The 56,673-nt window shown below is 70.8% G+C and carries 49 protein-coding genes and 1 tRNA gene (2 of these 50 running past the window's edge); 21 read left to right on the top strand and 29 right to left on the bottom strand.

Features of this window, described 5'->3' with window-relative positions:
- The 3 genes in view from IE278_RS07600 to IE278_RS07590 are tightly spaced (at most 5 nt apart) and all read left to right on the top strand, a layout consistent with a single transcriptional unit that may run on beyond the window.
- Positions 1 to 1,127: the 3' portion of a branched-chain amino acid ABC transporter permease gene (locus tag IE278_RS07600; protein WP_189770079.1), read on the top strand. 703 nt of this gene lie to the left of the window's left edge; the window shows 1,127 of its 1,830 coding nt (coding positions 704-1,830); its start codon lies off the left edge, out of view; it ends in the stop codon at positions 1,125 to 1,127.
- 5 nt (positions 1,128 to 1,132) lie between these two features.
- On the top strand, positions 1,133 to 2,032 hold the full coding sequence (locus tag IE278_RS07595) for an ABC transporter ATP-binding protein (RefSeq protein ID WP_189770077.1): 900 nt from the start codon (positions 1,133 to 1,135) through the stop codon (positions 2,030 to 2,032).
- Positions 2,029 to 2,745, top strand: a complete 717-nt coding sequence (locus IE278_RS07590; protein WP_189770076.1) for an ABC transporter ATP-binding protein — start codon at positions 2,029 to 2,031, stop codon at positions 2,743 to 2,745. Before IE278_RS07595 ends, IE278_RS07590 begins: the two co-directional genes overlap by 4 nt.
- Positions 2,746 to 2,830: 85 nt before the next feature.
- Here IE278_RS07590 and IE278_RS07585 read toward each other — a convergent pair whose 3' ends face one another.
- Complete coding sequence (locus IE278_RS07585) at positions 2,831 to 3,499, bottom strand: ANTAR domain-containing response regulator (RefSeq protein ID WP_107017560.1); 669 nt, start codon at positions 3,497 to 3,499, stop codon at positions 2,831 to 2,833.
- 104 nt (positions 3,500 to 3,603) lie between these two features.
- Between IE278_RS07585 and IE278_RS07580 the strand changes: the two genes are divergently transcribed.
- Positions 3,604 to 3,676, top strand: a tRNA-Leu gene (locus IE278_RS07580).
- 106 nt (positions 3,677 to 3,782) lie between these two features.
- Positions 3,783 to 4,439: a hypothetical protein gene (locus IE278_RS07575; RefSeq protein ID WP_189770075.1), complete on the top strand. Its 657-nt coding sequence runs from the start codon at positions 3,783 to 3,785 to the stop codon at positions 4,437 to 4,439.
- Between the two features lie 10 nt (positions 4,440 to 4,449).
- On the opposite strand, the gene pyk is transcribed toward IE278_RS07575, so the two are convergent.
- Together pyk and IE278_RS07565 are read right to left on the bottom strand one after the other, a co-directional pair.
- Positions 4,450 to 5,886 (bottom strand): pyruvate kinase, encoded by a 1,437-nt coding sequence (gene pyk, locus IE278_RS07570; RefSeq protein ID WP_189770074.1) that lies wholly within the window; start codon positions 5,884 to 5,886, stop codon positions 4,450 to 4,452.
- 143 nt (positions 5,887 to 6,029) lie between these two features.
- The gene (locus IE278_RS07565) at positions 6,030 to 6,746 is read right to left on the bottom strand and encodes an SIMPL domain-containing protein (RefSeq protein ID WP_189770073.1); all 717 of its coding nucleotides are present in this window, start codon (positions 6,744 to 6,746) and stop codon (positions 6,030 to 6,032) included.
- A gap of 183 nt (positions 6,747 to 6,929) precedes the next feature.
- Here IE278_RS07565 and IE278_RS07560 point away from each other — a divergent pair, with 183 nt between their 5' ends.
- Positions 6,930 to 8,738 carry a bifunctional metallophosphatase/5'-nucleotidase gene (locus tag IE278_RS07560; RefSeq protein WP_189770072.1) on the top strand — a complete coding sequence of 603 codons (1,809 nt, stop codon included), beginning with the start codon at positions 6,930 to 6,932 and terminating at the stop codon, positions 8,736 to 8,738.
- Positions 8,739 to 8,844: 106 nt separating this feature from the next.
- Here IE278_RS07560 and IE278_RS07555 read toward each other — a convergent pair whose 3' ends face one another.
- From IE278_RS07555 to IE278_RS07530, 6 genes are all read right to left on the bottom strand, one after another.
- Positions 8,845 to 10,269: a lysine N(6)-hydroxylase/L-ornithine N(5)-oxygenase family protein gene (locus tag IE278_RS07555; protein ID WP_189770070.1), complete on the bottom strand. Its 1,425-nt coding sequence runs from the start codon at positions 10,267 to 10,269 to the stop codon at positions 8,845 to 8,847.
- Positions 10,266 to 11,660, bottom strand: a complete 1,395-nt coding sequence (locus IE278_RS07550; RefSeq protein WP_189770068.1) for a pyridoxal phosphate-dependent decarboxylase family protein — start codon at positions 11,658 to 11,660, stop codon at positions 10,266 to 10,268. The genes IE278_RS07555 and IE278_RS07550 overlap by 4 nt, the downstream gene beginning before the upstream one ends.
- A gap of 478 nt (positions 11,661 to 12,138) precedes the next feature.
- A complete protein-coding gene (gene pepN / locus IE278_RS07545; protein WP_189770066.1) occupies positions 12,139 to 14,673 on the bottom strand; it encodes an aminopeptidase N in 2,535 nt (844 codons plus the stop codon).
- Positions 14,674 to 14,726: 53 nt separating this feature from the next.
- Positions 14,727 to 15,239, bottom strand: a complete 513-nt coding sequence (locus IE278_RS07540) for a response regulator (protein WP_189770064.1) — start codon at positions 15,237 to 15,239, stop codon at positions 14,727 to 14,729.
- A gap of 152 nt (positions 15,240 to 15,391) precedes the next feature.
- The gene (locus IE278_RS07535; RefSeq protein WP_246570126.1) at positions 15,392 to 15,772 is read right to left on the bottom strand and encodes a chorismate mutase; all 381 of its coding nucleotides are present in this window, start codon (positions 15,770 to 15,772) and stop codon (positions 15,392 to 15,394) included.
- A 25-nt stretch (positions 15,773 to 15,797) separates the two neighbouring features.
- Entirely contained in the window at positions 15,798 to 16,688 is an 891-nt protein-coding gene (locus IE278_RS07530; protein WP_189770063.1) for a helix-turn-helix domain-containing protein, read from the bottom strand.
- A 154-nt stretch (positions 16,689 to 16,842) separates the two neighbouring features.
- Here IE278_RS07530 and IE278_RS07525 point away from each other — a divergent pair, with 154 nt between their 5' ends.
- Positions 16,843 to 18,591, top strand: coding sequence for a glycoside hydrolase family 35 protein (locus IE278_RS07525; protein ID WP_189770062.1), 1,749 nt, complete (start codon positions 16,843 to 16,845; stop codon positions 18,589 to 18,591).
- 210 nt (positions 18,592 to 18,801) lie between these two features.
- Here the strand turns inward: IE278_RS07525 and IE278_RS07520 are convergent, their stop codons facing one another.
- Complete coding sequence (locus IE278_RS07520) at positions 18,802 to 19,584, bottom strand: S1 family serine peptidase (RefSeq protein WP_189770061.1); 783 nt, start codon at positions 19,582 to 19,584, stop codon at positions 18,802 to 18,804.
- 196 nt (positions 19,585 to 19,780) lie between these two features.
- On the opposite strand from IE278_RS07520, the gene IE278_RS07515 reads away from it, so the two are divergent.
- Positions 19,781 to 20,689, top strand: coding sequence for a hypothetical protein (locus IE278_RS07515; RefSeq protein ID WP_189770060.1), 909 nt, complete (start codon positions 19,781 to 19,783; stop codon positions 20,687 to 20,689).
- Between the two features lie 209 nt (positions 20,690 to 20,898).
- Here the strand turns inward: IE278_RS07515 and IE278_RS07510 are convergent, their stop codons facing one another.
- Entirely contained in the window at positions 20,899 to 21,906 is a 1,008-nt protein-coding gene (locus IE278_RS07510) for an SDR family oxidoreductase (RefSeq protein ID WP_189770059.1), read from the bottom strand.
- Positions 21,903 to 22,703, bottom strand: coding sequence for an SDR family oxidoreductase (locus IE278_RS07505; protein ID WP_189770058.1), 801 nt, complete (start codon positions 22,701 to 22,703; stop codon positions 21,903 to 21,905). The genes IE278_RS07510 and IE278_RS07505 overlap by 4 nt, the downstream gene beginning before the upstream one ends.
- 88 nt (positions 22,704 to 22,791) lie before the next feature.
- Between IE278_RS07505 and IE278_RS07500 the strand changes: the two genes are divergently transcribed.
- The 4 genes from IE278_RS07500 to IE278_RS07485 are packed head-to-tail and all read left to right on the top strand — an operon-like array spanning position 22,792 to position 26,326.
- Positions 22,792 to 23,571: an enoyl-CoA hydratase family protein gene (locus IE278_RS07500; protein ID WP_189770057.1), complete on the top strand. Its 780-nt coding sequence runs from the start codon at positions 22,792 to 22,794 to the stop codon at positions 23,569 to 23,571.
- Between the two features lie 2 nt (positions 23,572 to 23,573).
- A complete protein-coding gene (locus IE278_RS07495; RefSeq protein ID WP_189770054.1) occupies positions 23,574 to 24,437 on the top strand; it encodes a CoA transferase subunit A in 864 nt (287 codons plus the stop codon).
- A gap of 24 nt (positions 24,438 to 24,461) precedes the next feature.
- Entirely contained in the window at positions 24,462 to 25,259 is a 798-nt protein-coding gene (locus IE278_RS07490) for a CoA-transferase subunit beta (protein WP_189770052.1), read from the top strand.
- Positions 25,259 to 26,326: an NAD(P)H-dependent flavin oxidoreductase gene (locus tag IE278_RS07485; RefSeq protein WP_189770050.1), complete on the top strand. Its 1,068-nt coding sequence runs from the start codon at positions 25,259 to 25,261 to the stop codon at positions 26,324 to 26,326. The genes IE278_RS07490 and IE278_RS07485 overlap by 1 nt, the downstream gene beginning before the upstream one ends.
- 69 nt (positions 26,327 to 26,395) lie before the next feature.
- Here the strand turns inward: IE278_RS07485 and IE278_RS07480 are convergent, their stop codons facing one another.
- From IE278_RS07480 to IE278_RS07470, 3 genes are all read right to left on the bottom strand, one after another.
- Positions 26,396 to 27,553, bottom strand: coding sequence for an acetyl-CoA C-acetyltransferase (locus tag IE278_RS07480; protein ID WP_189770047.1), 1,158 nt, complete (start codon positions 27,551 to 27,553; stop codon positions 26,396 to 26,398).
- 34 nt (positions 27,554 to 27,587) lie between these two features.
- Positions 27,588 to 28,199 carry a TetR/AcrR family transcriptional regulator gene (locus IE278_RS07475; protein WP_189770046.1) on the bottom strand — a complete coding sequence of 204 codons (612 nt, stop codon included), beginning with the start codon at positions 28,197 to 28,199 and terminating at the stop codon, positions 27,588 to 27,590.
- 153 nt (positions 28,200 to 28,352) lie between these two features.
- Positions 28,353 to 29,138, bottom strand: coding sequence for an SDR family oxidoreductase (locus IE278_RS07470; protein ID WP_189770044.1), 786 nt, complete (start codon positions 29,136 to 29,138; stop codon positions 28,353 to 28,355).
- 84 nt (positions 29,139 to 29,222) lie between these two features.
- Between IE278_RS07470 and IE278_RS07465 the strand changes: the two genes are divergently transcribed.
- Both IE278_RS07465 and IE278_RS07460 read left to right on the top strand, forming a co-directional pair.
- Positions 29,223 to 30,374 carry an acyl-CoA dehydrogenase family protein gene (locus tag IE278_RS07465; RefSeq protein WP_189770042.1) on the top strand — a complete coding sequence of 384 codons (1,152 nt, stop codon included), beginning with the start codon at positions 29,223 to 29,225 and terminating at the stop codon, positions 30,372 to 30,374.
- Positions 30,374 to 31,417, top strand: a complete 1,044-nt coding sequence (locus IE278_RS07460) for an acyl-CoA dehydrogenase family protein (RefSeq protein ID WP_189770040.1) — start codon at positions 30,374 to 30,376, stop codon at positions 31,415 to 31,417. The genes IE278_RS07465 and IE278_RS07460 overlap by 1 nt, the downstream gene beginning before the upstream one ends.
- A gap of 14 nt (positions 31,418 to 31,431) precedes the next feature.
- Here the strand turns inward: IE278_RS07460 and qcrB are convergent, their stop codons facing one another.
- The 3 genes from qcrB to IE278_RS07445 all read right to left on the bottom strand — a co-directional run bounded on the left by qcrB (position 31,432) and on the right by IE278_RS07445 (position 34,804).
- Positions 31,432 to 33,060, bottom strand: a complete 1,629-nt coding sequence (gene qcrB / locus IE278_RS07455) for a cytochrome bc1 complex cytochrome b subunit (RefSeq protein ID WP_189770038.1) — start codon at positions 33,058 to 33,060, stop codon at positions 31,432 to 31,434.
- A 410-nt stretch (positions 33,061 to 33,470) separates the two neighbouring features.
- The gene (locus IE278_RS07450; protein ID WP_189770036.1) at positions 33,471 to 34,574 is read right to left on the bottom strand and encodes a hypothetical protein; all 1,104 of its coding nucleotides are present in this window, start codon (positions 34,572 to 34,574) and stop codon (positions 33,471 to 33,473) included.
- Positions 34,575 to 34,585: 11 nt separating this feature from the next.
- Positions 34,586 to 34,804 (bottom strand): hypothetical protein, encoded by a 219-nt coding sequence (locus IE278_RS07445; RefSeq protein ID WP_189770034.1) that lies wholly within the window; start codon positions 34,802 to 34,804, stop codon positions 34,586 to 34,588.
- A 74-nt stretch (positions 34,805 to 34,878) separates the two neighbouring features.
- Here IE278_RS07445 and IE278_RS07440 point away from each other — a divergent pair, with 74 nt between their 5' ends.
- Positions 34,879 to 35,715 (top strand): chitosanase, encoded by an 837-nt coding sequence (locus IE278_RS07440; RefSeq protein WP_189770032.1) that lies wholly within the window; start codon positions 34,879 to 34,881, stop codon positions 35,713 to 35,715.
- Positions 35,716 to 35,986: 271 nt separating this feature from the next.
- Here IE278_RS07440 and IE278_RS07435 read toward each other — a convergent pair whose 3' ends face one another.
- From IE278_RS07435 to IE278_RS07420, 4 genes are all read right to left on the bottom strand, one after another.
- Positions 35,987 to 37,447 carry a glutamate synthase subunit beta gene (locus IE278_RS07435; RefSeq protein ID WP_189770030.1) on the bottom strand — a complete coding sequence of 487 codons (1,461 nt, stop codon included), beginning with the start codon at positions 37,445 to 37,447 and terminating at the stop codon, positions 35,987 to 35,989.
- Positions 37,440 to 42,035 carry a glutamate synthase large subunit gene (gene gltB, locus IE278_RS07430; RefSeq protein WP_189770027.1) on the bottom strand — a complete coding sequence of 1,532 codons (4,596 nt, stop codon included), beginning with the start codon at positions 42,033 to 42,035 and terminating at the stop codon, positions 37,440 to 37,442. The genes IE278_RS07435 and gltB overlap by 8 nt, the downstream gene beginning before the upstream one ends.
- Before the next feature lie 85 nt (positions 42,036 to 42,120).
- Complete coding sequence (locus tag IE278_RS07425; protein WP_189770025.1) at positions 42,121 to 42,348, bottom strand: hypothetical protein; 228 nt, start codon at positions 42,346 to 42,348, stop codon at positions 42,121 to 42,123.
- A gap of 99 nt (positions 42,349 to 42,447) precedes the next feature.
- Positions 42,448 to 43,179 (bottom strand): VIT1/CCC1 transporter family protein, encoded by a 732-nt coding sequence (locus IE278_RS07420; RefSeq protein ID WP_189770489.1) that lies wholly within the window; start codon positions 43,177 to 43,179, stop codon positions 42,448 to 42,450.
- A gap of 294 nt (positions 43,180 to 43,473) precedes the next feature.
- Between IE278_RS07420 and IE278_RS07415 the strand changes: the two genes are divergently transcribed.
- The 6 genes from IE278_RS07415 to IE278_RS07390 all read left to right on the top strand — a co-directional run bounded on the left by IE278_RS07415 (position 43,474) and on the right by IE278_RS07390 (position 50,587).
- Entirely contained in the window at positions 43,474 to 44,481 is a 1,008-nt protein-coding gene (locus IE278_RS07415) for an ADP-ribosylglycohydrolase family protein (protein WP_189770023.1), read from the top strand.
- A complete protein-coding gene (locus IE278_RS07410) occupies positions 44,478 to 45,857 on the top strand; it encodes an ADP-ribosylglycohydrolase family protein (RefSeq protein ID WP_373311931.1) in 1,380 nt (459 codons plus the stop codon). Before IE278_RS07415 ends, IE278_RS07410 begins: the two co-directional genes overlap by 4 nt.
- An 8-nt stretch (positions 45,858 to 45,865) precedes the next feature.
- A complete protein-coding gene (locus IE278_RS07405) occupies positions 45,866 to 47,029 on the top strand; it encodes an ADP-ribosylglycohydrolase family protein (RefSeq protein WP_189770021.1) in 1,164 nt (387 codons plus the stop codon).
- Positions 47,026 to 48,453 (top strand): ADP-ribosylglycohydrolase family protein, encoded by a 1,428-nt coding sequence (locus IE278_RS07400; RefSeq protein WP_189770019.1) that lies wholly within the window; start codon positions 47,026 to 47,028, stop codon positions 48,451 to 48,453. The genes IE278_RS07405 and IE278_RS07400 overlap by 4 nt, the downstream gene beginning before the upstream one ends.
- Positions 48,450 to 49,670, top strand: coding sequence for a CaiB/BaiF CoA transferase family protein (locus tag IE278_RS07395; protein WP_189770017.1), 1,221 nt, complete (start codon positions 48,450 to 48,452; stop codon positions 49,668 to 49,670). Before IE278_RS07400 ends, IE278_RS07395 begins: the two co-directional genes overlap by 4 nt.
- Positions 49,671 to 49,762: 92 nt before the next feature.
- Entirely contained in the window at positions 49,763 to 50,587 is an 825-nt protein-coding gene (locus IE278_RS07390; RefSeq protein WP_189770015.1) for an HpcH/HpaI aldolase/citrate lyase family protein, read from the top strand.
- Between the two features lie 67 nt (positions 50,588 to 50,654).
- On the opposite strand, the gene lgt is transcribed toward IE278_RS07390, so the two are convergent.
- From lgt to IE278_RS07355, 7 genes are all read right to left on the bottom strand, one after another.
- Positions 50,655 to 51,665, bottom strand: a complete 1,011-nt coding sequence (lgt, locus tag IE278_RS07385; RefSeq protein WP_189770013.1) for a prolipoprotein diacylglyceryl transferase — start codon at positions 51,663 to 51,665, stop codon at positions 50,655 to 50,657.
- Between the two features lie 132 nt (positions 51,666 to 51,797).
- Positions 51,798 to 52,574, bottom strand: coding sequence for a DsbA family protein (locus IE278_RS07380; protein WP_189770011.1), 777 nt, complete (start codon positions 52,572 to 52,574; stop codon positions 51,798 to 51,800).
- Between the two features lie 96 nt (positions 52,575 to 52,670).
- Complete coding sequence (gene trpA, locus IE278_RS07375) at positions 52,671 to 53,486, bottom strand: tryptophan synthase subunit alpha (RefSeq protein WP_189770009.1); 816 nt, start codon at positions 53,484 to 53,486, stop codon at positions 52,671 to 52,673.
- On the bottom strand, positions 53,483 to 54,775 hold the full coding sequence (gene trpB, locus IE278_RS07370; protein WP_189770006.1) for a tryptophan synthase subunit beta: 1,293 nt from the start codon (positions 54,773 to 54,775) through the stop codon (positions 53,483 to 53,485). The genes trpA and trpB overlap by 4 nt, the downstream gene beginning before the upstream one ends.
- Positions 54,776 to 54,968: 193 nt before the next feature.
- The gene (gene trpM / locus IE278_RS07365) at positions 54,969 to 55,268 is read right to left on the bottom strand and encodes a tryptophan biosynthesis modulator TrpM (protein WP_246570121.1); all 300 of its coding nucleotides are present in this window, start codon (positions 55,266 to 55,268) and stop codon (positions 54,969 to 54,971) included.
- Positions 55,269 to 55,277: 9 nt separating this feature from the next.
- A complete protein-coding gene (gene trpC / locus IE278_RS07360; RefSeq protein WP_189770004.1) occupies positions 55,278 to 56,087 on the bottom strand; it encodes an indole-3-glycerol phosphate synthase TrpC in 810 nt (269 codons plus the stop codon).
- 184 nt (positions 56,088 to 56,271) lie between these two features.
- Positions 56,272 to 56,673 carry the 3' portion of a DUF2752 domain-containing protein gene (locus IE278_RS07355; protein WP_189770486.1) on the bottom strand. It continues 48 nt past the right edge of the window, so the window shows 402 of its 450 coding nt (coding positions 49-450); its start codon lies beyond the right edge, outside the window — the gene reads right to left on this strand; the stop codon is at positions 56,272 to 56,274.

Here is a 56,673-nt window from a genome sequence, read left to right as displayed (position 1 = left end):
TCCTCATCACCACCGGCTTCGGCTTCGCCGCCGCGGCCAAGGCCGGACTCGTCAACCGGGTCTCCGCCCTCACCGGCAAGCACCGCAACGTCACCATGCTCGGCGCGTTCGTCGCCGCGGCCGCGTTCCCCTTCACCCAGTCCAACGACCAGTACGCGACCATCGGCGTCTACATCCTCATCTTCGCCACCGTCGCCCTCGGCCTCAACATCGTCGTCGGACTCGCCGGCCTCCTCGACCTCGGATACGTCGCCTTCCTCGGCGTCGGCGCCTACACCGCGGCCATGGTCTCCGGCTCCCCCTCCTCACCCTTCGACATACACCTGCCGTTCTGGGCCGCCGCCCTCCTCGGCGCAGCCGTCGCCATGGTCTTCGGCGTCCTCATCGGCGCCCCCACCCTGCGACTGCGCGGCGACTACCTCGCCATCGTCACCCTCGGCTTCGGAGAGATCTTCCGGATCACCGTCCTCAACGCGGACGGCACCAGCGGACCCGACATCACCAACGGCTCCAACGGCATCTCCTCGATCCCGAACCTCAACATCCTCGGCTTCGACTTCGGCCAGGAACACACCATCGCCGGCTTCACCATCGCGCGATTCGCCAACTACTTCCTGCTGATGCTCCTCATCACGCTGGTCGTCGTGGTCGTCTTCCGCCGCAGCGGCGACTCCCGCATCGGCCGCGCCTGGGTCGCCATCCGCGAGGACGAGACAGCCGCACTCGCCATGGGCATCAACGGCTTCCGCGTCAAGCTCATCGCCTTCGCCCTCGGCGCCGCACTCGCCGGCCTCGCCGGATCCGTCCAGGCACACGTCACCTACACCGTGACACCCGAGCAGTACCAGTTCGCCCACGTCGTCCCGCCCAACTCGGCCTTCCTGCTCGCAGCGGTCGTCCTCGGCGGCATGGGCACCATCAGCGGCCCCCTCGTCGGCGCCGCACTGCTCTACCTCATCCCCGCCAAGCTCCAGTTCCTCGGCAACTACCAGCTCCTCGCCTTCGGCCTCGCGCTCGTCCTGCTGATGCGCTTCCGCCCGGAAGGCCTCATCCCCAACCGGCGGCGCCAGCTCGAATTCCACGAGGAAGCGGAAGCGCCCACAGTCCTCAGCAAGGCAGGGGCCTGACCACGATGACAACCGACACCACCACCAAGGACACCGCCCCGGGCGCCCACGCCCCCGGCGAAACCGTCCTCGACGCACGCGGCGTCACCATGCGCTTCGGCGGACTCACCGCCGTACGCAACGTCGACCTCACCGTCAACAGCGGAGAAATCGTCGGACTCATCGGCCCCAACGGCGCCGGTAAGACGACCTTCTTCAACTGCCTCACCGGCCTCTACATCCCCACCGAGGGCGAGGTCCGCTACAAAGGCAAAATCCTCCCCTCACAATCCTTCAAAGTCACCGCCGCCGGCGTCGCACGCACCTTCCAGAACATCCGGCTCTTCGCCAACATGACCGTCCTGGAAAACGTCCTCGTCGGCCGCCACACCCGCACCAAAGAAGGCCTCTGGTCCGCACTCCTGCGCGGCCCCGGCTTCAAGAAAGCCGAAAAAGCCTCCGAAGAACGCGCCATGGAACTCCTCGAGTTCATCGGCCTCGCCGCCAAGCGGGACCACCTCGCCAGGAACCTCCCCTACGGCGAACAGCGCAAGCTCGAAATCGCCCGCGCACTCGCCAGCGAACCCGGCCTCCTGCTCCTCGACGAGCCCACCGCCGGAATGAACCCGCAGGAAACCCGCGCCACCGAAGAACTCGTCTTCGCCATCCGCGACATGGGCATCGCCGTACTCGTCATCGAGCACGACATGCGCTTCATCTTCAACCTCTGCGACCGCGTCGCCGTCCTCGTCCAAGGCGAAAAACTCGTCGAAGGCGACAGCGCCACCGTCCAGGGAGACGACCGCGTCGTCGCCGCCTACCTCGGCGAACCCTACGAAGACGCACCCGGCCAAGCCGAAGTCGCGGAGGTCGAAGCGGCCGAAGCACAGGCCGACGCCGCGCCCCGCAAGGAGACCGACCGATGACCGCACTCCTCGAAGTCGAAGACCTCCGGGTCGCCTACGGCAAGATCGAAGCCGTCAAGGGCATCTCCTTCAAGGTCGACGCCGGCCAGGTCGTCACCCTCATCGGCACCAACGGCGCCGGCAAGACCACCACCCTGCGCACCCTCTCCGGCCTCCTCAAGCCCATCGGCGGCCAGATCAAGTTCCAGGGCAAGTCGCTCAAGAAGACCCCGGCCCACCAGATCGTCTCCCTCGGACTCGCGCACTCCCCCGAGGGGCGGCACATCTTCCCCCGCATGACGATCGAGGACAACCTCCGCCTCGGCGCCTTCCTGCGCAACGACAAGGCAGGCATCGAGAAGGACATCCAGCGCGCCTACGACCTCTTCGCCATCCTCGGAGAACGCCGCAAGCAGGCCGCGGGCACCCTCTCCGGCGGCGAGCAGCAGATGCTCGCCATGGGCCGCGCGCTGATGTCCCAGCCGAAGCTGCTCATGCTCGACGAACCCTCCATGGGCCTCTCGCCGATCATGATGCAGAAGATCATGGCGACCATCGCGGAGCTGAAGTCCCAGGGCACGACGATCCTCCTCGTCGAGCAGAACGCCCAGGCGGCGCTCTCCCTCGCCGACCAGGGACACGTCATGGAGGTCGGCTCCATCGTGCTCTCCGGCACGGGCCGCGACCTCCTCACCGACGAATCCGTCCGCAAGGCGTACCTCGGCGAGGACTGAGGTCCCTGCCTTCCTGTACGGCTGAGGCCCGCTCCCCGAAGTCAGGGATGCGGGCCTCAGCCGTACAACGAACAGGGTGGGCGGCTCAGCCCTTGGACGCCTTCTTGTCGGCCTTCTTCTCGTCGGCGTCGAGAATGACCGCCTCGGCGACCTGCTGCATCGACATACGACGGTCCATCGACGTCTTCTGGATCCACCGGAACGCCGCCGGCTCGGTCAGGCCGTACTCCGTCTGCAGCACCGACTTCGCACGGTCCACCAGCTTGCGCGTCTCCAGCCGCTGGGTGAGATCCTCGATCTCCTTCTCCAGCGCCTTCAGCTCCGTGAACCGCGAGACGGCCATCTCGATGGCCGGAACGACGTCACTCTTGCTGAACGGCTTCACGAGGTACGCCATCGCGCCGGCGTCCCTCGCCCGCTCGACGAGGTCGCGCTGCGAGAACGCGGTGAGCATCAGCACGGGGGCGATGGACTCCTCCGCGATCTTCTCCGCGGCGGAGATCCCATCGAGCTTGGGCATCTTCACATCGAGAATGACCAGGTCGGGGCGGTGCTCCCGGGCGAGCTCGACGGCTTCCTCGCCGTCACCTGCCTCGCCGACGACCGAGTACCCCTCTTCTTCGAGCATCTCCTTGAGGTCGAGACGGATCAGCGCCTCGTCCTCGGCGATGACGACACGGGTCGTCAGCGGAGGCACGTGCGACTTGTCGTCGTCGGGCGCGTCTACGGGCTGGGGCGACTCGGGGGCGGTCACGGTTGCTCCTTGTTCCAGGGCAGGCAAGTACTGCTCCCAAGAGCGTACCTAGCTGCGGTATGGTGGTGTCACGGCGGGAGACCGCCAACCTTCGTTTCAAAGGGGCCCCGGTAGCCCAGCGGTAGAGGCAATGGATTCAAAACCCATACAGCGTCGGTTCGAATCCGACTCGGGGTACTTTTCCTTGGTTCCCAAGGTCACCATAACAAAGCGGATGTTCACGTTCTCGTGAACATCCGCTTTTTGCCGCGTGCCGTTCAGACGCCACTCACAGGGTGGCCACATGTACGACATGGATACACGTTCGCGGCCGCTGCCACTGAAGCCGTGCCCCCGCTGTAACGGTGCGCCAGGCCCGCCGGAGAATCCGAGTGCGTACGCGTATCTCCTCGGTCTCTATCTCGGTGACGGCTGTATCAGCGCCCACCGCAGAGGCGTGTACTACCTCCGTATCGTGTGTGACAACGCCTGGCCGGGCCTCATCGACGCCTGCGAGGTCGCGGTGCGCTCCGCGCGCCCGGACAACAGCGTGTCCCGCGTGAAGAAAGATGGCTGCGTGGCGGTCACCGCCGCCAGCAAGCACTGGCCCTGCTTCTTCCCCCAACACGGCCCGGGCAAGAAGCATGAGCGCGCCATCGCGCTGGAAGCCTGGCAGCAGGAGATTGTCGATGCCCACCCGTGGGAGTTCGTACGGGGGCTCATCCACTCCGACGGGTGCCGCGTCACCAACTGGACCACCCGCCTCGTGAAGGGTGAGCCCAGGCGCTATGAATACCCCCGGTACTTCTTCACTAACCTGTCGAGCGACATCATGCGGCTCTTCACCGAAACCCTCGACAAAGTCGGCGTCGATTGGAAGCAGGCGAACTGGCGCAACATCTCCGTCGCCCGCCGTGCCTCCGTCGTTCTTATGGATGTGCACGTCGGGCCCAAGTACTGAGCCGGGCAACCTACTTAGGGGTGTCGTCCTCTCCGATGTGGTGGACTCGGACCAGGTTTGTCGAGCCGGAGACGCCCGGGGGCGAGCCGGCCGTGATGACGACGATGTCGCCCTTCTGGCAGCGGCCGTGCTTCAGGAGGAGTTCGTCGACCTGGTCGACCATCGCGTCCGTCGAGTCGACGTGCGGGCCGAGCAGCGTCTCCACACCCCACGTGAGGTTCAGCTGCGAGCGCGTCGCCTCGTCCGGGGTGAAGGCCAGGAGCGGGATCGGCGAGCGATAGCGGGACAGGCGGCGGACCGTGTCGCCGGACTGCGTGAAGGCGACCAGGAACTTCGCGCCCAGGAAGTCGCCCATCTCCGCGGCGGCCCGGGCGACCGCGCCGCCCTGGGTGCGGGGCTTGTTCCGGTCGGTGAGGGGCGGCAGGCCCTTCGTGAGGATGTCCTCCTCCGCCGCCTCCACGATCCGGGCCATCGTGGCGACCGTCTCGACGGGGTACTTGCCGACGCTGGTCTCGCCGGACAGCATCACCGCGTCCGTGCCGTCGATGACGGCGTTGGCGACGTCGGAGGCCTCGGCCCTGGTGGGGCGGGAGTTCTCGATCATCGAGTCGAGCATCTGCGTGGCCACGATGACCGGCTTGGCATTGCGCTTGGCCAGCTTGATCGCGCGCTTCTGGACGATCGGGACCTGTTCGAGGGGCATCTCGACGCCGAGGTCGCCGCGAGCGACCATGATGCCGTCGAACGCGGCGACGATGTCGTCGATGTTCTCGACGGCCTGGGGCTTCTCGACCTTGGCGATCACGGGAAGGCGGCGGCCCTCCTCGTCCATGATGCGGTGGACGTCCTCGATGTCGCGCCCGCTGCGGACGAAGGACAGGGCGATGACATCGCATCCGGTGCGCAGCGCCCAGCGGAGGTCGTTCTCGTCCTTCTCGGAGAGGGCGGGGACGGAGACGGCGACGCCGGGGAGGTTGAGGCCCTTGTTGTCGGAGACCATGCCGCCTTCGACGACGGTGGTGTGGACGCGGGGTCCGTCGACGGAGGTGACTTCGAGGCAGACCTTGCCGTCGTCGACGAGGATGCGTTCGCCGGCGGTGACGTCGGCGGCGAGTCCGGCGTACGTGGTCCCGCACGTCTGGCGGTCGCCCGTGGCGCCCTCCTCCACGGTGATGGTGAAGGAGTCGCCGCGTTCGAGGAGTACGGGGCCTTCGGTGAAGCGGCCGAGTCGGATCTTGGGGCCCTGGAGGTCGGCGAGGATCCCGACGCTGCGGCCGGTCTCGTCGGAGGCCTTGCGTACGCGCTGGTAGCGCTCCTCGTGGTCGGCGTGGCCGCCGTGGCTGAGGTTGAAGCGGGCTACGTCCATTCCGGCTTCGACCAGTGCCTTGATCTGGTCGTAGGAGTCGGTGGCGGGGCCCAATGTACAGACGATCTTTGCTCGGCGCATGGTGTGAGCCTAGGGCTTACCAGTGGGTAGGGAATTGGCGCTGCATGACTACTCAACAACCTTTGCGTGAAGGGATATTGACAAGGGTCGGATTGTGCGCGGGGGTGCTCCGATGAGCATTTCCGGAGGTTTCCGGAGGGCTTTCAGAGCACTGGCGGTGACATGGTGAAGCGGGCGTTGACCTGTGCGTACACGTGCTGCCTTTCGGGTTCGAGGTCGAGGGCGGGGGCCTGTTCGGGGGCGGCGGCGTCGAAGCCTTTGGAGCGCATGGCGAACTGGGGGGCCGCCATGGCGTAGGGCTGGGCGTTCTCGGCGTCGGTGTCTGCGAGTTCGACGAGGGCGGCGAGGGTGGTGCCGAGGGCTTCGGCGTATTCGCGGGCGCGTTGGACCGCTTCGCGTACCGCTTGTTGTCTGGCCCGGCGGTGGGCGGGTGAGTCGGGGCGCAGGGCCCACCAGGGGCCGTCGACGCGGGTGAGGTCGAGGTCCGCGAGGCGGGTGGTGAGTTCGCCGAGGGCGGTGAAGTCGGTGAGTTCGGCGGTGATGTGGACGCGGCCGTGGTAGGCGCGGACGCGTTCGCCGCGGCCGTGCTTGGTGAGTTCGGGGGTGATGGAGAAGGTGCCGGTCTCGAGTTTTTCGACGGAGTCGCCGTAGGTCTTGACGAGGTCGAGGGCGGTGGTGTTGCGGCGGGTGAGGTCGTTCAGGGCGTCTTTGCGGTCGGTGCCGCGGGCGCTGACGGTGATGCCGATGCGGGCTATCTCGGGGTCGACTTCGAGGTGGGCTTCGCCGCGGACGGCGATGCGGGGGGCTTCGGGGGTGCCGTAGGGGGTGGCGGGCCCGGTGGGTGCGGGGGCGGAAGTCATACGTCCCACTCTGTCACCGGCGGGTCGGCCGTGGTGCCTGCCGGTCATCGAATCGAAACCTGAGGGGGGTGTTGCCGTGTGGCGTGCTCGGGTCAGAATCTACGCGCGTTGTGGGGATGCGGCTCGACGTCCGCGTCGACATCTACGCGCGTCGTTGATCGTTCCTCCGAGGAGTAGCCCGTCATGCCGTTGAACCGTCGGAAGTTCCTGAAGAAGTCCGCTGTGACCGGCGCCGGGGTCGCGCTGGCCGGTGCGGCCGCGGCGCCGAGCGCGGAGGCGGCGGTGGTGGCGGGGCACGGGAAGCCGAAGCCGAAGCGGTACTCGCTGACGGTGATGGGCACGACGGATCTGCACGGTCATGTCTTCAACTGGGACTACTTCAAGGACGCGGAGTACAAGGACGCGGCGGGCAACGCGCAGGGTCTGGCTCGTATCTCGACGCTGGTGAACGCGGTGCGCAAGGAGAAGGGGCGCGCGAACACGCTGCTTCTGGACGCGGGTGACACGATTCAGGGCACGCCGCTGACGTACTACTACGCGAAGGTGGACCCGATCACCGCCAAGGGCGGTCCTGTGCACCCGATGGCGCAGGCGATGAACGCGATCGGTTATGACGCGGTGGCGCTCGGCAATCACGAGTTCAATTACGGTATCGAGACGCTGCGGAAGTTCGAGCAGCAGTGCCGTTTCCCGTTGTTGGGTGCGAACGCGCTGGACGCGAAGACGCTGAAGCCGGCTTTCCCTCCGTACTTCATGAAGAAGTTCCATGTGAAGGGTGCTCCGCCGGTCAAGGTCGCGGTGCTGGGTCTGACGAATCCCGGTATCGCGATCTGGGACAAGGCGTATGTGCAGGGCAAGCTGGTGTTCCCGGGTCTTGAGGAGCAGGCGGCGAAGTGGGTGCCGAAGCTGCGGTCGATGGGTGCGGACGTGGTCGTCGTGTCGGCGCACTCCGGTTCGTCGGGCACGTCGTCGTACGGTGACCAGCTGCCGTACGTGGAGAATTCGGCGGCTCTGGTGGCGCAGCAGGTGCCGGGGATCGACGCGATTCTGGTCGGGCACGCGCATGTGGAGATTCCCGAGCTGAAGGTGACGAACACGAAGTCCGGGAAGACGGTCGTGCTGTCGGAGCCGCTGGCGTACGCGGAGCGGCTGTCGCTGTTCGACTTCGAGCTGGTCTTCGGGAAGGGCCGCTGGTCGGTCGAGTCGGTGGCGGCGTCGGTCCGTAACTCGAACTCGGTGGCGGACGACCCGAGGATCACGAAGCTGCTGAAGGACGAGCACGACGTGGTCGTGGCGTACGTCAACCAGGTGGTGGGTACGGCGACGGAGACGTTGACGACGGTGGATGCGCGGTACAAGGACGCGCCGATCATCGACCTGATCAACAAGGTGCAGGAGGACGTCGTCAAGGCGGCGCTGGCGGGCACGGAGTACGCGTCGCTGCCGGTGCTGTCGCAGGCGTCGCCGTTCTCGCGGACGTCGGAGATCCCCGCGGGCGATGTGACGATCCGGGATCTGTCGAGTCTGTATGTGTACGACAACACGCTGGTCGCGAAGTTGCTGACGGGTGCGCAGGTGCGGGCGTACCTGGAGTACTCGGCGGAGTACTTCGTGCGGACGGCGGCCGGCGCGGCGGTCGACGTGGAGAAGCTGACGAACGCGGGCAACCGGCCGGACTACAACTACGACTACGTGTCGGGGCTGACGTACGACATCGACATCGCGCAGGCGGCGGGGTCGCGGATCAAGAACCTCTCCTTCGACGGTGCGGCGCTGGACGACGCGCGGCAGTTCGTGCTCGCGGTGAACAACTACCGGGCGAACGGTGGGGGCGCGTTCCCGCACGTCGCGTCGGCGAAGGAGCTGTGGGCGGAGTCGACGGAGATTCGTACGCGGATCGCGGAGTGGGTGACGGCGAAGGGTTCGCTGGACCCGAAGGAGTTCGCTTCGGTGGACTGGAGGCTGACGCGTGAGGGCACGCCGGTCTTCTAACGGCCGGTCTTCTGTCGGCCTGTCTCCTGGCGGCCGGTCCTCTGGCGGCGTGGCGGCCTGACGGCGTGCTGTGTGCGGGTGTTCTTACTGGTGGCCGGCTGATTTTTCAGTCGGCCACCAGTGGTGTGAGGGTCTTCGGCTGCCTGGCGGGCGGGATCTGGGGCTGTGGGGTGAGTCCGAAGCTGGTGAAGGCGGTTCGGCTCGGCAGGGGGTAGGAGTCCTTGCCGGTCAGGGAGTTGAGGATGCTCGCGCTGCGCCAGGCGGTGAGGCCGAGGTCGGGGGTGCCGACGCCGTGGGTATGTGTTTCGGCGTTCTGGACGTAGACGGAGCCGGTGACGGAGGGGTCGAGGACGAGGCGGTGCCGGTCGTCGATTCTGGGACGTTCGGAGGCGTCGCGGCGCATGTAGGGGTCGAGGCCGGCCAGGATGCGGTCGAGGGGGCGGTCGCGGTAGCCGGTGGCGAGGACGACGGCGTCGGTGGTGATACGGGACCTGCTGGCCTGCTGGACGTGTTCCAGGTGCAGCTCGATCTTGGTGCTGCCGATGCGTCCCGCGGTGCGGACGAGGACGCCGGGGGTGAGGACGGTCTCGGGCCAGCCGCCGTCGAGGGTGCGGCGGTAGAGCTCGTCGTGGATGGCGGCGATGGTGTCGGCGTCGATGCCTTTGTGCAGTTGCCATTGGGCGGGGACGAGGCGGTCGCGTACCGGTTCGGGCAGGGCGTGGAAGTAACGCGTGTAGTCGGGCGTGAAGTGTTCGAGCCCGAGCTTGGAGTACTCCATGGGTGCGAAGGCTTCGGTACGGGCGAGCCAGTGGATCTTTTCGTGGCCGACGGGGCGGTTCCTGAGGAGGTCGAGGAAGACTTCGGCGCCGGACTGTCCTGATCCGATGACGGTGATGTGGTCGGCGGTGAGGAAGCTCTCGCGGTGCCGGAGGTAGTCGGCGGCGTGGATGACGGGGACGCCGGGTGCTTCGGCGAGGGGGCGCATCGGTTCGGGGATGTGGGGGGCGGTGCCGATGCCGAGGGCGATGTTCTTGGTGTAGGTGCGTCCGAGGGCTTCGGCTTCGCCGTCGGTGTCGAGTTGGGTGTAGTCGACTTCGAAGACGTCGCGTTCGGGGTTCCAGCGGACGGCGTCGACCTGGTGGCCGAAGTGGAGGCCGGGGAGGCTGTCGCTGACCCAGCGGCAGTAGGCGGCGTATTCGGCGCGGTGGATGTGGAAGCGCTCGGCGAAGTAGAAGGGGAAGAGGCGTTCGCGGGTTTTGAGGTAGTTGAGGAAGGTCCAGGGGCTGGCGGGGTCGGCGAGGGTCACGAGGTCGGCGAGGAAGGGGACCTGGAGGGTGGCGCCGTCGAGGAGGAGACCGGGGTGCCAGTCGAAGGCGGGGTGCTGTTCGTAGAAGACGGTGTCGAGTTCGGCGAGGGGGTGGGCGAGGGCGGCGAGGGAGAGGTTGCTGGGGCCGATGCCGATGCCGACGAGGTCGCGCGGGGCTTCGGACTGGTGGTGCACGGGGTGCTTGGGGGGTGTGGGCGGCGTCATCGGGGGGTGTGTCCTTCCACCAGTTTCAGGAGCGCGGCGAGGTCGTCGGGTCCGGTGTGCGGGTTGAGCAGGGTGGCTTTGAGCCAGAGGCGGTTGTCGAGGCGGGCGCGGCCGAGGACGGCGCGGCCTTCGGTGAGGAGGGTGCGGCGTACGTCGGCGACGGTGGTGTCGGTGGCGTGGGCGGGGCGGAACAGGACGGTGCTGATGGTGGGCCGGTCGTAGAGCTCGAAGTGCGGGTGTACGTCGATGAGTTCGGCGAGTGCGGTGGCGTGGTCGCAGACCTGGTCGACGAGGGCGCCGAGTCCTGTGCGGCCGAGGGTTTTGAGGGTGACGGCGATCTTGAGGATGTCGGCGCGGCGGGTGGTGCGCAGGGAGCGTCCGAGGAGGTCGGGGAGGCCGGCTTCGGTGTCGTCGTCGGCGTTGAGGTAGTCGGCGTGGTGGCCGAGGGCGTGGAGATCCCGTGGGTCGCGGACGGCGAGGAGGCCTGCGGCGACGGGCTGCCAGCCGAGTTTGTGCAGGTCGAGGGTGACGGTGTGGGCGCGGGTGAGGCCGTCGAGTTGCGGGCGGTGGCGGTCGCTGAGGAGGAGGCCTCCGCCGTAGGCGGCGTCGATGTGGAGGCGGGCGCCGTGGGTTTCGCAGAGGGTGGCGATGTCGGGCAGCGGGTCGATGAGGCCGGCGTCGGTGGTGCCGGCGGTGGCCGCGACGAGGACGGTGCCGGGTGGGCCGCCGAGTGCGGTGAGGGCCTGGTCGAGGGCGGCGGGGTCCATGGTGCCGGCGGGGGCGGGCACGGTGGCCGGTTCGGGGAGGCCGAGGAGCCAGGTGGCGCGGTGGAGGGAGTGGTGGGCGTTCTCCGCCTGGACGAGTTGTACGTGGCCGTGCTTCTCGCGGGCGAGGAGGAGGGCGAGTTGGTTGGCTTCGGTGCCGCCGGTGGTGACGAGGGCGTCGGGGGTGGCGGTTCGGCCGACGGGTGGGTAGACCTCGTCGGCGAGGGCCCGGCCGACGAGGGATTCCAGTTCCGAGGCGGCGGGGGCCTGGTCCCAGGAGTCGAGGGACGGGTTGAGCGCGGAGGCGGCGAGGTCGGCGGCGGTGGCGACGGCGAGGGGCGGGCAGTGGAGGTGGGCCGCGCAGAGGGGGTGTGCGGGGTCGGCGGCGCCTGCGGCCAGGGCGTGGACGAGGGTGTGCAGGGCGTGCTCGTCGCCGTGGTGGGGGAAGGGCTCGCCGAGGGCTTCGCGGAGGCGGGCGGCCACTTCGGCGGGGCCGCCCGCGGGGAGGGGGCCGGGGCGGGTGGCGGCGCCCGTCTCCAGCGCGTCGAGCACTGTGTCGAGTAACGGCCGCAGATTCTTCGGGCCTTGGGGGCCTGAGGCTAGGCCGCCTGGGGTGAGGGGGCTCATGGTGTCCTCCGGGGCGCGCGACGGGGTTCCCAGCTTGGCGCGTCCGCGGGGGTGTGCCGGGTAGTTGGGTGATCGGTACCCGAAAGGGTGGTGGTTGGCCTTCGGCCGGAAGGGGGTCTCTGGCCGGTGGGCGAGGTGTGGGCCGGTGGGGGTGGGGTGCGCCGTTCCCCGCGCCCCTGAAGGGCGAAAGATTGCGCCGTTCCCCGCGCCCCCAAAAGACAAAGGATTGCGCCGTTCCCCGCGCCCCCAAAGACGAAAGACTGCGCCGTTCCCCGCGCCCCTCAAAGCTGGGGCGGAGGCCCGCTTTTGAGGGGCGCGGGGAACGGCGCGGGCAACCCCCACGCGCCCGCAGACAAATACCGCGCCCGCACCGACTCCGGCCGCCAGGCCCTTCAGGGGCGCGGGCGACCCCCGCCGGGTCGCCGCACATCTGAGCCCCCGCGCCCCGGTGGGGCGCGGGGGCTCAGAAAGGCGGTGGCTAGGCCCGGCGGACTCGCAGGGCGCGGGACAGGTCGTCCAGTTGGTCGGCCAGTTTGCGCCGCAGGGCAGGCGTCGGACCCGCTCCGCTCAGGCACTGCTCGCCGAGGGCGAGCGTCTCGGGGGTGATCGCGTACGCGGGGAACGCCCACCGTCCCGCCGCGTCGGCGATGGCGGGGCCCCGGCGGGCGGCGAGGGCGACCGCGTCCTCGAAGTAACGCGGCACGTACTCGCGTACGAGATCCAGCTGTTCGGGCTGCCAGAAACCTCGTGCCGTGGCGGTGAAGAGGTAGTTGGACAGGTCGTCGGTGGCGAACATCGCCTCCCACGCGGCGCGCTTGGCGACCGGGTCGGGCAGCGCGGCCCGGCAGCGGGCGGCGCCCTCCTGGCCGGTGGCGCTGGGGTCCTGGACGAGTTCCGCCTCGATGACGTCGTCGTCGATGGCCCCGAGGACGGCGAGGCGGCCGAGGATGCGCCAGCGCAGTTCGGGGTCGAGTTCGGGTCCGCCGGGGACGGTGCCCTCGGAGATCCAGGCGCTGATGGTGTCGGGCTGGGCGGCGACGTCGATGAGGTGGCGTACGGCGACGAGGCGCAGTCCGGGGTTGTCGCCGTCCTCGGTGCGGCGGATCAGGTCGCGGCACAGCGAGGTGAGGGTGGCGAGGGCGGCGGGCCGGTCGTGGGGGGCCAGGAAGCGGTCGGCGACCTGGGTGGCGGCGAAGGTCAGGACGCCCTGGACGACGGCGAGGTCGGTCTCCTCGGGGAGGTGGGCGCGGGCGGTCTCCAGGTAGGCGGCGGGTTCGAGGTCGCCGTCGCGGACCATGTCGCGCAGGGTGTTCCACAGGACGGCCCGGGTGAGGGCGTCGGGGACGCCGGAGATGCCGCGCAGGACGGTTTCCTCGGAGTCGTCGTCGAGGCGGATCTTGGCGTAGGTGAGGTCGCGGTCGTTGGGGACGACGAGGGCGGGGCGGGTGCCGGGGCGGGGGTCGGCCGGCCCGTTGCGCGGCACGTCCGTCTCGTAGCGTTCGCGCAGGACGAGTGCGCGGTCGCCGCCGAGGTCGCGGTCGTAGACGCCGATGTCGATGCGGTGGGGGCGGTTGCCGCTCTGGCCGACGGTGAGGGTCCACTCCCCCGGCTGGGCGGTGACGGTCGCGGTGAGGGTGTCGACGCCGGTGGTGCGCAGCCAGGATTCGGCCCAGGCGTGGACGTCGCGGTCGGTGGCGGCGGCGAGGGACTCGATGAAGTCGGCGAGGGTGGCGTTGGCGAACTTGTGCCGCTCGAAGTGGGTGTTGATGCCGGTGAGGAAGTCCTTCTCGCCGAGCCAGGTGACGAGTTGGCGCAGGGCGGAGGCGCCCTTGGCGTAGGAGATGCCGTCGAAGTTGAGGAGCGCGGAGGCGGTGTCGGGGACGGCTTCGGGGTCGGGGGCGACGGGGTGGGTGGAGGGGCGCTGGTCGGCGTCGTAGCCCCAGGCCTTGCGGACGACGCCGAACTCGGTCCAGGTGCCGGTGAAGCGGGTGGCTTCGGTGAGGGTCTGGTAGCCCATGTACTCGGCGAAGGACTCGTTGAGCCAGATGTCGTCCCACCAGCGCAGGGTGACGAGGTCGCCGAACCACATGTGGGCCATCTCGTGGGCGATGACCATGGCGCGGGTCTGGCGTTCGGTGTCGGTGACGGCGGAGCGGTAGACGAAGTCGTCGCGGAAGGTGACGAGTCCGGGGTTCTCCATGGCGCCGGCGTTGAACTCGGGGACGAACGCCTGGTCGTAGGAGTCGAAGGGGTAGGGCTCCTCGAACTTCTCGTGGTAGCGGTCGAAGCAGGCGCGGGTGATGTCGAGGATTTCGTCGGCGTCGGTGTCGAGGTGGGGGGCGAGCGAGCGGCGGCAGTGGATGCCGAAGGGCAGTCCGCGGTGTTCGGTGCGTACGGAGTGCCAGGGTCCGGCGGCGACGGCGACGAGGTAGGTGGAGACGGGCGGGGTGGGGGCGGCCTGCCAGGTTCCGTCGGCGGTGCGGGTGGTGACGCTGTTGGTGAGGACGGTCCAGGTGTCGGGGGCCGTCACGGAGAGTTCGAAGACCGACTTGAGGTCGGGCTGGTCGAAGGCGGCGAAGACGCGCTGGACGTCGTCCATGAACATCTGGGTGTAGAGGTAGGTCTCGCCGTCGGCGGGGTCGGTGAAGCGGTGCATGCCTTCGCCGGTGCGGGAGTAGCGCATGGCGGCGTCCACGCGCAGTTCGTGGGTGCCCGCGGTGAGGCCGGTGAGGGGGAGCCGGTTCTCGTGGAGCGTCGCCGGGTCGAGGGGGTGTCCGTCGAGGGTGGCGGAGCGCAGTTCGGCGGGCTTGAGCTCGACGAAGGTGTCCCCGCCACCGTGGTCCCCACGGTCGTCCCCGCCTTGGTCCCCGCGGACCGTGAAGGTGATGGTGGTGTGGGAGTCGAACGTCTCGTCGCCGCGCGTCAGGTCGAGTGCGATCCGGTAGCGGTGGACGTCGAGGAGTGTGGCACGGGTCTGCGCTTCGTCGCGCGTCAGTACGGACATGGGAGCCATGCTGCCTGATGGGCGGGGCTCGGCACAGGGGCGGCCTGGTGTGACGGGGGTGCCTACGCGGTGCGGCCCTGTTCCGGTGTGCGGGGAGCGGGGCGCTGGGCGGGGGGCGGGGGGTCGTAGGGGGTGGTGGGTTCCTTCACGAGGGCCCGCAGTTCGCGGACCTCCCTTTCCAGGGACCGGTACCGTCGGTGGGAGTCGTACAGGTAGCGGACTTTCGTGCGGAGGGTCCAGGGGTCGATGGGTTTCATGACGAGGTCGGCGACGCCGAGGCGGAACGCGGCGGAGGTGAGTGCGGTGCTGGCGCCGAATCCGGTGACGAGGATGATCGGGATGAGCTGGGTCTGTTCGACGCCCCGCATGTAGCGGACGACGTCGAGGCCGCTGACGCCGGGCATGTGCACGTCGAGCAGGAGCAGTCCGACCTGGCCGCGCAGGACTTCCTTCAGTGCGTCGTCGCCGCTGGTCGCCCGGGTCAGCTGGTAGCCGAGGGGGGCCAGGGCGCTTTCCAGTGCGTAGAGCGTGTCCTCGTGGTCGTCGACTATGAGGATCTTGGCTTCCGACGGCATGGAGCGAAGTCCCCTCGCTTGGACCAACCAGCTTAAGTCCGAACCGACCGACAGGGAGTGCTCAGCGCAGGATGCCTCATTTCGGCGCGCACGCCGAGGGGGCGGGGCTCACAACGGCCCGGGAACGGGTGCGCGCCGGGGGCCGGGAGTGGTCATTCGCGGCTGTTGGCGCCCTCCGCGATGCGCTCGTGGTGGCGGATGACCTCGGCGATGATGAAGTTCAGCAGCTTTTCCGCGAACGCCGGGTCGAGGTTGGCGTTCTCGGCCAGCCGGCGGAGTCTGGCGATCTGCTGGGCCTCGCGGGAGGGGTCGGCGGGCGGCAGTTGGTGGGCCGCTTTGAGGTGGCCGACCTGCTGGGTGCATTTGAAGCGCTCGGCGAGCATGTGGACGACGGCGGCGTCGATGTTGTCGATGCTCTCGCGCAGCCGGTCGAGGTCGGCGCGGACGGCGGGGTCGATGTCACCGGTGCCGTTGCTGCCATTGCTGCCGCTGCCGTTGTCGTGGCTGCTGTTGTCGGTGTTGCTGGTGGTCATGGATGCCAACCCTACGTCGGGTGTCTCAGCCGGTGTGGGTGCTCTCGATGATCGGGGGATCGTCGGGATCGGGGACCTGGTCGCTCCAGCCGCCGGGAACCGTGTGGGCCTGTTGTTCCCTGAACCGCACCGGTGCCATGCCGACGCGGCGGGTGAACAGGCGGGAGAAGTAGGCGGGGTCGTCGTAGCCGACGCGGCGGGCGACGGCGGCGACGGGGAGTTCGGTGGCGGCGAGGAGTTCCTTGGCGCGGCCCAGGCGGATACCGAGGAGGTAGTCCTTGGGGCTGCAGCCGGCGCCGCGGCGTACCGCGGTGCGCAGTTCGGCGGGGGTCATGCCGTGCCGGGTGGCGTGGTCGGCGACGGTGAGGGGTGTGCAGGCGTCGCGGGCGAGGGCCTGGAGGACCTGTTCGCCGTCGGGGGCGGTGTCGGCGCGGGCGCGGCGCAGGGTGACGAGGAGTTCGTGGACGGCGGCGCTGGTCTCGACTTCGAGGAGGGGGTTGCCGCGGCGGGCGGCGCGGACGATACGGCCGACGGTGGCGCGGGCGGCTGCGGCGTCGGAGAGCGCGACGACGGGTCGGTGCGGTTCGATGTAGCCGAGTTCGGTGTAGGTGTCGGCGGTGGGCCCGGTGAAGTCGACGAAGGCCTCGTCCCAGCCGGTCTCGGGGTCGGGCCCGTAGTGGTGCGGTACGCCGGGGGTGAGCCAGAGCAGGGCGGGGGCGGTGACCGCGGTGCGTCGTCCGTCGGGGGTACGGAACCAGCCGCGGCCGGTGCTGACGACGACGGCGACGTGGTGGTCGAGGGTGCGGGGTCCGACGGTGGGCAGGGTCCCGTGCTGGAGCCCGACGCCGAGGCAGACGAGGCCGAGTCGGTGGTGGGCGGGCCCGGGGGTGAAGAACCGCATCCAGGTGTGATACATCCCTTTTCTCCCTCCCGCCGACTGCTCGTGAGCTGCTCATCGACTGCCCGTGAGCTGCCCTGCGGCCGCCGGTGAGCCGCCCGTCAGCTGCGTCCAACCGATGCCGATCTTTGTCCATGGACCGGGCCCGCCGCCAGGGGTGAGGGTGGTGGTCATGAGCGAGTTCACGGTGGGGGACACCGATTTCCTGGTGGACGGGCGGCCGGTGCGGCTCCTGTCGGGGGCGCTGCACTACTTCCGGGTGCACGAGGGGCAGTGGGGGCACCGGCTGGCGATGCTGCGGGCGATGGGCCTCAACTGTGTGGAGACGTACGTTCCGTGGAATCTGCACGAGCCGGGGCCGGGTGTGTTCCGGGACGTGGAGGCCGTGGGCAGGTTCCTGGACGCGGCGCACGCGGCCGGGCTGTGGGCGATCGTGCGGCCGGGCCCGTACATCTGCGCCGAGTGGGAGAACGGCGGGCTGCCGCACTGGGTGACCGGTGGGCTCGGCGCGCGGGCGCGGACCCGGGACGAGGGGTTCCTGGGGCCGGTGGAACGGTGGTTCTCGCGGTTGCTGCCGCAGCTCGTGGACCGGCAGTTCGACCGCGGCGGCCCGGTGGTCATGGTGCAGGTGGAGAACGAGTACGGCAGTTACGGCTCGGACCGGGTGTACCTGCGTCGCCTCGCCGAACTGCTGCGCGCGGAGGGCGTACGGGTGCCGCTGTTCACGTCGGACGGACCCGAGGACCACATGCTCACCGGTGGCTCGCTGGACGGCGTACTGGCGACGGTGAACTTCGGCTCGCAGGCACGCCAGGCCTTCGAGGCACTGCGCCGGCACCGGCCTTCGGGGCCGTTGATGTGCATGGAGTTCTGGTGCGGCTGGTTCGACCACTGGGGTGGTGAGCATGCCGTACGTGATCCGCTGGACGCGGCGCACGCGTTGCGGGAGATCCTGGAATGCGGGGCGTCGGTGAACCTGTACATGGCGCACGGCGGGACGAGTTTCGCCGGCTGGGCGGGCGCCAACCGGGGCGGCGGCGCGCTGCACGACGGGGTCCTGGAGCCGGACGTGACGTCGTACGACTACGACGCGCCGATCGACGAGGCGGGCCGCCCCACGGAGAAGTTCTGGCTGTTCCGCTCGCTGCTGGCCGGGTACGCGGACGGCCCCCTGCCCGAACCGCCGCCCGCACCGGCCTCGTTGGGGTCCGCCTCCGCCGTGGACCTCACCGGCTGGGCGCCCCTGTCCGCCGTGCTCGACGCCCTCGGCGGACCCGGGACCGAGACCCCCGTACCGCCCACGTTCGAGGAACTGGACGTGGACCGGGGGCTCGTGCGCTACACCGTCGACGTCCCGGGGCCGCGCGGTCCGTATCCGCTGACCGTGCGCGGGCTGCGGGATCTGGCGGTCGTGTACGTCGACGGGGTGCGGGCCGGGGTGCTCACCGAGCACGAGCCACAGCTGAAGGAGCCGGTCGCGGGCCCCGCGCGGGTGGACCTGTGGGTGGAGTCGCTGGGGCGGGTCAACTACGGGCCGCGGACCGGCGAGCCGAAGGGCATCACGGGAGGCGTGCTGCACGAACGGCAGTATCTGCACGGGGTGCGGGCGCGGGCGCTGCGGCTGGACGCGTTCGACGCGGGGGTGGAGGCGGTGCCGTTCTGCGCGCTGCCCGCGGTGCCCTCCCCCGGCCTCTACCGGGGCACGGTCACGGTGTCCGACCCCGGGGACGCCCGCCTCGCCCTCCCCGGCTGGACGAGGGGCTTCGCCTGGCTGAACGGCTTCAACCTGGGCCGCTACTGGTCGGCGGGCCCCCAACCAACCCTCTACATCCCGGCCCCAACCCTCCGGGAGGGCCCCAACGACCTATGGCTACTGGAACTGGAAACACCCGCACCCCCACCAACACTGACCCCCCTATAGGGGCGCGGGGAACGGCGCAGTCGTTTGTCTTTGCCTTTTAGGGGCGCGGGGAACGGCGCAATCTTTTCGTCTTTAAGGGGCGCGGGGAACGGCGCAGTCCTTTGCCGTTGAGGGGCCCGGGGAACTGCGCAACCACCCACAGCGCACCCACCCCCAAGACGACGGGCGCCCTCGGCGCAAACACCGAGAACGCCCCCGAAGGCCGGCCGGCTAAAGCGAAGAAGCCGCCCGAGCTATCGCCGAAGCAAACGCGGACACCTCGGTGTACACCCCCGGCACCATCGGCCGCGCACACCCATCCCCCCAGCTCACGATCCCGACCTGGATCCACTTACCGCTGTCGTCCTTACGGAACATGGGCCCGCCCGAATCCCCCTGACAGGTGTCGACCCCACCGCGAGGAACCCCCGCACAGATCTCCTGCGACGCGATCAGCCGCCCGCCGTAGTGCCGCTTGCACTGCCGGTCGGCCACAAACGGAACCTTGGCCTTGAGCAGCTTCGCGGAGCCGGTGTTCGCGTTCTCCGCCGTGTCGCCCCACCCGGCGATGGTGAACGTCCCCCTGTTGTAGCGGGCGGTCGTCGCGATCTTCAGCGTGGGCAGTTCGATGGGCCGGGCGAGCTTGATGAGCGCCCAGTCCTTGCCGTTGCCGTCGTAGCCCGGGGCCTGCACGACCTTGGTGGACTTGACCTTGATCGCCCCGCCGGCACCGAGGTCGGCGACCCCCGCGGTCGCGGTGATGCGGGTGGTGTTGCCCGAGCCGTCCACGCAGTGCGCGGCGGTCAGGACGACGTCCTTCTTGTAGAGCGAGCCGCCGCAGCCCATGGACAGGCTGACCATGAACGGGAACTCACCCTGCCCGGCGGGCGCGCCGCCGACTATCGGGGTGGGCGCGGCGTGCGCGGCGACGGGCTGGAGGCTGGCGGCCGCGAGAGCGACGGCGCCGATCGCCGCGGCCCGCCGGAAGGCGGATCTCCGGAGGAGACCGAGCATGCTATGGGGCAACTTGCTCCCTTTCGTGTGGGGTTGAGTGCACAGAGGAGTGCACAGAAGTATGAAGATCATGCGGCATGCGAGGCAAGGGTGGATGTCACGTACACGTCGAGCAACCCAACCCGCGAGAATCCGCTCGCGTCCCCTTAAGGTGGAACGAGGTTCGGGGCCTCTTCAGGGCTTTGGGGGTTCGGGCGTGGCGAACGGCGGTCCGGTCAAGCACGGCTACCCGCACCTGGAGACGGTGCGCGCGGCGGTCACCGCGCTGTACAGGCGCCTCTCGTACGACACCGTCCACACGTTCGCCAGCAGCGTGGCCCCCGCCGACGTGGCGTTCCTCGACACGGACGACCTGTACCTGGGCGCGCAGCGGGTGGCTCGCGAGCTGGTGTGCCACTTCCGGCTGCCGGACGCCCGCATGATCGTGAGTTTCCGGGAGATGGAGCACGCGGCGAGTGTCGAACTGGCCGCGGGACCGGAGTACTTCATCGAGCTGAACGACCGCTTCCGTACCCATCGGCGGGACATCGGCGCCGCGTTGGCACACGAGGTGATGCATGTCTATCTGCACCGGCTGGACCTGTCGCTGCCCGGCACCCGGGACAACGAGATCCTGACGGACACGGCGACGACGTATCTCGGTGCGGGCTGGCTGCTGCTGGACGCGTACCGGGAGGACGCGTCGTCCTCGCAGAAGCTCGGCTATCTGACGCCGGAGGAGTTCGGGTACGTACTGGCCAAGCGTTCCCTGGTGTTCGGGGAGGATCCCGCCACCTGGTTCACCAGTCCGCAGGCGTACACGGCGTACACGCGGGGCATGGCGCGGGCCCGGGAGGACGAGCGGCAGCCGCCGCTGACCGCGGCGGGGTGGGCGGGGCGCCGCCGCTACGCGAAGGACCGCCGCCACGCCCAGGGCCGCGTCGTCGCGACGGCCCCGGCGTCCGCGTCCGGGGAGACGTCGTACGCCTTCACGCCGGACGCGCGCGGGCCGCTGCGGGTGTCGTTCCCGTGCCCGACCTGCCATCAGCGGATCCGCGTGCCGGTCCGGGGGCGGGTACGGGCGCGGTGCGGGCTCTGCCGCACTGTGCTGGAGTGCGACACGTAGCACTGGCGTGGGCTTGGCGGTCGCCGTGACCGGGGACCGCAGGTGGGTTAGGTGGGTTAGGTGGGTGCGGGTGCGTCGTGGCTGGTCGCGCAGTTCCCCGCGCCCCTGAAGGGCGGGGTGGGCGGAGGTGGGGCTCTGCTGAACGACCGCTTCCGTACCCATCGGCGGGACATCGTGGAGTTCGTCGGACGGCAGTCCGGCGTCGAGGCCTACCCCGTCCCGTGGACCGCGGTCGGGGGCCGGGCCCGCGCGAGGAGTTCCCGGGCGGTGGCCCCGGCCTCGGCGGGGGTCCACCGGGCCCCCTTGTCGGCGCCGGGGCCGGGCCGCCAGCCGTCCATGACGGTGATCCGGCCGCCCTCGGTCTCGAAGACCCGCCCGGTGACCCCGGCGCTCGCGGCCGAGCCGAGCCAGACGACGAGCGGTGACACGTTCTCGGGAGCCATCGCGTCGAAGCCGCTGTCCGGCGCCGCCATGGCCTGGGCGAAGGCTGCCTCGGTCATCCGGGTCCGCGCGGCCGGCGCGATGGCGTTGACCTGCACTCCGTAGCGCTCCATCTCGGCGGCGGCCACCAGGGTGAGCCCGACGATGCCTGCCTTGGCCGCGCTGTAGTTGCCCTGCCCGACGGACCCCGAAAGTCCGGCCCCCGAGCTGGTGTTGACGACCCTGGCCTGCGGTACGAGCCCCGCCTTCGTCTGCGCCCGCCAGTGCGCGGCGGCATGCTTCAGCGGCAGGAAGTGGCCCTTCAGGTGGACGCGCATGACGGCGTCCCAGTCGTCCTCGTCGAGGTTCACCAGCATGCGGTCCCGCAGGAAGCCGGCGTTGTTCACGAGGGTGTCGAGCCGTCCGAAGGCGTCGAGCGCCGTGTGTACGAGGGATGCGGCGCCCTCGGTCGTCGCGATGTCCCCGGCGTGTGCGACGGCCTCGCCGCCCGCCGCCCTGATCTCCTCGACGACCTGCCGGGCCGGGCTGTCGGCGCCGGGCGAGCCGTCGAGTCCGACGCCCAGGTCGTTGACGACGAGGCGCGCGCCTTCGGCCGCGAAGGCGAGCGCGTGGGCCCGCCCGAGCCCGCGCCCGGCGCCCGTGACGACCACCACCCGCCCGTCACAGAGGCCTGCGTCGGCGCCGGCGCCTTCGCCTGCTCCTGCTCCTGCTCCTGCTCCCGTTCCTGCTCCAGCTCCAGCTCCAGCTCCTGCTCCTGCTCCTGCTCCTGAGGTCATTTCTGCTCCCTGTCGGCCTCGTCGGCCTCGTCCGGCTTGTTGACGGTCGCGGCGTCCAGGAAGGCGGGCCGTTCGCCGCCGCCGTGGACGAGGAGGCCGGCCCCGGTGATGTACGCGGCGGCGTCCGACGCGAGGAAGACGGCCGCCCCGCCGATGTCAGTGGGCACGGCGAGCCGCCCCAGCGGAACGGTGCGGGAGACGGCCTCGATGCCGTCCTCGCCTCCGTAGTGGAGGTGCGACAGCTCGGTGCGGACCATCCCGACCACGAGCGTGTTGACCCGCACCTCCGGCGCCCACTCCACGGCCATCGAGCGGGCCAGGTTCTCCAGTCCGGCCTTCGCGGCCCCGTAGGCCGCCGTGCCGGGCGAGGGCCGGGTCCCGCTGACGCTGCCGATCATCACGATGGAACCCCGGGCCCGCCGCAGCAGGTCGTACGCCGCCAGGGAGGCCGTGAGAGGCGCGACGAGGTTGAGGTCGATCACGCGCGCGTGCCGCTCGGCCTCCGTCCCGGCGAGCAGCCGGTAGGGGGCGCCGCCCGCGTTGTTGACGAGGACGTCGAGCCGGGGCAGCCGTCCGAAGAAGGCCCGGACGGCCGGCGGGTCGCGCAGGTCGAGGGGGACGAACTCGACGCCGTCGAGCGGTGCTTGCGGTGGTCTGCGCGCACAGACCACGACCTCGTCGCCCGCCTCGGTGAACGCCCGCACGATCCCCGCGCCGACGCCCCGGGTCCCGCCCGTGACCACCACCAGTCGCTTGCCCGACGGCCTGCTCGGTCGCTCGCCCGGCCAGTTGTCCACAGGGCCTCCCGCCCGTCGGCATTCGCTGTTACCTTCGACATCGGATCGCACCTAACAAACGTTTGGTGGAAAGGTAGCTGATGCGTCCATGGGTGTCTCCACCTCGTCCCCGGAAAAAGGGATTTCCGTCGTCACGGTCGGCTTCCCCCCGGTGAACGCGCTCCCGGTGCGCGGCTGGTTCGCGCTGGCCGACGCCGTGCGCGCGGCGGGGCGCGACGCCGGGAACCGCTGTGTGGTGCTGGCCGCCGAGGGCCGGGGGTTCAACGCGGGCGTGGACATCAAGGAGATACAGGCCGGGGGCGACAGCGCTCTGCTCGGCGCCAACCGCGGCTGCGCCGAGGCCTTCGCCGCGGTGTACGAGTGCGAGGTGCCGGTGGTGGCGGAGGTGCACGGCTTCTGTCTGGGCGGCGGAATAGGCCTGGTGGGCAACGCGGACGCGATCGTGGCGAGCGACGACGCCACCTTCGGTCTGCCCGAGCTGGACCGGGGCGCGCTGGGCGCGGCCACGCATCTGTCCCGGCTGGTGCCGCAGCACCTGATGCGCGCGCTGTACTACACCTCGCGCACGGCGACCGCGGCCGAGCTGCACGGGCACGGCTCGGTGTGGCGGGTCGTGGCGCGCGACCGGCTGCGCCCGGCCGTGCTGGAGCTGGCCCGGGAGATCGCGGGCAAGGACGGCCGGCTGATCCGGCTCGCCAAGGCCGCGATCAACGGCATCGACCCCGTCGACGTGCGCCGCAGCTACCGCTTCGAGCAGGGCTTCACGTTCGAGGCGGGCCTCGGCGGCACGGGCGAGCGCGTGCGGAACACGTTCGGAGCCCGGGACGCACGCGGGATCCAGGGCACTGCCGGAAAGGAGGGCGGGTGAGGATGGGCGACAAGACGATGACCGCCGACGAGGCCGTCTCCCGGCTGGAGAGCGGAATGACCCTCGGTGTCGGAGGGTGGGGCTCCCGCCGCAAACCGATGGCTCTCGTACGGGCGCTGCTGCGCACCGCGATCACCGATCTCACGGTCGTTGCGTACGGCGGCCCGGACGTCGGCATGCTGGCGGCGGCCGGGCGGATACGGAAACTGGTCGCCCCTTTCGCGACGCTCGACTCGATCCCGCTCGAACCGCACTTCCGGACGGCCCGGGAGAGCGGCTCCCTCGAACTGATGGAGATCGACGAGGCGATGTTCATGTGGGGGCTGCGGGCGGCCGCCAACCGGCTTCCGTTCCTGCCGGTGCGGGCCGGCATCGGCTCGGACGTGATGCGGGTCAACCCCGGTCTGCGTACGATCACTTCGCCGTACGAGGACGAGTCGACGGGCCTGCGCGAGACCTTCGTCGCCATGCCCGCCCTGCGGCTGGACGCGGCGCTGGTCCATCTGAACCGCGCCGACCGCGCCGGGAACGGCCAGTATCTGGGCCCCGACCCGTACTTCGACGACCTGTTCTGCGAGGCGGCGCGGACGGCGTACGTGTCCTGCGAGCGGATCGTCGACACGGCGGAGCTGACGAAGGCGGCGCCTCCCCAGACCCTGCTGGTCAAGCGGCTCAATGTGAGCGGCGTGGTGGAGGCGCCGGGCGGCGCGCACTTCACGTCGTGCGTGCCCGACCACGACCGGGACGAGGCCTTCCAGCGGCTCTACGCGTCGATGCCGTGGCCCGAGTTCGCCGAGAGGTTCCTCGGCGGCGACGAACAGACCTACCGGACCGCTGTGCGGACGTGGCACGAGGAACAGTCATGAGCGCGACCTTGAGTGGGGGTGGCCATGAGTGAGGTGACCGTGGGCGGGGTGACCGCAGGTGGGGTGTCCGTGGGCGGGGTGTCCGTGGGCGGGGTGACCCGCGCCGAGTACTGCGTGATCGCCTGCGCGGAGGCGTGGCGGGGTGACGGCGAGGTGCTGGCCAGCCCGATGGGCCCGATCCCGTCGACAGGGGCCCGCCTCGCCCGGCGCACCTTCTCGCCCGAGCTGCTGCTGACCGACGGCGAGGCGCTGCTGGTCGGTCCGGACGGCGCCCCGGAGGGCTGGTTGCCGTACCGGCAGCATCTGGCCCTGGTGACCGGTGGGCGCCGGCACGTGATGATGGGCGCGAGCCAGATCGACCGCTTCGGCAACCAGAACATCTCCTGTGTGGGCGACTGGGAGCGGCCCACCCGGCAGTTGCTCGGGGTGCGGGGCGGCCCCGTCAACACGGTGAACAACCCGGTCAGTTACTGGGTGCCCAGACACTCGGCGCGGGTCTTCGTGGAGAAGGTCGACATGATCGGCGGGGTGGGGTACGACAGCGCCGCGGCGGCCGGTCCCACGGCGACCCGTTTCCACCGCATCCCGCGGGTGGTCTCGAACCTCGGGGTGTTCGACTTCGCGACCGAGGGCCACACGATGCGGCTCGCCTCGCTGCATCCGGGGGTGACGGTCGAGGAGGTCGTGGCGGCGACGGGCTTCGAGCTGGTGATACCGGACGACGGCGTCCCGTACACGCGTGAACCGTCCCCGGCCGAACTGGAGTTGATCCGCGAGGACCTGGACCCGAAGGGCCTGCGCGACCGCGAGGTCAGGAGCTGATGGAGACCGCCCTCACGCGGCTCGTCGGTGTCCGGCATCCGATCGTGCAGACGGGGATGGGCTGGGTGGCGGGCCCGCGCCTGGTCTCGGCGACGGCGAACGCGGGCGCGCTGGGCATCCTCGCCTCCGCGACGATGACGCCCGATCAGCTGCGGGCGGCCGTACGCGAGGTCCGGTCGCGCACGGAGGCGCCGTTCGGGGTCAACCTCCGCGCGGACGCGGGGGACGCCCGGGACCGGGTGCGGATCATCGTGGAGGAGGGGGTGAGGGTCGCCTCGTTCGCGCTCGCGCCGTCCCGCGAACTGATCGCCGAGCTCAAGGACGCGGGCGTGGTGGTCGTCCCCTCCGTCGGAGCGCGCCGGCATGCCGAGAAGGTCGCGGCGTGGGGGGCGGACGCGGTGATCGTGCAGGGCGGTGAGGGCGGCGGCCACACCGGCGAGGTGGCGACCAGCGTTCTCCTCCCCCAGGTCGTGGACGCGGTCGGCATACCCGTGGTCGCCGCGGGCGGCTTCTTCGACGGCCGGGGCCTGGTGTCGGCACTCGCGTACGGCGCCGCGGGCGTGGCCATGGGCACCCGGTTCCTGCTCACCTCGGACTCGACGGTGCCGGACGCGGTGAAGGCCCGGTATCTCGCGGCCACGGTCAAGGACGTCACGGTGACGACCGCCGTGGACGGCCTGCCGCACCGCATGCTCCGTACGGACCTGGTCGAGGCCCTGGAAGGAGCGGGCCGTACGAGAACGCTGACGCGGGCGGTGCGCAGAGCCGCCGGCTTCAGAAGGCTGTCGGGTCTCAGCTGGCCCCAGCTGATCCGCGACGGCCTGTCGATGAAGCACGGCAAGGACCTGACCTGGAGCCAGGTCCTGCTCGCCGCCAACACACCCATGCTCCTGCGGGCATCCATGGTGGAAGGCCGCACGGACCTGGGGGTGATGGCCTCGGGCCAGGTGGCGGGCGTGATCGACGACCTGCCTTCGTGCGCGGACCTGGTGGACAGGGTGATGAGGGAGGCGCGACAGACACTGCGCGCACTCCCGGACCCGGGCCCACCGGAGGCGCCCAGCTAGGGGGCGCCTGTTTCAGGGGCGCGGGGAACTGCGCGAACGGCCCCCACCGGCCGCCGGCCGACGAGAGACCTACAGCCGCTCGACGACAGTCACATTCGCCTGCCCCCCGCCTTCACACATCGTCTGCAACCCGAACCGCCCGCCGGTCCGCTCCAGTTCATGCAGCAGCGTGGTCATCAGCTTCACCCCGGTCGCCCCCAGCGGATGCCCCAGGGCGATCGCCCCGCCGTTGACGTTGACCCGTTCAGGATCCGCCCCGGTCTCCTTGAGCCAGGCAAGGACGACCGGCGCGAACGCCTCGTTGATCTCGACGAGGTCGATCTCGTCGATGGTCATCCCGGTCTTCTTCAAGGCGTGGGCGGTGGCGGGGATCGGCGCCGACAGCATCCGTATCGGGTCCTCCCCACGTACGGAGAGGTGGTGGACACGCGCCCGGGGGGTGAGCCCGTGCTCGCGGACGGCCCGTTCCGAGGCGAGCAGCATCGCGGCGGCCCCGTCGGACACCTGCGAGGAGCAGGCGGCGGTGATGGTGCCGCCCTCGACCACCGGTCGCAGGCCCGCCATCTTCTCCAGCGAGGTGTCACGCCGTGGCCCTTCGTCGACCGTGACGTCCCCGAACGGCACGGTCTCCCGCTCGAAGCGGCCCTCGTCGATCGCGCGCAGCGCCCGCCGGTGGGAGCGCAGGGCGAACTCCTCCTGGTCCCGCCGGCTGATCCCCCACTTCGCGGCGATCAGCTCGGCGCCGTGGAACTGGTTGACGGGCTGGTCCCCGTACCGGGCCCGCCATCCCTCGCTGCCCGCGAACGGTCCCTCGGTGAGGCCCAGCGGCTCGGCGGCCTGGCGGGAGGCGAAGGCGATGGGGATCTGCGTCATGTTCTGGACGCCGCCCGCGACCACGAGGTCCTGGGTGCCCGAGAGGACGCCCTGCGCGGCGAAGTGCAGGGCCTGCTGCGAGGAGCCGCACTGCCGGTCGACGGTCACCCCCGGGACCTCCTCGGGCAGTCCGGCCGCCAGCCACGACGTACGGGCGATGTCACCGGCCTGCGGCCCCACGGCGTCCAGACAGCCGAAGACGACGTCCTCGACCGCGGCCGGATCGACCCCGGAACGCGCGACCAGCGCCTTGAGCACATGCGCTCCGAGGTCGGCCGGATGGACCCCGCTCAGGCCGCCCTTGCGACGCCCCACGGGTGTACGGACCGCTTCGACGATGTAGGCCTCGGCCATGCCAACTCCCCTGGATCGGCTGTCTCGGTTTCGATCAACTGCGTACGGCGATCCCGTCCAGCACCATCGACAGGTACTGGCGGGCGATCTCGTCCGGGCTGTGCTGTCCGCCGGGCCGGTACCAGGACGCGGCGACCCACACGGTGTCGCGCACGAACCGGTAGGTGAGCCGGATGTCGAGGTCGTCCCGGAAGACCTCGTCTGCCACGCCCCGTTCCAGCGTGGCGAGCCACGCCTTCTCGAACTTGCGCTGCGACTCGGCGAGGAACGCGAAGCGCTCCTGCGCGACGAGCTGCTTGGACTCCTTCTGGTAGATCGCGACGGCCGCGCGGTGCCGGTCGATCTCCCGGAACGACTCGGTGACCAGGGCCTCCAGCGTCTCGCGCGGGCCCAGTTCGGCGTCGAGGACGGTGTCGTAGCCGTCCCAGAGCTCGTCGAGGAAGGTCCGCAGGATCTCCTCCAGCATCGATTCCTTGGAGTCGAAGTGGTAGTAGAGGCTGCCCGCGAGCATGCCGGCGTGGTCCGCGATCTTGCGTACGGTGGTGGCGTTGTAGCCCTGCTCGGCGAAGACCTCGGCGGCGGTGCCGAGGAGTTCACGGCGCCGCTCGGGCGAGGCGGTCACCTGAGGCTTCTTCTTGGTAGGCACGGCCCCATTGTGGGCCGCGAACCCCTGATCCAAGGGCGCGGGGCGCAGCCCCCGCCCGTCCAGGGGCGCGGGGAACTGCGCGATCTTTGAGGCCGGCCCCCACGGGCCCGCAGACGCACCACCACGCCAACACGCCCCACCCCAGCGGAGCGCTCACGCATGTTGGCTGCTCACCGAGACCACCTCACCCGTCAGATACGACGCGTACCCGGACGCCAGGAACACGATCACATTGGCCACCTCCCACGGCTCGGCGTACCGCCCGAACGCCTCGCGGGCCGTCAGTTCCTCCAGCAGTTCGGGAGTCGTCACCTTCACCAGGTGGGGATGCATGGCGAGGCTCGGTGAGACGGCGTTGACCCGCACGCCGAATCCGGCCGCCTCCATCGCCGCGCACCGGGTCAGCGCCATCACGCCCGCTTTCGCCGCCGCGTAGTGCGCCTGACCGGCCTGGGCGCGCCACCCGACGACGGAGGCGTTGTTGACGATCACCCCGCCGTGGCCGCCGTCGCGGAAGGCGCGCAGGGCCGCCCGTACGCACCGGAACGTGCCGTTCAGTGTCACGTCGAGCACCCTCGACCACTGCTCGTCACTCATGTCGACGAGGTCCGACGTGCCGCCGAGGCCCGCGTTGTTGACCACGATGTCGAGTCGCCCGTGCAGCCGCCGGGCCGTGCCGAAGAGCGTCTGCACCTGGGCTTCGTCGGTGACGTCGCAGGCGAGCGCCGCGACCCCCTCGAACTCCGCCGCCAGCTCCGCCTCGTAGTCCTTGAGCCGTCGCTCGTGCGCGTCGCTGATCAGCACGCGCGCGCCCTCCTCCAGGAAGCGGCGGGCCGTGGCGCCGCCGATGCCCGCGCCGGCGGCGGCCGTGATGACGGCGGTGCGTCCCTCCAGCAGCCCGTGCCCGGGCTCGTACACCGGGCTCTCGACGTCTGTCATAGGGGCACGCTAACCTACCAAACAGTTGTTAGGGAAGGCTGCGTCGGGCGCCTCTCGGGAGCGTCGAGAGAGAGGAAGGTGATCGTGGATCTTACGTATTCTCCCGCTGACCAGGCGTTCCGTGCCGAGGCCAGGTCCTGGCTGGACGCGCATGTGCCGGCCGGGTCGCTGCCCTCCCTGGAAACCGAGGAGGGCTTCGCCGCCCACCGCGCCTGGGAGGCCGAACTCGCCGCGGACCGCTGGTCGGTGGTGTCCTGGCCGACCGCGTACGGCGGACGGGACTGCGGGCTCGTGCGGTGGCTGGTCTTCGAGGAGGAGTACTGGGCCGCGGGCGCCCCGGGCCGGGTCGGACAGAACGGCGTCAGCCTCCTCGCGCCGACCCTCTTCGACCACGGCACCGAGGAGCAGCGCGCGCGGATCCTGCCGCCGATGGGCCGCGGCGAGGTCGTCTGGGCGCAGGCCTGGTCCGAGCCGGAGGCGGGGTCCGATCTCGCCTCGCTCAGGTCCCGAGCGGTGCGTACGGCCGGCGGGTGGCTGCTGAGCGGGCAGAAGACATGGTCGTCGCGGGCCGCGTTCGCCGACCGCGCGTTCGGCCTGTTCCGCAGCGAGCCGGACACCCCGAAGCCTCATCAGGGCCTCACCTATCTGATGTTCGACCTGCGGGCGCCGGGCGTGACCGTCCGCCCGATCGGCCGCCTGGACGGGAAGCCGGCCTTCGCCGAACTCTTCCTGGACGAGGTGTTCGTACCGGACGAGGACGTGATCGGCGAGCCCGGGCAGGGCTGGCGGGTGGCGATGTCCACGGCGGGCAACGAACGCGGGCTGACGCTCCGCTCCCCCGGCCGTTTCCTGGCGTCGGCGGACCGGCTGGCCGCGTTGTGGGAGGAGCGCGGGCGGGACCCGTACACGCGTGACCGGGTGGCCGACGGGGTGATCGGCGCCCGCGCGTACCAGTTGTTCACGTACGCGGCGGCGTCCCGCTTCCTCGAAGGCGAGCCCCTCGGTCCGGAGTCCAGCCTGAACAAGGTCTTCTGGTCCGAGTACGACATCGCCCTGCACGAGACGGCGCTCGATCTGCTGGGCCCGGGAGGAGAGGTGGCGGACACCGACGGCGACGGAGGGTGGGGCGAGGGGTACGTGTTCTCGCTCGCGGGGCCCATCTACGCGGGCACGAACGAGATCCAGCGCGACATCATCGCCGAGCGGCTGCTCGGCCTGCCGAAGGGGCGCCGGTGATGCGTTTCCTCCTGGACGACGAACAGACCGCGTTCGCACGCTCGTTGGACGGCTTGCTGACGGCTGCGGACACGCCCGCGGTCGTACGGTCCTGGGGCGCCGGCGACCACGGGGCCGGACGTGCGCTGTGGTCGCGTATCGCGGAGCTGGGCGTGTTCGCGCTGGCGGTGCCCGAGGCGTACGAGGGGGTCGGGGCGCGGCCCGTCGAACTCGCCGTGGCGTTCGTGGAGCTGGGGCGGCATGCGGTGCCGGGGCCGGTGGTGGAGACGGTGGCGGCGGCCGCGCTGCTCTCCGAACCGGGGTTCTCTCATCTCGCGAAGAGGTTCCTGCCGGGGGTGGCCTCGGGGGAGACCGTCGTGACGGTGGCTCTGCCGGGTGGGGGGCCGTATGTCCTGGACGGGGACGTGGCGGATGTGGAGCTGAGGATGACCGGGGGTGGACGCGGGGGTGGATTCGGGGGTGAGGAGGGGCAGTTGTGGGGCGCGTCCGGGGCTCGGGAGGGGTCCCCGGATGTGCGGCGGTCTCTTGATCCTGCCCGGCGTCTCTGCGTACCCCGGTCCGGGGGTGAGCTTCTGGCGGCCGGGCCCCGGGTCGGCGCGGGTGTCGCCGACGCGGTGCGCTGGGCGCGGCTCGCGACCGCCGCGCAGGCGCTCGGGGTGGGGCTCGCCCTGCTCGACAGGACCGTGGCGTATGTGAAGCAGCGCCGGCAGTTCGGTGTGCCCGTCGGGTCGTTCCAGGCGGTGCGGCACCGGCTGGCCGACGCGAAGATCGCGCTGGAGTTCGCTCGTCCGCTGGTCTTCGGTGCCGCGGTGTCCATGGAGCCGGCCGACCTCGCCGCGGCCAAGGTCGTGGCCTGCGAGGCGGCTTATGCGACGGCCCGTACGGCGCTGCAGTTGCACGGCGCGATCGGGTACACCGCGGAGTACGACCTCTCGCTGTGGCTGGGCAGGGCTCGGGCGCTGCGTTGTGTCTGGGGGAGCCCTGGTGAGTGTCGAGGGGTGGTGTTGGGGGGTGGTGGTGATGATGGTGCTGGGGTCGGCTGATCGGCTCGGGGCGGTCAGTGGTGGTCGTCGCTGCTTGTCAGTTCTCTGTATTCCTGTGCGGTCGGTTTGGGGATGTGCGCGTTCTGGCCGTACATCGCGTGGGCCAGGCGCGCGCGGAGGCGTCGGGTCGGGCCGGCCTTGCGTTCCACGCCGTTCGCGTCCACCAGCGGGCCCACGTCGTACGGCGGATCCTGGTCGTGCTGGGTGAGGGTGAACCGCTGGGCCTGGCTGAGGGGTTCGTGCACCTCTACGTACTCGCCGTGCGGCAGCCTTTTGATCGTGCCGGACTCCCTGCCGTGCAGCACCTTGTCCCTGTCGCGGCGTTGGAGGCCGAGACAGATTCGCTTGGTGACGATGAAGGCGAGGATCGGTACGAGGAAGAAGGCGATCCGTACGAACCAGGTGATCGCGTTGATCGACAGATGGAGGTGGGTGGCGACGATGTCGTTGCCACCACCGATGAGGAGTACGGCGTACAGACTCAGCCAGGCGACGCCCAGTGCGGTGCGGGTGGGGACGTTGCGGGGGCGGTCGAGGATGTGGTGCTCGCGTTTGTCGCCGGTGATCCACGCTTCTACGAACGGGTAGACGCCGATGGCCAGCAGGATCAGCGGGAAGAGGGAGAAGGGGATGAAGACGCCCAGTTCCAGGGTGTGGCCCCAGGCGTTGATCTCCCATCCCGGCATCACCCGGATCAGGCCCTCGGAGAAGCCGAGGTACCAGTCGGGCTGCGCGCCGGTGGTGACGAGGTCCGGGCGGTAGGGGCCGAACGCCCACACGGGGTTGATGGTGGCGAGCGCGCCCATCATCGACAGGACGCCGAAGACCAGGAAGAAGAAGCCGCCGGCCTTGGCCATGTAGACCGGCATGAACGGCATGCCGACGACCGATTTCTGGTCGCGGCCGGGCCCGGGGTACTGCGTGTGCTTGTGGTAGAAGACCAGGATCAGATGGGCCACGACCAGACCGAGCATGATCCCGGGCAGGAGCAGGACGTGGACCGGGAAGAGACGGGCGATGATGTCGTGGCCCGGGAACTCTCCTCCGAAGAGGAAGAAGGACAGGTACGTGCCGACGACGGGCACGGACAGGAGCGCGCCCTGCGCGAAGCGGATGCCGGTGCCGGAGAGCAGGTCGTCGGGGAGCGAGTAGCCGGTCAGGCCGGTGATGATGCCGAGGAACAACAGGGTCCAGCCGAAGAGCCAGTTCAGTTCGCGGGGCTTGCGGAACGCGCCGGTGAAGAACACGCGCATCATGTGGACGAGCATTCCGGCAACGAAGACGAGTGCTGCCCAGTGGTGGATCTGGCGGATCAGGAGTCCGCCGCGTACGTCGAAGCTGATGTCGAGGGTGGACTCGTACGCCCTGGTCATGACGATGCCGTTGAGGGGTTCGTACGAGCCGTTGTAGACGACTTCCACGCCGCTCGGTTCGAAGAAGAGGGTGAGGTAGACGCCGGTGAGGATGAGGATGAGGAAGCTGTAGAGGCAGATCTCGCCGAGCATGAAGGACCAGTGGTCCGGGAACACCTTGCGCATCTGGGTCTTGGCGAGGGTGTAGATGCCTAGGCGGCCGTCTGCCCAGTCCGCCAGGCGCTCGCCGGTGGCGGGTTCTGCCGGGCGTTTCGCGTTCCGTCCGTTCATGTGACCCCTGCCTCCCCATAGGCTCCGTTCAGAGTGGCACGGGGCTCTGCGTTGGCGAAGGGGTTGTTCGGTCCGGCATTCGGCCGGTTGTCGGTTGTCGGTGGCGGCTTGTCACGCCGTTCCTCGCGCCCCTGGGTGCGTGGGTGGGTCGGGGGCGCGACGGGACATCCGGTCGCCGCTCTCGCAAAGTCGGGTGGACGCGTGCTGCCGCGGCGCCCGGACGTCCCGACACGCCCCCTCACTCCCGATGTCGGCTGACCCGTTGTCGGGTCGCGGAGGGAGAGTTCGGGAGCCTGGCTCGGAGCTCGGAGCTCGGAGCTCGGGGCTCGGGGCTCAGGGCTCAGGGCTCAGGGCTCAGGGCTCGGGGGTCAGGGGTAGGGTCGATGGCGTTCGGTTGGCGGGTTCGTGTGTTAACCCGCCCTGCGTGCCCTGAACGTCGGTAGTTCGGAGAGGCGTTCGCGGGTCGGGTCGTCCATCAGCTCGACCAGCGGGTGCACCAGTTCCCAGAGGTTTTCCTTGTCGGCCCCTCGGGCCAGCGCGTCGAGGCCCGCGTCGTCGAGGGAGCCGGCGACGCGCGCCACGATCCGCCGCGCGGTGGGCGGCAGCACTCCCACCATGGGCAGGAAATCCGCCCAGAGGCCGGTCGCCACGACCCCTCGGACCAGGCCGCTCAGCACGGTGGGATCCCGCAGGGCGGGCAGCGCGGCCACAGCCCGTAGTTCGCTCTCGCTCAGCAGGGACACGATCGGCAGCAGGGACTCCCACAGGTCCTGCTCGGCGGTGGCGTGGATCAGGGAGTCGAGGCGGGTCTCGGGCTGCGCGGCGGTCAGCGAGGCTATCCGGGCCCGCTGTTCGCCTGCCGCCATGCTCGCGACCGCCATGGCCTCGGGCCACAGGTCGTGGTCCGCGGCGGCCGCGATGACGGCGGAGATCCGTTCGTCGTCGAGCAGTTCGACGATGTGTCCGAGCCGTTCGGGGTGGTCGATGACGAAGCCCGTGCGCAGCAGAGTCGTTTCGTCCAGCTGCGGCAGGATGCTTTTCAGCGCCGAGTCCCCCAGATGGCCGACGAACCGGCCCATCGTGAGGTGGTCGCCGCGCTCGGCGAGGACGAGGGCGATGCGTACGACGATGTCGTCGTCCAGCCTGCCCATGATCGCGGCGATGCGGCGCGGGTCGACGTGGTGGCAGCAGCGGGCCGTGAACTCGGCCGGGAGTCTGTCGATGATGTCGGCCGCGCGGGCCGGTTCGAGGCGGCCGGCGAGCGCGGCGGCCAGGCGCGGGCCGAGCGCCTTCTGTGCGATGCCCGCGGCGACCGTGGCGGGCAGCAGTTTCGTCAGGGCGGCTATGCGGTCGAGCCGGGCGGGGTCCTCGTCGAAGAGCGCCGCGACGACCCGTTCGCGGAAGAGGCGTACGTCGTCGACGGGCAGCTCTTCGAGGAACGCCAGTTGCCGTGGCTCGACGTCCAGCAGCCGGGCGAGCTTGAGGGTCTCGGCTCTGCCGCGCAGTGTGTCCATGCGGATTCCCCTCAGCGGAAGAGCATCCGGCGGACAGGTTCCCTGGTCAGGGCTGGTACGAGGGTGAGGGCGTCCTCGACGGACTCGTCCAGTCCTGAGGCTCGGCGCTCCCGTGCCCGGCGCAGTGCCTGGGTGAGCAACAGGGCCTGCGGGTCGTCCAGTTCGTTGAAGCCGTCCGGTAGTGGACCGCCCAACTCCGCCCGCAGCGGCGCCAGTTCCTCCGCGCTCACAGGTCCTCCCCCGTTGTTCACAGATTGTCCACCCGATGCGGCACGGCACCCTGCGGCGATCGTACTCTTTGCTCATGAAACGCGCTGGCCGTCTGTTGTTCGCCGTCGTCCCTCTTGTCGCGGTGGCGGCCTGCTTCGCGGTGCCCGGGCAGAGCGATGACGGTTCGCGTTCTGACTCCCGGAGCGCCGCTCCCGACGCCGGTGCGGCCGGCCTCGACGCGCCGGAGAAGAAGGAGCTGGCGCAGCGGATCGTGTCCAGCGCCGAGAACTCCAGCCTGGACTGGCGTGCGCAGTACGGGTACATCGAGGACATCGACGACGGTCGCGGGTACACGGCGGGCATCATCGGCTTCACCACCGGGACGCATGATCTGCTCGTGCTGGTCGAGCGTTATACGAAGTCGCATCCGGGCAAGGGCAATGCGCTGGCGCGTTATCTGCCCGCTCTGCGGGAGGTCGACGGGTCCGAGTCCCATGAGGGGCTGGGGTCCGGGTTCGTCTCGGCGTGGAAGGCGGAGTCGCGGAAGGCGGCCTTTCAGCGGGCGCAGGACTCCGAGCGGGACCGGGTGTACTTCGACCCGGCGGTCCGTCTCGCGCGGCGGGACGGGCTGGGGGTGCTGGGGCAGTTCATCTACTACGACGCGATGGTGATGCACGGGCCCGGGAGCGATCCGGGGTTCTACGGGATTCGTGAGCGGGCTGTCGCGCAGGCGGATACTCCTGCGGAGGGCGGCGAGGAGAAGGCGTACCTCGACATCTTCCTTGATGTGCGGCGGAAGACGATGAAGGACGAGGGGCGGGATACGTCGCGGGTGGATACGGCTCAGCGGCGATTCCTGTACGACGGGAATCTGGACCTTGACACTCCGTTGAAGTGGAAGGTCTACGGCCAGTCCTACGAGATCAAGTAGCCGGCCTTTCCCTCGCCCCCGCCGCCCCTACCCATTCCCGTCCACGCCTGGGGGCTCCGCCCCCTCCCCCCCCCATTGCGCAGTTCCCCGCGCCCCTAGGTACCTAGGGGCGCGGGGAACTGCGCAGGCTTTTGCGCCCGCACCTACCGGACCGCGGGCGGAAACCCGGGCGGACGCACCACGGCGCCCGCCAAGTCCGGTCGGGGACAAGGGCAGGCGCCGCGCTCAGTTCCGTACACCGTTGTACGGGACGTATGGGGGGGGACGGACCTCAGACCATCAAGGAGCGGTCCGTCGGACGGACCGGCGCCGGGAGTTCGCTGACGCCGGTCAGGAAGCGGTCGACCCCGCGGGCGGCCGAGCGGCCCTCCGCGATGGCCCACACGATGAGGGACTGGCCGCGCCCGGCGTCACCGGCGACGAACACGCCGGGAACGTTGGTCGCGTAGTCGCCGTCGCGCGCGATGTTGCCGCGCTCGTCCAGGTCGAGGGCGAACTGGGAGACCAGCCCGTTCTCCTGGTCGGTGCCGGTGAAGCCCATCGCGAGGGTGACGAGCTGGGCGGGGATCTTGCGCTCCGTGCCCGGCTTGGGGGTGAGCTTGCCGTCGATGAACTCGACCTCGCCGAGGTGCAGCCACTGCACGTTGCCGTCCTCGTCGCCCTCGAAGTGGGTGGTGGAGACGGAGTAGACCCGCTCGCCGCCCTCCTCGTGCGCGGAGGTCACCTTGTAGAGCATGGGGAACGTCGGCCAGGGCTGGTGCGGAGCGCGGTCCTCGCCCGGCTGGGGCATGATCTCCAGCTGGGTGACGCTGGCCGCGCCCTGGCGGTGGGCGGTGCCCACGCAGTCGGCGCCGGTGTCGCCACCGCCGATGACGACGACGTGCTTGCCCTCGGCGGTGATGGGAGGCGCCACGAAGTCGCCCTCCTGCACCTTGTTGGCGAGCGGCAGGTACTCCATGGCGAAGTGGATGCCGTTCAGCTCGCGGCCGGGGACCGGCAGGTCGCGGGAGACGGTGGCGCCGGCGGCGATGACCACGGCGTCGTACCGCTTGCGCAGGTCGGTGGCCTTGAGGTCACGGCCGATCTCGATGCCGGTACGGAAGCGGGTGCCCTCCGCGCGCATCTGCTCGATGCGGCGGTTGATGTGCCGCTTCTCCATCTTGAACTCGGGGATGCCGTAGCGCAGGAGGCCGCCGACGCGGTCGGCGCGCTCGTAGACGGCGACCGTGTGGCCGGCGCGGGTGAGCTGCTGTGCGGCGGCGAGGCCGGCCGGGCCGGAGCCGATGACGGCGACCGTCTTGCCGGAGAGGCGCTCGGGGGCCTGGGGGACGACGTCGCCGGTGTCCCACGCCTTGTCGATGATCGAGACCTCGACGTTCTTGATGGTCACGGCGGGCTGGTTGATGCCCAGCACGCACGCCGACTCGCAGGGAGCCGGGCACAGCCGCCCGGTGAACTCCGGGAAGTTGTTCGTGGCGTGCAGCCGCTCGGAGGCGGCGGACCAGTCCTCGCGGTACGCGAAGTCGTTCCACTCGGGGATGAGGTTCCCGAGCGGACAGCCGTTGTGGCAGAAGGGGATGCCGCAGTCCATGCAGCGCGAGGCCTGCGTGGGGATGATCGGGAGGAGGGAGCCGGGGACGTAGACCTCGTTCCAGTCCCGGACGCGCTCCTCGACGGGGCGGGTCCTGGCGACCTCTCGGCCGTGGTTCAGAAAGCCCTTGGGATCAGCCATTGGTCGCCGCCTCCATCATCTTCTCGGTGATCGCGGACTCGTCGAGTCCCGCTCGCTCGGCGGCGTCCTTGGCGGCGAGCACTGCCTTGTACGTGCTGGGGATGATCTTGCTGAAGCGGTCCACGGCGGTGTCCCACTCGGCGAGGAGCTTCTCGGCGACGGTGGAGGCCGTCTCCTCCTGGTGCCGGCGCACGACGTCGTGCAGCCACTGCTTGTCGGTGTCGTCGAGGGCTTCGACCGCGCCGAGGTTGCCCGCGTTGACGTTGTCGAGGTCGAGGTCGATGACGTACGCGATGCCGCCCGACATACCGGCCGCGAAGTTGCGGCCCGTCTCGCCGATGACGACGGCGTGGCCACCGGTCATGTACTCGCAGCCGTGGTCGCCCACGCCCTCGGCGACCACGGTCGCACCGGAGTTGCGGACGCAGAAGCGCTCGCCGGTACGGCCCCGCAGGAAGAGCTCGCCGCCTGTGGCGCCGTACGCGATGGTGTTGCCCGCGATGGTGGAGAACTCGGCGAGGTGGTCGGCGCCCCGGTCGGGACGGACGATCACCCGGCCGCCGGAGAGGCCCTTGCCGACGTAGTCGTTGGCGTCGCCCTCCAGGCGCAGCGTCACACCGCGCGGCAGGAAGGCGCCGAAGGACTGGCCCGCGGAACCGGTGAAGGTGATGTCGACGGTGTCGTCGGGCAGGCCCGCGCCGCCGAACTTCTTCGTCACCTCGTGGCCGAGCATGGTGCCGACCGTGCGGTTGATGTTGCGGATGGCGACCTGGGCGCGGACCGGCTGGGCGTCGTTGGCGCCGGTCGCGTTGAGGGCGTCGGCGGCGAGCTTGATCAGCTCGTTGTCGAGCGCCTTCTCCAGACCGTGGTCCTGCTCGATGGTCTGGTGGAGGGACGCGCCCTCGGGCAGCTCGGGCACGTAGAAGAGCGGGGCCAGGTCCAGGCCCTGCGCCTTCCAGTGGTCTATGGCGCGGGCGACGTCGAGCGCCTCGGCGTGGCCGACGGCCTCCTCGATGCTGCGGAAGCCCAGCTCGGCGAGGATCTCGCGGACCTCTTCGGCGATGAACTTGAAGAAGTTGACGATGTACTCGGCCTTGCCGGTGAACCGGTCCCGCAGGACGGGGTTCTGGGTGGCGATGCCGACCGGGCAGGTGTCGAGGTGGCAGACGCGCATCATGACGCAGCCGGAGACGACGAGCGGCGCGGTCGCGAAACCGAACTCCTCGGCGCCGAGCAGCGCGGCGATGACGACGTCACGGCCGGTCTTCAGCTGGCCGTCGGTCTGTACGACGATCCGGTCGCGCAGGCCGTTCAGGAGCAGCGTCTGCTGGGTCTCGGCGAGGCCCAGCTCCCAGGGACCGCCCGCGTGCTTGAGCGAGGTGAGCGGGGAGGCGCCCGTACCGCCGTCGTGGCCGGAGATCAGGACGACGTCCGCGTGGGCCTTGGAGACACCCGCGGCGACCGTGCCGACGCCGACCTCGGAGACCAGCTTCACGTGGATCCGCGCCTGCGGGTTCGCGTTCTTCAGGTCGTGGATCAGCTGGGCGAGGTCTTCGATGGAGTAGATGTCGTGGTGCGGGGGCGGGGAGATGAGGCCCACGCCCGGGGTGCTGTGCCGGGTCTTGGCGACCCACGGGTAGACCTTGTGGCCGGGCAGCTGGCCGCCCTCGCCGGGCTTGGCGCCCTGCGCCATCTTGATCTGGATGTCGTCCGCGTTGACCAGGTACTCGGAGGTGACGCCGAAGCGGCCGGAGGCGACCTGCTTGATGGACGAGCGGCGCGCCGGGTCGTAGAGGCGGTCCGGGTCCTCGCCGCCCTCACCGGTGTTGGACTTGGCGCCCAGCTGGTTCATGGCGATGGCGAGCGTCTCGTGGGCTTCCTTGGAGATGGAGCCGTACGACATGGCGCCGGTGGAGAAGCGCTTGACGATCTCGCTGACCGGCTCGACCTCGTCGATCGAGATGGGCTCGCGGCCCGAGTTGAAGCCGAACAGGCCGCGCAGCGTCATGAGGCGCTCGGACTGCTCGTTCACACGGTCCGTGTACTTCTTGAAGATGTCGTAGCGGTTGCTGCGCGCCGAGTGCTGGAGGCGGAAGACCGTCTCGGGGTCGAACAGGTGCGGCTCGCCCTCGCGGCGCCACTGGTACTCGCCGCCTATGTCGAGGGCGCGGTGCGCGGGCGCGATGCCGCTGGCCGGGTACGCCTTCGCGTGGCGGGCGGCGACCTCCTTGGCGACGACGTCGATGCCGACGCCGCCGATCTTGGTGGCGGTGCCCTTGAAGTACTTCTGTACGAAGGCCGCGTCCAGGCCGACGGCCTCGAAGACCTGGGCGCCGCGGTAGGAGGCGACGGTCGAGATGCCCATCTTGGACATGACCTTGAGGACGCCTTTGCCGAGCGCGTAGATCAGGTTGCGGATGGCCTGCTCGGACTCGATGCCCGGGAGGAACGTGCCCGCCCTGACCAGGTCCTCGACGGACTCCATCGCCAGGTACGGGTTGACGGCCGCGGCGCCGAAGCCGATGAGGAGGGCCACGTGGTGGACCTCGCGGACGTCGCCCGCCTCGACCAGCAGGCCCACCTGGGTGCGCTGCTTGGTGCCGATGAGGTGGTGGTGGACGGCGGCGGTGAGCAGCAGCGAGGGGATCGGCGCGTGCTCGGCGTCGGAGTGCCGGTCCGAGAGGACGATCAGACGGGCGCCGTTCTCGATGGCGGCGTCGGCCTCGGCACAGATCTCCTCGATGCGGGCGGCGAGGGATTCGCCGCCGCCGGAGACGCGGTACAGGCCGGAGAGCGTCGCGGCCTTCATGCCGGGCATGTCGCCGTCGGCGTTGATGTGGATGAGCTTGGCCAGCTCGTCGTTGTCGATCACCGGGAAGGGCAGGGTGACGCTTCGACAGGAGGCGGCGGTCGGCTCCAGCAGGTTGCCGGCGGGGCCCAGCGAGGAGCGCAGCGAGGTGACGAGCTCCTCGCGGATGGCGTCCAGCGGCGGGTTGGTGACCTGCGCGAACAGCTGGGTGAAGTAGTCGAAGAGCAGCCGGGGGCGCTCGGACAGGGCCGCGATCGGCGAGTCCGTGCCCATGGAGCCGAGCGGCTCGCCGCCGGTCTTGGCCATCGGGGCGACGATGACGCGCAGCTCTTCCTCGGTGTAGCCGAAGGTCTGCTGGCGGCGGGTGACCGAGGCGTGGGTGTGCACGATGTGCTCGCGCTCGGGCAGGTCGGAGAGCTCGATCTCGCCGGCTTCCAGCCACTCCGCGTACGGGTTCTCGGCGGCGAGTCCTGCCTTGATCTCGTCGTCCTCGATGATGCGGTGCTCGGCGGTGTCCACGAGGAACATCCGGCCGGGCTGCAGGCGGCCCTTGCGGACGACCTTCGCGGGGTCGATGTCGAGGACGCCGACCTCGGAGCCGAGGACGACGAGGCCGTCGTCGGTGACCCAGTAGCGGCCGGGGCGCAGGCCGTTGCGGTCGAGGACCGCGCCGACCTGGGTGCCGTCGGTGAAGGTGACGCAGGCCGGGCCGTCCCAGGGCTCCATCATCGTGGCGTGGAACTGGTAGAAGGCGCGGCGGGCCGGGTCCATGGAGGCGTGGTTCTCCCAGGCCTCCGGGATCATCATCAGCACGGAGTGCGGGAGGGACCGGCCGCCGAGGTGCAGCAGCTCCAGGACCTCGTCGAAGGAGGCGGAGTCGGACGCGTCGGGCGTGCAGATCGGGAAGATCCGGTCGAGGCTGTCCTGCTCGCCGAACAGGTCGGAGACGAGCTGGGACTCCCGGGCCGCCATCCAGTTGCGGTTGCCCTTGACCGTGTTGATCTCGCCGTTGTGCGCGACGAAGCGGTACGGGTGGGCGAGCGGCCAGCTCGGGAAGGTGTTGGTGGAGAACCGGGAGTGCACGAGCGCGATCGCGGAGGCGAAGCGGCGGTCGGACAGGTCCGGGAAGAAGGGCTCCAGCTGGCCGGTGGTCAGCATGCCCTTGTAGACGATGGTGCGGGCGGAGAGCGACGGGAAGTACACGCCGACCTCGCGCTCGGCACGCTTGCGCAGCGCGAACGCCTTGCGGTCGAGGTCGATGCCCTGGCTGGATCCGTCCGCCACGAAGACCTGCCGGAAGTGCGGCATCGTCGAGCGGGCGGTGGCGCCGAGGAGTCCGGGGGCGACCGGGACCTCACGCCAGCCGAGCACCGTGAGGTTCTCCTCGGCGGCGATCGTCTCGATCCGTGAGACGGCGTCGGCGAGGGTCTCCTCGGGCAGGAAGGCGATGCCGACCGCGTACGAGCCGGCCTCGGGCAGCTCGAATTCGGCCACCTCGCGGAAGAAGGCGTCGGGGACCTGGGACAGGATGCCCGCGCCGTCCCCGGAGTCGGGTTCCGAGCCGGTCGCGCCGCGGTGCTCCAGGTTGCGGAGCACGGTCAGCGCCTGTTCGACCAGCGCGTGGCTCGCCTCACCGGTGAGGGTCGCCACGAAGCCGACGCCGCAGGCGTCGTGCTCGTTGCGCGGGTCGTACATTCCCTGCGCGGCAGGGCGAGCATCCATGAAGGACCAGTTCTGGCCATTCTCGGAGTGCTGGGACGGCTGGCGCGGCGTACGCATCGGCTCTCCCGTCGTCGTCGTGTCTGGGGGGCACCTCCCAGGCCTTGAGGCTCTGGGGGCAAGTGCCGAGGGACGACGTTGGCCCTTAGCGAGAGTGCAAAATTTCGTGCAGGTTACATGATGGAGCGGTTCTCGTGAACCGGATACCGCGTTCCAGCATGCGGACGCCGCGGGTCGCGGCGAGGCGCCGCTCGTGGCGGCTGAAAAAGGGAGCCTTTTCGGTCAGATCCATGACCGTCGGCCCGATCGCGGCAGGCAACGTCACCTGCTGCTCATGATGTGCGTGTGGCGCGGCGCGGGCGTCGTTGCCCACGGCGCTTACGGCTCATGCCCAATGGTTAAGCGTTCGAAACCGCCGAGTAACGACTACTTATGCAGTCCCTTGCATAGGTGCGCGATCAGGCGATGCCGGTCATCCTACGGCCGATCCGAAGAAACTGCCCAGGGCGTACGTCACACCGGCCGCGGCCCCACCCAGCGCGAGCTGTCGCAGCCCGCTGAACCACCACGACCTGGCGGTCACCTTGGCGACGATCGCACCGCAGGCGAACAGCCCGAGGGCGGCGAGGAGCAGGGCGGGCCAGAGAGCGGCGGCCCCCAGCAGGTACGGGAGGACGGGGAGCAGGGCGCCCAGGGCGAACGCGCCGAAGCTCGACACGGCGGCGACGACCGGCGAGGGCAGGTCGCCGGGGTCGATGCCCAGCTCCTCCCGCGCATGGATCTCCAGCGCCTGTTCGGGATCCCGGGACAGCTGCCGGGCGACCTCACCGGCGAGGGCGGGCTCGACGCCACGGGCCTCGTAGAGCAGCGCCAGCTCGCGCTCCTCGTCCTGCGGGTGCTTGCGCAACTCCCGCCGCTCGACGTCGAGTTCGGCCTCGACGAGTTCGCGCTGCGAGGCGACGGAGGTGTACTCGCCCGCGGCCATGGAGAAGGCGCCCGCGGCCAGCCCCGCGAGCCCCGTGATGACGACGGTCCGGTGGGAGACGTCGCCGCCCGCCACACCGGTCATCAGCGCGAGGTTGGAGACGAGGCCGTCCATCGCGCCGAAGACGGCCGGGCGCAGCCACCCGCCGTTCACGTCCCGGTGGGTGTGGTTGTCGCGGTGCGCCTCGTGCAGCGCGGCCTCGGTCTCGATGATGGCCATGCGGGTGTCCCCCAGGTGCTCGTTCACTGCTTGTCTGGACTTCTTCTACTTTTGGACAACTGCGAACCTACGCCTGAAATTCCGCCCCCGCCAGCAAGGAAGGCCGTACTTACCTGCACGTTCACCCCTATTCGCTCATCCGTGCGGACCTGCGCACGAATGTCGACCGGGTGACTCTGCGGCGCGTGAGGCTCCGGTGGACCCCCACGGGGGGACACATCCGCAAAGGGGCTCCCGATCGGCCTGCGTCTGGCCTCTCGATCACCTGGGACCCCGTGACGGAGAGGGCCCGCCATGGCATCGATCGCCTGCGTTCCGCCGGTACCGGCGCCCGGGGACGCCACCGCTCTCCGCGAACGGGCACGCGGCGCCCTGCTCGGACTCGCGGTGGGGGACGCGCTGGGGGCACCGGCCGAGAACATGAAACCGTCCGAGATCCGCGCACGCTGGGGCCGCATCACGGGATACGTGGCCGAGCACCCGGCCGGCACCGACGACACCGAGTACGCGATCTTCTCGGGCCTGCTGCTGGCCCGGCACGGCTCGGCGCTCACGGTCGCCCACGTGGAGGCGGCCTGGCACCAGTGGATCGCGGACCGGGACGAGGGGCCGTTCCGGGGTGCGGGCTTCAGCGAACGGGGCACGCTGGAGAACCTGCGCCGGGGGCTCGCCGCCCCCATCTCCGCCCAGCACCGACACGCCTGGAGCGACGGCCTCGCCATGCGGGCGGCCCCCTTCGGGGTCTTCGCCGCGGGCCGCCCCGCGGAGGCGGCACGGCTGGTGGCGATCGACGGCTCGGTGAGCCACGACGGCGAGGGCATCTACGGCGGCCAGGCCGTCGCGGCGGGCGTCGCGGCGGCGATGGCGGGCGCCCCCACGATCGTCGTCGTCGCCTCCGCCCTCGCCGTGATCCCCGACGACTCCTGGACGGCCCGCTCGCTGCGCAGGGCGGTGGCCTGCGCACACCGCGGCGAACGCGCGGTCCGCTCGGCGGTCGTCATCGGCGGCTACCCGTGGACGGACCTGGCCCCCGAGGCCGTCGCCCTGGCCTTCGGCGCGTACGCGGCGGCCGACGGCGACTTCGAGGAGGCCGTCCTCACGGCGGTCAACATGGGCCGCGACGCCGACACGACGGCGGCGGTGGCGGGCGCCCTGGCCGGCGCCACGCGCGGCGCCGCCGCGATCCCACCCGCCTGGGCGGCGGCGATCGGCCCCGCGAAGGGCAGCTGCCTCCCCTCCATGCGCGGCCACCACGTCCTGGACGTAGCAGACCTACTGACCCCACCAGAGGAAACCCAATGACCCCCACCCCACCCTTCACCGCCCCAGAGGCGCGAGGAACCGCGCACCCAGCCCCCACTCACCTAGGGGCGCGGGGAACGGCGCACTCAACCCTCACCGACCCACACCCGACAAACCCACCTCCACCCCCGACCCACCCAGGGGCGCGGGGAACCGCGCACTCCGCCACAACGGCACCGCCCCTCTCAGGGGCGCGGGGAACGGCGCGACACACCACAACGGCGCCGCACCCGAAGCCCGCCCCCACACCCCCGCGCCGCATCGAAGGCCTCCTCCTCGGCCTGGCCGCAGGCGACGCCGCCGGCTGGCCCGCAGCCCGCCACAGAGCGACCCGCATGCCCGAATGGACAAGACGCCTCACCCGCGAACTGGACACCTTCGCCGAACAGAACGCGACCACCACCCTCCCCGTCCCCATCGCCCTCAACCAACCCCCGGAACCCCTCAGACTCGGCCCCTCGGACGACGCCGAGTGGGCGGCCTTCGCCGCGGAGGCGGTCCTACGCGCCGCGGACGCCGCCGCACTGGGCGACCTCAGCCGAGACCGCCGCATGCGCGCGGCCATCGACCTCTCCTGGAACGCCATCGCCAGCGAGGTCGCCGCCGCAGCGGACCGCGCCCCCGAGGTCGAGTCGGCCGTACTCCCCCTGCGGGCCCGCATCTCCGTGCGCGCGGGCCTCGGCAACCTCGCCACCGGCCTGCGCCCGCCCGCCTCGGGCCACGACAACCCCCACTACTTCGACGACGCGGCCTGCGTACGGGCCTGCGTCCTGGCGATCGCCCACGCCGGGGACCCCCGGTCCGCCGCGGAACTCGCCGAGTTCGACGCCCGCTACACCCAGGACGGCGACGGCGTGCACGGCGCCCGCGCGATGGCCGCGGCCGTCGCCCTCGCACTGAGCGGCGCCGACGTGGACGCCTGCGCGCAAGCGGCCCTCGCCGAACTCCCGGACGCCACGGAGATCGGCCGCAACGCCCGCCACGCCCTCGCCCTGGCCCGCGCCTCCGAGGCGGACGGGCACGGTGCCTTCGGCCTCGTCCCCCTCCTGGAACACCAGATCGTCGACCACGTCTACAGCTACGGCATCGCCGCCGCCGAGACCGTCCCAGTCGCCCTGGCCCTCGCCGTAGCCGCCCGCGGCCGGATCGCGGAGGCGGTGCCCGCGGCGGCGTGTCTGTCGCGGGTCGCGGACTCGGCCCCGGCCCTCGCCGGCGCGCTGACCGGCGCACTCGGCGGCGGCACGGCCATCCCCGCCGCCTGGCGCGACGCCTGCCGCACCCTCTCCGGCTGCACGCTGCCGCGCCTGACCGGCACGGACCTCATCGGACTCGCCGATCTGCTGGAAGCGACGGAACTGGCCCTCCCGGAGGGATGATTCGGGTCATGACACCCAAAACAGCCGAAACGAAACCGCGAACAGCGGCCCTCGACGAACGGATCACCGGAGCCCTCGTCGGAGCCGCCGTCGGCGACGCGCTCGGCGGCCCCGTGGAGGGCTACTCCCCCGAGCAGATCACCGAACGGCACGGCGGACGCGTCCACGGCGTCGTCGGCCCCTGGCACGGCGACGACTGGCGCACGGCCCGCCCCGTCGCCCCGTACCACAAGGGCGACGGACACGTCACCGACGACACCTTGATGACGCACGCGCTGGTACGGGTCTACGCGACGGTCCGCGACCACCTGGACGCGTACGCCGTCGCCGGACACCTGGTGCCCGACCTGATGACGACGCCCCGCTGGATCCCGGAACTCGAAGCGGACGCCCTGCCCCTCCAGCGCATCTTCCTCGCCGAGAAGTGGCTGGTGGCCCGCATCCACTACGGTCATGTGGACCCGCGCGAGGCCGGCACCGGCAACATCGTCAACTGCGGGGCCGCGATGTACATGGCCCCGGTCGGCCTGGTCAACGCGGCGAACCCGGCGGGCGCGTACGCCGAGGCCCTCGACATCGCGGGCGCCCACCAGTCGTCGTACGGGCGTGAGGCGGCCGGTGTCTTCGCGGCGGCCGTGTCGGCGGCCTGCACCCCGGGCGCGACCCCGGACTCGGTGGTCGAGGCCTGTCTCGCCGTGGCGAAGGACGGCACACGGGCCGCGATCGAGACGGTCTGCGACACGGCCACGCGGTACTCGGACTTCGAGTCGGCGCTGCGTCCGCTGCGCGAGGCGGTCGCCCCGTACGACACGGTCGGCCCGGACTACCGCACCCCCTCCCTCGGCGCGCGCCGCCCGTCCCGCATCCACTCCATCGAGGAACTCCCGGTGGCGCTGGCGATGTTGCTGGTCTCCGGCGGCGACTACCGGCACGCGGTACTGGGCTCGGTGAACTACGGCCGCGACTGCGACTCGATCGCCACGATGTCCGGCGCGCTCGCGGGCGCCCTGGGCGCGGAGATCCCGTCCGACTGGGCCAAGACGGTCGCGGAGGCCAGCCGCCTGGACCTCCAGGCGCCCGCGAGGACCCTCACCGAGGTGACCCAGGAGATCTTCACCCGGGACGTCACCCGCCGCCGCGCCCACGAGAAGGCGTACGCGGAGCTGTCATGACTCCTCCTCTGCGTCTGACGTGGGTCCAGCCGGAAGACCTCCTGGGCCACGAACTCCGCCAAGCCCAGGAGGACGGCCGACACCCCGCGGCCATCGCGGCCCGCTGGCACAGAGCGGGCGGCCCCCATTGCCCCCACAGAGCAGGCGCCTCCCCCCACCCGGCCTCCCCCTACCTACGAGCCCTGTCCCAAGACCTCCTGGACGAACTGTCAGACCTGCCGAGCACGTTGACCCACAAAGAGCCGACGGACTTCGCCCAGATCCAAGCTCTCTGCACGGCCGACCTCAGCCGAAAGCCGGGGAGCGTGGGGGCGCAGCCCCCACTTTCGGGAAGGGGCGGGTCCGGGGAAGGAACAGCCCTGCACGCAGCCTGGCTGGGCAGAGCCGCCGGCTGCCTCCTGGGCAAACCCGTGGAGAAACTCCCCCTGAAAGGCATCCGCCAACTCGCCGAGGCCACCGGCAACTGGCCCCTCACCACCTGGTTCACAGACCGCGGCCTGCCCCCCGACCTCAAAGCGGAGTACCCCTGGAACCGCCGCTCCGTCTCCACCTCCCTAGCCGAGAACATCGACGGCATGCCGGAGGACGACGACCTCAACTACCCCCTCCTGAACCTCCTCCTTCTCCAGCGCCACGGCAGGGACTTCACCACCACGGACGTGGCCCGCCTCTGGCTGGACGAACTCCCGGCGGGCCGTACGTTCACGGCGGAACGCGTCGCCTACCGCAACCTCCTCGACGGCATCGAACCCCCGCACACCGCCCGCCACCGCAACCCGTTCCGCGAGTGGATCGGCGCCCTGATCCGCGCGGACGTCCACGGCTGGACCAACCCCGGCGACCCCGGGGCCGCCGCGGAACAGGCGTACCGGGACGCCGTCCTCACCCACACCGCCAACGGCGTCTACGCGGCGATGTTCACGGCGGCCGTCATCGCGGAAGCGGCCACGGGCAGGAGCGACATCCACACCTGCCTCCGTACGGGCCTGACCGTCGTCCCGCCGGACTCCCGCCTGGCCCGAGCGATCCACCACGCCGTCCAACTGGCCGGGCAGCACCAGGACTTCGACCGAGTCGTCGACGACCTGCACGCCACCCACTCCGCCTACCACTGGGTGCACGCCGTCCCCAACACGGCCCTGCTCGCCGCCGCCCTCACCCACGCGGACGGCGACTTCACGGCCTCCATCTGCCGTGCGGTGTCGGGTGGTTGGGACACCGACTCGAACGGCGCGACGGCCGGTTCGATCGCGGGCCTGCTCGCGGGCGCCCCGGAAGCACTTCCGTCCCGCTGGACGACCCCCCTGAAGAACCGCCTGGCCACGACCATCGGCGACTTCGACGGAACAGGCTTCGACTCCCTCGCCGAACTGACCGCCCGCCTGGCCGCCCGCCCCAGCCCCCCGGAGGCCCCACACCCATGACGCCCACGCCCACCCCCGCGACCGCCCCCGTCTCCACCCCCCTCGAAGGCCTCCGTGTCCTCGACCTGGCGACCCTCTTCGCCGGCCCCCTCGCCGCCACGATGCTCGGCGACTTCGGCGCGGAGGTCGTCAAGGTCGAGCACCCCCGCAGACCGGACCCGTCCCGCGGCCACGGCCCGTCGAAGGACGGCATCGGCCTCTGGTGGAAACTCCTCGGCCGCAACAAACGCACGATGACCCTGGACCTCTCCACGTACGGCGGCCGTGACACGCTCCTGCGCCTCGCCGCCTCCGCCGACGTGATCATCGAGAACTTCCGGCCGGGCACCCTGGAGAAATGGGACCTCGGCTGGGAGGAGCTGTCGGCCGCGAACCCCCGCCTGGTCCTCGCCCGGGTCACCGGCTTCGGCCAGTTCGGCCCGTACTCCCGGCGCCCCGGTTTCGGCACGCTCGCCGAGGCGATGAGCGGGTTCGCCGCGATCACCGGTGAACCGGACGCCCCGCCGGTCCTGCCGCCCTTCGGCCTCGCCGACTCGATCGCGGGCCTGGCCACGGCGTACGCGGTGATGACGGCGCTGGCGGCCCGCGACCGCACGGGCCGCGGGCAGGTCGTGGACATGGCGATCATCGAGCCGATCCTCACGGTGCTGGGCCCGCAGCCGCTCTGGTACGACCAGTTGGGCCATGTCCAGGCCCGTACCGGCAACCGCTCGCAGAACAACGCGCCGCGCAACACCTACCGCACCGCCGACGGCACCTGGGTCGCCGTCTCGACGTCCGCCCAGTCGGTCGCCGAACGCGTGATGTGCCTGGTCGGCCGCCCCGAGCTGATCACCGAACCGTGGTTCGCCACGGGCGCGGACCGGGCCCGCCACACCGACGTCCTCGACGAGGCGGTCGGCACGTGGATCGCCCGGCACACCCGCGCCGACGTCATCGACGCCTTCGAGAAGGCGGAGGCGGCGGTCGCGCCCGTCCAGGACGTACGCGACGTCATGGAGGACCCGCAGTACGCGGCTCTCGACTCGATCACCACCGTCGACGATCCCGAACTGGGCCCGCTGCGTATGCAGAACGTCCTCTTCCGCCTCACCGACACCCCCGGCGGGATCCGCTGGGCCGGCCGCCCGCACGGCGCCGACACGGACGCGGTCCTCACCGAACTCGGCCTGACGGACGACGACATCACCAAACTCCGGGCGGAGGGCGCCCTGTGACCACCCAGGCCACTCAGGCCACTCAGGCCACTCAGGCCACTCAGGCCACTCAGCCCACACAACCCCCGCAGACCACGCAGACCACGCAGCCGATGAGGGAGGTGCCGCTGACCTGGCTGTACGTCCCCGGCGACCGCCCCGAGACGATGGCCAAGGCACTGGCCGCCGACGCCGACGTGGTCCTCGTCGACCTGGAGGACGCGGTCGCCCCCGACCGCAAGGAGTACGCCCGCGCCGCCACCGCCGACCTCCTGGCCGAGCCGCCCCCGGTCCCGGTCCACGTCCGCGTCAACGCCCTGGACGGCCCGGAGTTCGCGGCCGACCTCGCCGCCCTCCACGCCCTCGCCCCACTCGGAACCCTCGCGGGCCTGCGCCTGCCGAAGGTCTCCTCCCCCGCCCAGATCCTGCGTACGGCGGACCGCGCGCCGCACCTCCCCCTGTACGCCCTCCTGGAATCGGCCCTCGGCGTCGAACACGCCTACGCCATCGCCACCGCCCATCCCGCCCTGCGCGGCATCGCGCTCGGCGAGACCGACCTACGGGCCGACCTGGGCGTACGCGCCGACGCGGGCCTCGACTGGCCGCGCTCCCGAGTGGTCCTGGCCGCCCGCGCGGCGGGCCTCGCCCCACCGCCCCAGTCCGTCCACCCCGATGTACGCGACCTCGACGGCCTCGCCGCGTCCTGCGCCCACGGCCGTGCCCTGGGCTTCTTCGGCCGCGCGGCCATCCACCCCCGGCAGCTCCCGGTGATCGAGGCGGCCTATCTCCCGACGCCGCAGGAGATCGAGACGGCCGAGACGATCCTCGGTGCGGCGGCCGGCCGGCCCGGCGCCCAGGCCCTCCCCGACGGCCGCTTCATCGACCCGGCGGTGGTGGCGGGGGCGCACCGCACCCTGGCGCTGGCCCGCCGCACGTAGGGACCGCGGGTACGTGGAAGGGGGCGCCCCAGATCCTGGGGCGCCCCCTTCCACGTACCCGAAGTGGTCAGGCCTTCTTGGCCGACTCGGCCTCGCCCTTCACCTCTGCCTCGTCCTCCGTCTTGTCCTCCGCCTTGTCTTCTTCCTTGGCCTCCGCCTTCTGCTCGGCGGAGTCGGCACTCTCGGTGTCGTCCTCGGACTTCTTGTCCAGGTCCACCGCCGTGCCGTCCTCGTCCGTGCCGGCCTCGTCCGTGTCGTCGGGCGCGTTCGGCTCGACGACCTCCTCGCGGCCCGGCCTGCGTCGCGCCGACAGCACGATGTAGAGCACGGCGAGGACGAAGACGACGATCGAGGTCCAGCCGTTCAGACGCAGGCCCAGGAAGTGGTGGGCCTCGTCGACGCGCATGTACTCGATCCAGAAGCGGCCCACGCAGTACGCGGCGACGTACAGCGCGAAGGCGCGGCCGTGGCCGAGCTTGAAGCGGCGGTCGGCCCAGATGACGAGGACCGCGACACCGATGCACCACAGCGACTCGTACAGGAACGTCGGGTGGTAGTAGCCGGGCTCGCGGCCGTCCGTCACGGACGTGATGTGCAGCGCCCAGGGCAGATCGGTCTCGCGCCCGTACAGCTCCTGGTTGAACCAGTTGCCCCAGCGGCCGATGGCCTGCGCGAGGGCGATGCCGGGGGCGAGGGCGTCGGCCCAGGCGGGCAGCGGGATGCCGCGGCGGCGGCAGCCGATCCAGGCACCGACCGCGCCGAGCGCGATGGCCCCCCAGATGCCGAGGCCGCCCTCCCAGATCTTGAAGGCGTCGACCCAGTCCTGACCGTCGCTGAAGTACAGCTGGTAGTCGGTGATGACGTGGTAGAGCCGCCCGCCGACGAGGCCGAAGGGCACGGCCCACACGGCGATGTCGGCCACGGTGCCTGGCCGGCCCCCGCGCGCGACCCAGCGCCTGTTGCCGAGCCAGACGGCTACGAAGACGCCGATGATGATGCAGAACGCGTAGCCACGCAGCGGAATGGGGCCGAGGTGCAGCACACCGCGCGAGGGGCTGGGGATATAGGCAAGTTCCATGGCGGAGTCGACGCTACCCTGCCGGGCGGCACGTACGGCAACCCGCCCGGGCTACGGGTCCATAACGAGACGGGGCGAGGCCGCCGGGGCCCGGCCGGGGGGGGGCACACCCGGCCGGGCCGCCCGCCGGGCTCACGCCTTGTCGGCCTGCTGCACCAGCTGCTTCAGCTTGGCCGGGGTCATCGTCTGGTCCTGGTAGATGTTCTTCCCGTTCAGCAGGACCGTCGGGGTGCCGCTGAAGCCGCCGCCCTGGAAGGCCTGGTGGGACTTGGCGACCCAGCTGTCGTGCGTGCCGTCCTCGACGCACTTCTTGAACGTGTCGGTGGTGAGTCCGTCCACCTTGCCGGCCAGCTCGATCAGCTTGCTGTTCTTCGCGTACGCGTCGTCCGTCTCGGCGGGCTGGTTCTCGAACAGCACGTCGTGGTACGCGGGGAACTTCCCGGCGTCCTGGGCGCACGCGGCGGCGTTGGCGGCGCGCAGGGAGCCGCTGCCTCGCATGTTCCCGTCGATCAGGGTCGCCAGGTGGTACTCGACCTTGAGCTGTCCGGATTCCGTCAGCTCATGGACCGTCGAGCGGTAGGCGTCCTCGAAGCTCTTGCAGGCCGGGCAGCGGAAGTCCTCCCACACGGTGAGGGTCGACTTCGCGCTCTCCTTGCCGACGGGGATGGCGAGGCTGTCGTCGCCGTTCGCCCCTGAGGGAGCCGTCAGCGGGCCCGCCTCGGAGTCCGCCTTGTCGCCGCCCGAGTTCGCAGCCAGGACGCCGATCACCCCGGCCAGGGCCAGGACGCAGACGATCGCTCCGCCCACGACCAGGACCCGGCGGCGCTTCTCCGTCTTCTTGTGCTTGTCTCGCTCTTCCGCCAGCCGCTCGCGGGCGGTGCGCTTTCCCTCACGGTTCTTCTCGCTCACATCCCGCAGAACGAACCGGGGAGGCGCACCGCGCCTCCCCGGCCCCAGGTCCACCCGTTCGAGTGAGTGAACCGTTCATCACTCCATCATTCCGCGCTACACCGTGCCGCGCACACCCTGGGCGAGGTCGGCGGCGAGCGCGCGTACGGCGTCCAGGCCCGCGGCCTCGTCGGGGGCGTCCAGCATCAGCTTCACGAAGGCCGAGCCGACGATGACGCCGTCGGCGAAGCCCGCGACCTCCGCCGCCTGTACGGCGTTCGAGACGCCGAGGCCGACACAGACCGGGAGGTCGGTGGTGGCCTTGGTGCGCCGGACGAGGTCCTGCGCCTGGGCGCCCACGGACGCGCGGGTACCGGTGACACCCATCAGCGAGGCCGCGTACACGAAGCCGGAGCCGGCCGCGGTGATGTCGGCGAGGCGGGCGTCCTTGCTGCTGGGCGCGACGACGAAGACGGTCGCGAGGCCGTGCTTCTCCGCGTGCTCCCTCCACAGCGCCGACTCCTGGACGGGCAGGTCGGGCAGGATGCACCCGGCGCCGCCCGCCTCGGCCAGCTCGGTGGTGAAGCGCTCCACGCCGTAGCGGTCGATGGGGTTCCAGTACGTCATCACGAGGACGGGCTTGCCGGTCGCCTCGTACGCCTCGCGGACCGTGCGCATCACATCGGCGATCTTGACTCCGCCGCGCAGGGCGATGTCGTCGGCGGTCTGGATGACGGGGCCGTCCAGGACGGGGTCGCTGTGCGGCAGCCCGACCTCGACGACGTCCGCGCCGCCGTCGAAGACGGCCTTGATCGCCGCGATGCCGCCGTCCACGGTCGGGAATCCGGCCGGCAGGTACGCGATCAGCGCGGACCGGCCCTCCACCTTCGCCCCGGCGAGGGTGTCACTCAACAGCTGTACGTTGCCGCTCACTTGGCGTCCCCCTCGATCTCGGCGGTGCCGCTGCCGGCGTCCGCCTCGACGACGGCGTCGGCGCCCTCGTCGTACAGGCCGAAGTACCGCGCGGCCGTGTCCATGTCCTTGTCGCCGCGGCCGGAGAGGTTGACGACGATCAGTCCGTCCGGGCCGAGTTCCCGGCCGACCTCCAGGGCTCCGGCGAGCGCGTGGGCGCTCTCGATGGCCGGAATGATGCCCTCGGTGCGGGAGAGCAGACGCAGGGCCTGCATGGCCGCGTCGTCGGTGACGGCCCGGTACTCGCCCCGGCCGCTGTCCTTGAGGTAGGCGTGCTCGGGGCCGATGCCCGGGTAGTCGAGTCCGGCCGAGATCGAGTAGGGCTCGGTGATCTGACCCTCCTCGTCCTGGAGGACGTAACTGCGGGAGCCGTGCAGGATGCCCGGCTCGCCCGCCGTCAGGGTGGCGGCGTGCTCGCCGGTCTCGATGCCGTGTCCGGCGGGCTCGCAGCCGATGAGGCGTACGTCCGCGTCCGGGATGAAGGCGTGGAAGAGGCCGATGGCGTTCGAGCCGCCGCCGACGCAGGCGATCGCCGCGTCGGGCAGGCGGCCCGCGCGCTCCAGGATCTGCCGCCGGGCCTCGACGCCGATGACGCGGTGGAAGTCGCGGACCATCGCCGGGAACGGGTGGGGCCCGGCGACCGTGCCGAACAGGTAGTGCGTGCGGTCGACGTTGGCGACCCAGTCGCGGAAGGCCTCGTTGATGGCGTCCTTCAGCGTGCGGCTGCCGGACTTGACCGCGATGACCTCGGCGCCGAGCATGCGCATCCGGGCCACGTTCAGCGCCTGGCGTTCGGTGTCGATCTCGCCCATGTAGATGGTGCATTCGAGGCCGAACAGCGCGCAGGCGGTGGCCGTGGCGACGCCGTGCTGGCCGGCGCCGGTCTCGGCGATGACGCGGGTCTTGCCCATGCGCTTGGTGAGCAGGGCCTGGCCGAGCACGTTGTTGATCTTGTGGGAGCCGGTGTGGTTGAGGTCTTCCCTCTTCAGGAAGACACGGGCGCCCCCGGCGTGCTCGGCGAACCGCTCGACCTCGGTGAGGGAGCTGGGCCGGCCGGTGTAGTGGACGAGCAGGTCGTCCAGTTCCCGGGCGAACTCGGGGTCGGACTTGGCCTTGTCGTACTCGACGGCGACCTCGTCCACGGCGGCGACCAGCGCCTCCGGGATGAACTTGCCGCCGAACGCGCCGAAGTAGCCCTCGGCGCTGGGGATGTGACCCTCGGGGTCGGGAATGAAGAACTCGCTGGACATGCGGTTACCTCGCAGGGGCGTGGGCCCCGGTCAACAGGTCGGATGACGGTCACGGATGCGCCGTACGCCGCTCTCCACCGCGACGGCGGAAGCCCACACGACGGCGGGAAGCCCGCGCGGGCGGCGGACGCCCTCGCGACGGCGGGAAGCCCGCACGGTGGTGATCGGCGGTGCCGGACCGGGCCGTACCCCGTCAGGAAACGGGGCGGGGCCCACCGGCGGCGGTGGCGTCGATGTGGGCGGCGCTCGCACGCCGACGCCATCGCATGCCGTTCACCTGGCCCGGCTCGTCGCCGATGACGTACCGCACCCGGCGGCCGTGCACGCGCCGCGCGGGCGCCCGGCAGCCGCGCGGACGGCAGCCGCGGGCGAGCCGGGCGTAGGGCCCGGGAGCCGCCGAGATCCCCGCGGCGACGGACCGGACACACGCCGGACCACCGTCGGGGCGGGAGCCCGGACGGGTGGTGGCGGCGGGGGTCCGGCCGTCGCTCATCGGGAGAGGTCAGCCCCGTCCGTGCCGCAGCGCGGGGTGCGCGCCCGCGGCGACCAGGTCGGAGACCGCGGTCTTCGGGTCCCGGCCGGTCACCAGCGACTCGCCGACGAGTACGGCGTCGGCGCCCGCGTTGGCGTAGGCGATGAGGTCGTGCGGGCCGCGGACACCGGACTCGGCGATCTTCACGATGTGCGCGGGGATCTCGGGTGCGATGCGCTCGAAGGTGCCGCGGTCGACCTTGAGGTCCTTGAGGTTGCGCGCGTTGACGCCGATGACCTTCGCCCCGGCCTCCACGGCCCGGTCGATCTCGTCCTCGTCGTGCACCTCGACGAGCGGGGTGAGTCCGATGGACTCGGCGCGCTCGATGAGGGACTCCAGGGCGGGCTGGTCGAGGGCGGCCACGATGAGCAGCGCGAGGTCGGCCCCGTACGCCCGGGCCTCCCACAGCTGGTATGACGTGACGATGAAGTCCTTGCGCAGCACCGGGATGTCGACCCGGGCCCGGACGGCCTCCAGGTCGGCGAGCGAGCCGCCGAAGCGGCGCTGTTCGGTGAGCACGGAGATGACGGCCGCGCCGCCCGCCTCGTAGTCCGCGGCGAGGGCCGCGGGGTCGGCGATCGCGGCGAGGGCGCCCTTGGACGGGCTGGAGCGCTTGACCTCGCAGATGACCTTGACGCCGTCGCCGCGCAGGGCCGCGACACCGTCCTTGGCGGGCTGAGCCTTCGCGGCGCGCTCCTTGAGCTCGTCGAGGCTGACGCGCGCCTGCCGTTCCGCGAGGTCGGCACGGACTCCGTCGATGATCTCGTCGAGCACACTCACGCGAGCGGCCCCCTTCCGTGACGGTGAACGGTTGTAGCGGTTCATGCGGTGCGAGCGGTTCTGCGTCGACCGGGGTTTCGTCGCATCGGGCGAAACCGGTGGTCACTGCGATGGTATCCGGAGGAGGGCTTGGGCCTCACATCCGGTTGACGCCGGTCCCACTACCTGGACGTTCCCTGATTGATCAAGGGTGCAGCCAGCCACCGAACGGCAGGTTCCGGACAACGGTGAAGACCAGCAACAACGCGCCCAGGGCCCACAGCAGGGGCGCCCCGGGATCGACGCGCGTCGGGCGGCCCCGGACCGTGCGGACCACCCAGACGGTCCACAGCACGGCGAAGACCAGATAGCCGATCACGGCGGGCGCGTTGGCCCCGAGGGCCGTTCCGAGGTCCCCGTGCACGACGGCGTGGGCGCTGCGCAGCCCTCCGCAGCCGGGGCAGTACAGGCCCGTGTACCGGAACAGTGGGCAGGCCGGGTAGTGGCCGGGTTCGTTCGGATCGACGGTTCCCACGTACGCGAAGGCCGCGGCGACGGCCAGGAGGATCCCGCCGGGTACGGCGAGCCGTCGTACCGCGGCTCCGGA

The organism is Streptomyces tauricus (assembly GCF_014650955.1).
In the GTDB taxonomy this organism is placed as follows: Bacteria; Actinomycetota; Actinomycetes; order Streptomycetales; family Streptomycetaceae; genus Streptomyces; species Streptomyces tauricus.
Note: the sequence above shows the minus strand (reverse complement) of the source record. Positions and strands in the feature narration are given on the sequence as shown.

Coding starts and splice junctions, on each gene's coding strand:
- IE278_RS07595 (WP_189770077.1), top strand. CDS start 1,133: ATGACAACCGACACCACCACCAAGGACACCGCCCCGGGCGCCCACGCC.
- IE278_RS07590 (WP_189770076.1), top strand. CDS start 2,029: ATGACCGCACTCCTCGAAGTCGAAGACCTCCGGGTCGCCTACGGCAAG.
- IE278_RS07575 (WP_189770075.1), top strand. CDS start 3,783: ATGTACGACATGGATACACGTTCGCGGCCGCTGCCACTGAAGCCGTGC.
- pyk (WP_189770074.1), bottom strand. CDS start 5,886: ATGCGCCGAGCAAAGATCGTCTGTACATTGGGCCCCGCCACCGACTCC.
- IE278_RS07565 (WP_189770073.1), bottom strand. CDS start 6,746: ATGACTTCCGCCCCCGCACCCACCGGGCCCGCCACCCCCTACGGCACC.
- IE278_RS07560 (WP_189770072.1), top strand. CDS start 6,930: ATGCCGTTGAACCGTCGGAAGTTCCTGAAGAAGTCCGCTGTGACCGGC.
- IE278_RS07555 (WP_189770070.1), bottom strand. CDS start 10,269: ATGACGCCGCCCACACCCCCCAAGCACCCCGTGCACCACCAGTCCGAA.
- IE278_RS07550 (WP_189770068.1), bottom strand. CDS start 11,660: ATGAGCCCCCTCACCCCAGGCGGCCTAGCCTCAGGCCCCCAAGGCCCG.
- pepN (WP_189770066.1), bottom strand. CDS start 14,673: ATGGCTCCCATGTCCGTACTGACGCGCGACGAAGCGCAGACCCGTGCC.
- IE278_RS07540 (WP_189770064.1), bottom strand. CDS start 15,239: ATGCCGTCGGAAGCCAAGATCCTCATAGTCGACGACCACGAGGACACG.
- IE278_RS07535 (WP_246570126.1), bottom strand. CDS start 15,772: ATGACCACCAGCAACACCGACAACAGCAGCCACGACAACGGCAGCGGC.
- IE278_RS07530 (WP_189770063.1), bottom strand. CDS start 16,688: ATGTATCACACCTGGATGCGGTTCTTCACCCCCGGGCCCGCCCACCAC.
- IE278_RS07525 (WP_189770062.1), top strand. CDS start 16,843: ATGAGCGAGTTCACGGTGGGGGACACCGATTTCCTGGTGGACGGGCGG.
- IE278_RS07520 (WP_189770061.1), bottom strand. CDS start 19,584: ATGCTCGGTCTCCTCCGGAGATCCGCCTTCCGGCGGGCCGCGGCGATC.
- IE278_RS07510 (WP_189770059.1), bottom strand. CDS start 21,906: ATGACCTCAGGAGCAGGAGCAGGAGCAGGAGCTGGAGCTGGAGCTGGA.
- IE278_RS07500 (WP_189770057.1), top strand. CDS start 22,792: ATGGGTGTCTCCACCTCGTCCCCGGAAAAAGGGATTTCCGTCGTCACG.
- IE278_RS07495 (WP_189770054.1), top strand. CDS start 23,574: ATGGGCGACAAGACGATGACCGCCGACGAGGCCGTCTCCCGGCTGGAG.
- IE278_RS07490 (WP_189770052.1), top strand. CDS start 24,462: ATGAGTGAGGTGACCGTGGGCGGGGTGACCGCAGGTGGGGTGTCCGTG.
- IE278_RS07485 (WP_189770050.1), top strand. CDS start 25,259: ATGGAGACCGCCCTCACGCGGCTCGTCGGTGTCCGGCATCCGATCGTG.
- IE278_RS07480 (WP_189770047.1), bottom strand. CDS start 27,553: ATGGCCGAGGCCTACATCGTCGAAGCGGTCCGTACACCCGTGGGGCGT.
- IE278_RS07470 (WP_189770044.1), bottom strand. CDS start 29,138: ATGACAGACGTCGAGAGCCCGGTGTACGAGCCCGGGCACGGGCTGCTG.
- IE278_RS07460 (WP_189770040.1), top strand. CDS start 30,374: ATGCGTTTCCTCCTGGACGACGAACAGACCGCGTTCGCACGCTCGTTG.
- qcrB (WP_189770038.1), bottom strand. CDS start 33,060: ATGAACGGACGGAACGCGAAACGCCCGGCAGAACCCGCCACCGGCGAG.
- IE278_RS07450 (WP_189770036.1), bottom strand. CDS start 34,574: ATGGACACACTGCGCGGCAGAGCCGAGACCCTCAAGCTCGCCCGGCTG.
- IE278_RS07440 (WP_189770032.1), top strand. CDS start 34,879: ATGAAACGCGCTGGCCGTCTGTTGTTCGCCGTCGTCCCTCTTGTCGCG.
- IE278_RS07435 (WP_189770030.1), bottom strand. CDS start 37,447: ATGGCTGATCCCAAGGGCTTTCTGAACCACGGCCGAGAGGTCGCCAGG.
- gltB (WP_189770027.1), bottom strand. CDS start 42,035: ATGCGTACGCCGCGCCAGCCGTCCCAGCACTCCGAGAATGGCCAGAAC.
- IE278_RS07420 (WP_189770489.1), bottom strand. CDS start 43,179: ATGGCCATCATCGAGACCGAGGCCGCGCTGCACGAGGCGCACCGCGAC.
- IE278_RS07415 (WP_189770023.1), top strand. CDS start 43,474: ATGGCATCGATCGCCTGCGTTCCGCCGGTACCGGCGCCCGGGGACGCC.
- IE278_RS07410 (WP_373311931.1), top strand. CDS start 44,478: ATGACCCCCACCCCACCCTTCACCGCCCCAGAGGCGCGAGGAACCGCG.
- IE278_RS07405 (WP_189770021.1), top strand. CDS start 45,866: ATGACACCCAAAACAGCCGAAACGAAACCGCGAACAGCGGCCCTCGAC.
- IE278_RS07400 (WP_189770019.1), top strand. CDS start 47,026: ATGACTCCTCCTCTGCGTCTGACGTGGGTCCAGCCGGAAGACCTCCTG.
- IE278_RS07395 (WP_189770017.1), top strand. CDS start 48,450: ATGACGCCCACGCCCACCCCCGCGACCGCCCCCGTCTCCACCCCCCTC.
- IE278_RS07390 (WP_189770015.1), top strand. CDS start 49,763: ATGAGGGAGGTGCCGCTGACCTGGCTGTACGTCCCCGGCGACCGCCCC.
- lgt (WP_189770013.1), bottom strand. CDS start 51,665: ATGGAACTTGCCTATATCCCCAGCCCCTCGCGCGGTGTGCTGCACCTC.
- trpB (WP_189770006.1), bottom strand. CDS start 54,775: ATGTCCAGCGAGTTCTTCATTCCCGACCCCGAGGGTCACATCCCCAGC.
- trpM (WP_246570121.1), bottom strand. CDS start 55,268: ATGAGCGACGGCCGGACCCCCGCCGCCACCACCCGTCCGGGCTCCCGC.